The organism is Streptomyces sp. NPDC006235, from assembly GCF_040613735.1.
Lineage (GTDB): Bacteria > Actinomycetota > Actinomycetes > Streptomycetales > Streptomycetaceae > Streptomyces.
In genome coordinates, this window is the sequence record NZ_JBEXSR010000028.1 from 56,424 (window position 1) to 113,513 (window position 57,090).

Sequence of the window (57,090 nt, forward strand, 5' to 3'; positions counted from 1 at the left end):
CCACAAGGGGTTCCCCACGGGCCTACGATCGTCACACGAAAGCACTGCCGGGGTGCCTCACAGCAGCGTAACTTAGCTGCCAAGACACCCGCCGACAGCCGCCACCTCCCACTGGCAACCGCCACCACCTGCCCGTGCACCGACCGCCGAGGGGTCCCGTTCCGTGAGTCTGCATCCCACCCTCCAGCCCTACGCCGACGCCTGGACCCACTCCATCGAAGCGATATCCGAGCTGCTCCAGCCGCTCGCGGAGGCCGAGTGGAACCGGCGGACGCCGTGCCCCGGGTGGTCGGTGCGGGACGTGGTCTCCCATGTCATCGGCCTGGACTGCGAGATGCTGGGCGACCCGCGCCCCATCCACACGCTGCCGCGCGACCTGTTCCACGTGACGAACGACCACCAGCGCTACATGGAGATGCAGGTCGACGTCCGCCGTCACCACACGGCGCCGGAGATGACCTCCGAGCTGGAGTACGTGATCATCCGCCGCAACCGCCAGCTGCGCAACGACTCGCGCGACCCGGGCACGAAGGTGCGCGGCCCGCTCGGCACGGAGCTGACCCTCGAGGAGTCCATGCGCCGGCACGCCTTCGACGTGTGGGTGCACGAGCAGGACTTGCGCACGGCCCTCGGCCGGCCCGGCAACCTCGATTCCCCCGGCGCGCAGGTCGCCCGTGACGTGCTGCTCGGCGAACTCCCGCGCGTGGTCGCCGAGGACGCGCAGGCACCGCGCAGCTCGGCCGTCGTCTTCGACGTCCACGGCCCCATCGAGTTCCTGCGCACGATCCGCGTCGACATCCAGGGCCGCGGCACCCTCGAAACGGCCCCCGCCCTCGGTCCCGCCGCCACGCTCACCCTCGACTGGGAGACGTACGTACGCCTGGCCTGCGGCCGCGTGACACCGGAGTCGGTGACGGACAGGGTGAAAACAGAGGGCGACCCGGACCTGACGGCAGCAATCCTGCGCAACTTCACAGTGACGAAGTAGGCAGGGCCCTAGCTGCGGGCAGTCGTGCCGCTAGGGGCGGCACGGGTGGGCGCAGCGGCACCCCGCTCCGCCGGGCTGCGCACCCACCCGGCCTCAGCACCGACGGGCAGGGGCCGCAAAACTCCATGCCGCCAACGCCCCACCCCACGTACCGTCCCTGGACATGACAACCCCGCCCCGCCACACCCGCCTCACCTTCCACGGCCCCCTGTCCGAAGCACGGGCCGACCAGCTCGTGACCCGCCTGGCCGGCAACACCCCCACCACCGTCCTGGACATCGGCTGCGGCTGGGGCGAGCTCATGCTCCGTATCCTCGCCGCCACCCCGAAGGCCACCGGCACCGGCATCGACATCAACGCCGAGGACCTGGCCCGCGCCCGCCGGACCGCCGAGGAACGGGGACTCTCCGACCAAGTCCGTTTCCTCGAAGAGTCCGCCACCGGCACCCCCCACGGCCCCGCCGACCTCGTCCTGTGCGTAGGCGCGAGCCAAGCCCTCGGCAGCCAACTCCCCCAAGCTATCGGCGAACTCCGTCGGCTCGTCACCGACCACGGCCGCGTCCTCCTCGGCGAAGGCTTCTGGCAGCGCACCCCGACCGAGGAAGAACTGTCCCGCATGTGGCCCGACGCGAAGGCCACCGACCACCCCGACCTCGCCACCCTCGTCGCCCTGGCCGTCGACGCGGGATTCCGACCGGAGTGGACGGAGACCGCGAGCCTCGACGAATGGGAGGAGTTCGAGTCGGCGTACCTCGCGGACACCGAGGTGTGGCTCGCCCGGCACGCCGGGCACCCCCAGGCCTCCGAGACCCGGGAGCGCGCCGACCGCCACCGAGCCGCCTGGCTCACCTACCGCGGCGTCCTCGGCCTGGCGTACCTCACCCTCGTACCGGTAGCGGCCCGTTGACCTACGCCGGCACGTGCACCGTCTCGACCCGGCTCGCCACCAGCCGCTCCCGCTCCCGCCGGGCCGCCTGCTTGCGCAGCCGCAGGATCTGCGTGACCCCGAGCGCCTGGAGGACGAACACCACCGAGAAGGCCACGGTGTAGTCGTCGCCGGTGGCGTCCAGCAGCACCCCGACCGCGAACAGCGTGGTCATGGAGGCCACGAAGCCGCCCATGTTGGTGATGCCGGAGGCCGTGCCCTGCCGCTCGGGCGGGTTCGCCGGGCGGGCGAAGTCGAAGCCGAGCATCGAGGCGGGCCCGCAGGCCCCGAGCACCGCGCACAACACGATCAGCAGCCACATCGGGGCGTGCGGACCGGGGTAGGCCAGCGTCGCCGCCCACAGGGTCGCCGTCGTCCCGACCGTGCCGAGCGCGAGCGGCAGCCGCGCCCCGTGGTGCCGGGCGACGATCTGCCCGTAGACCAGGCCGACGACCATGTTCGAGAGCACGACGAGGGTGAGGAGTTCGCCGGCCGTGGCCCGGGACAGTCCCTGTGCTTCGACGAGGAACGGCAGGCCCCACAGCAGCAGGAACACCATCGCCGGGAACTGGGTCGTGAAGTGCACCCACAGTCCGAGCCGTGTCCCCGGCTCCCGCCAGGCGGCGGCGATCTGCCGCCGTACGTAGGCCGCGCCCTGGTGCGGGAGCGGCTCCGGCTCGTGGCCCTCCGGGTGGTCCTTCAGGAACAGCAGCACCAGGACGAACACCACGGCCCCGGCGACCGCGCTGCCCGCGAAGGCCGGCGTCCAGCCGACGCCGTGCAGCAGCCGGGCCAGGACGAGCGTGGAGACGAGGTTGCCCGCCATGCCCGCGAGCCCCGCGAACTGGGCGACGAGCGGCCCGCGCCGGGCCGGGAACCACCGCGTGCCGAGCCGCAGCACGCTGATGAACGTCAGCGCGTCACCGCAGCCGAGCAGCGCCCGGGAGGCGAGCGCCATGCCGTACGAGGGGGAGAACGCGAAACCCAGCTGCCCGGCCGTGAACAGCACCGCCCCGAGGGCGAGCACCTTCTTGGTGCCGAGCCGGTCGACGAGCAGGCCGACGGGTATCTGCATGCCCGCGTAGACCAGCAGCTGGAGGATGGAGAACGTGGAGAGCGCGGAGGCGTTGACGTGGAAGCGGTCGGCCGCGTCGAGGCCGGCGACGCCCAGGGACGTGCGGAAGATGACCGCGACGAAGTAGACCGAGACGCCGATGCCCCAGACGGCCAGCGCGCGCCGGCCGCCCGGCGGATCCCCCGGCAGCGTCGTGCTGCTCATCGGACCTCCCCCCGGGCCAGGTGCGAGAACCAGCCGATGTGCCGGTGGACCAGTCCGACGGCCGCCTCGGCGTCCCCCGTGCGCAGCGCGTCGAGGATCTCCTCGTGCTCGGCGAGGGTCTTGGCGATCCGGTCGGGGTGGGAGTGCATGACGGCGACGCCCATCCGCAGCTGGCGGTCGCGCAGCTGGTCGTAGAGCCGGGACAGGATCTCGTTGCCGCCGCTGCGGACGATCTCGGCGTGGAAGCAGCGGTCGGTGACGGCGGCCCCGGCGAGGTCTCCTTCGGCGGCCTGCCGCTTCTGCCGGGCCAGCAGCTCCTCCAGGCGCTCGATGAGCCCGGGGGGCGCGGGCACGGCCTTGCGCGCCGCGTGCTCCTCGACGAGCAGCCGTGTCTCGACGACGTCGGCGATCTCCTGGGCGGAGACGGGCAGGACGAGGGCGCCCTTCTTCGGATAGAGCCGGATCAGCCCCTCGGCCTCCAGCCGGAGCAGCGCCTCGCGCACCGGCGTGCGCGAGACCCCGACGGCCTCGGCGAGCTCGCCCTCGGTGAGCAGGGTCCCGCCCTCGTAACGGCGCTCCAGGACGCCCTGTTTGACGTGGGCGTAGACGCGGTCGGCGGCGGGAGGTTGCTTCACGGCCAGGGGCATGCCGACAGCATAGATACAACAGGGACGCATGGATGCATTCGTCCAGTATGCGGACTCGAATGTCACACATCTGTGGCAAAGAGGGGGCCCGGCTCGGCAATGACACAACCACGTGTGCTAGTTACGAGTCAGACACGTGCGGCCCCCTTTCCCCTCGTCCTCAACTCGGCCGCACCGTTGGGGCATTCGACGCAATCGGGGTACTTCACTTGATAACCGCCATTCAGGGCACACGTCTCCGCAGAGCCGCGGCCGCCGCTTTGACCACTGGCGCCATGCTGGCGACCGGAGCCCTCACCGCTGCGCCCGCGCAGGCCGCCACGGCGCCCTCCATCGCCGCCAAGGGCGGCTATGTGATGAACAACGCGACCGGCAAGTCGCTCTACACCAAGGCGGCCGACACCCGCCGTTCCACCGGCTCGACCACCAAGATCATGACCGCCTTGGTGGTGCTGAAGCAGCCGAAGCTCAACCTGGACAGCAAGGTCACGATCCAGAAGGCGTACAGCGACTACATCGTCGACAACAACTGGGCGTCGAACGCCAAGCTGATCGTCGGCGACAAGGTCACCGTCCGCCAGCTGCTGTACGGCCTGATGCTGCCGTCCGGCTGCGACGCGGCGTACGCGCTCGCCGACAAGTTCGGCTCGGGCTCGACGCGGGCGGCGCGCGTGAAGTCGTTCATCGGCAAGATGAACACCACCGCCAAGGACCTGGGTCTGAAGAACACCCACTTCGACTCGTTCGACGGCATCGGTCACGGCGCCAACTACTCGACACCGCGCGACCTGACGAAGCTCGCCAGCAGCGCGATGAAGAACTCCATGTTCCGCACGGTCGTCAAGACGAAGAAGTACACGGCGAAGACGACCACGAAGTCCGGCGGCACGCGGACGATGGCCCCGTGGGAGAACACCAACCCGCTGCTGAGCAGCTACAGCGGCGCGATCGGTGTGAAGACCGGCTCCGGCCCGGAGGCCGGGTTCTGCCTGGTCTTCGCCGCCACCCGCAACGGCAAGACGGTCATCGGCACGGTCCTCGCGTCGACCGACAAGAACACGCGCAAGACGGACGCCACGAAGCTGATGAACTACGGCTTCGCGAAGTAGGACCGTCACGAGAAAAGGCACGAAAGGGGGGCTCACCGCCTCGGCGGTGAGCCCCCCTTTCGTTCGTCACACAGCGGTGCGCTGACGGCGCTCCAGCGCCCGGGCCGCCTTGCGCCGGCCGCCGGCCAGCACGTTCACCGGCGCGCCCGCACCGGCTCCCGGCTCCAGCTGCCAGCCCCGGATCCGCCCCGCGACCTCGGCCAGCCGCTTGTCACCGGGCCGTACGTCGATGGAGAACAGCGACTCGTCGGGCGTGGGGTCGTCGCCGCCCCACCGGACGACACCGTCGAGCTCGGCGAGGATGTCGCGGATCACGACCTCCTGCTGCGGGAAGAAGCCGCCCCGGGCACCGCGCGGGTAGAAGCCGGGCCGGATCCGCACGGCCGTGCCGGACGCCAGATTGGACTCCGGGCGGCCCTTGCCGACGCCGGACGGGTCGTGCCAGCCCACGGCGTCGCCCCGGCGCAGCCGGTCGACCTCGTAGTGGAACCGGCGCACCAGATGGACCAGGACGGTCTCCACGTCGCCCATGCGGACCGCGATGCCCGCGAGCGGGGTGCCGGGCACGGGGCGGGTGTAGACGGTGCCGCCGTCGTCCGCGACGTTCTCCATCTCCCAGCCGTTGTGGGAGCGCGAACCGGCCAGCACGCGCCGGGTCCGGTCCTGCGCGCTGCGCAGGGCGTCCCGCACGCGGCCCGGGATGGGGTTGTGCGCGTCGGCGTACGCCTGGGACAGGAAGTGCGAGACGGGCAGGGCGGCGACGCCCACGGCACCGCCGACGGCGGCGACACGGCCGAGCAGGGCGCGGCGGGACAGACCGCGGCGGTGCGCGGCGCCCGGTCCTGACCGTCTGCGGGTGAGACGGGGGATGTGGGGGAGGTTGAGGTTCAACGGACTCTCAATTCAGCGATTCACGCGGTACTGGCGTTGCTTCACGCGTTGCGGGCGATGCTGTTGTACTTCTCGAAGATCTGGTAGACGGCCAGGCTCTGGTGCGTCTGTGCCTCCACGTCGGGGTCCCAGGCCCGGTAGCGGCGCAGCAGCTCGGTGATCTCGAACTCGGCGAGGTCCAGGCGCATGGACCGCGGGGTGGTGACGCGGTCGCCGGGGGGCAGTTGGCCGCCGGGCCTGCCCCGGGTTCCCCACAGGTGGACCAGGGCCGCGGTGCGCACGCTGAACGCGTTGTCCTTGCTCAGCTGCTGCCACACGGACCAGAGGTCGGCGTCCTTGGCCGGGTCGCGGCGGTCGCCGGTGGTGAAGCCCCAGCCGATGCAGTGGTTCCAGGCCTGGATGGCGTCGGAGGCGCTGATCTGCCCGATGCCGGTGTGCGAGTCCCTGACCTGGCCGGAGCCGGCTTGGTGGTGGTCGGCGACCTGCTGGTCGGTGGCCTGGTCGGCGAGGCTGTAGTCGCGCATGGCCCAGTACACGGCCGTCTGGATCAGCGCCTTGCGCATCGTGTACGTGTGCGACAGCTCGGTGATCAGACCGTCCTGGTCCTGGATCGCCTCGACTGCCTGGGCGCTGGTGTAGAGCTCGGCGTCACCGCCGACGCCGCCCAGGTCCGGGCGTCCGATCGACCGCATGTAGCGCGCGAGGTCGGCCCGCAGCCCGGGCACCTGGCTTTCCTCGAGGGCGACGTCCGGCACTGCGGGCCGCGGCCGGTCGAACGAGCCCTGCCCGGTGTCACGGCCCGAGGCGATGTCGACGTCGACCTCCAGCTGCCCGTCGCCCGAGCCGAGGGTGCGGATGACGAACTGGTCGTAGGCCCAGTCCTTCGGCAGCGGGCGCCCGGCGTTGCCGTCGAAGCCCGGGGACATGTCGGCCACGAAGCTCGCCGTCGACCAGCCGGCCGCGCCGACCTGCGCGCAGACGTTGCGGGAGCCGTAGACCCCGATCTCGTACGGGTGGCCGGAGTCCGCCATCGCCTCCTTGATGCCCTTGAAGTGGGGCAGGACGTTCGCGGTGATCTCGGCGTCGATCGCGTCGAAGTCGACGGCGAAGAAGATCCGGGTCCCCCTCTTGAAGCCGTGGTCGAGGGCGGCGTTGACCGCCGCGTACCCGGCCGTGCGCCCGGCGACGTAGTCGAAGTCCGAGGCGTCGTTGTTGACGGTCTGGTAGATCGGGAAGCAGCGCAGGCCGTTCTGGGCGAAGACCTGCAACTCGCCCGGCTGGATGGCCTTCTCCGGCAGGGACGTCGCACTCGGGTTGGTGAGGTAGCGGCCGACGTACGTGATCCCGGCGGCCTTGAGGGCCGCCGCGCGGGCCGGGGTGACCTTGGCGACGGTGTCGCAGGCCTTGCCCTGGCGCGACTGGTCGCCGTAGGACGCCAGGAGCGAGGCGAAGGTGGCGAAGTCGCCCTCGCCCGTGGCCGGGAGGGCGGCGAAGCTCTGGAAGGACCGCACGGCCGCGGCGAGGTAGGAGTCGAAGGTGTCGGTGAGGGCGACGGGCCGCCGGTTCACGACCATCCCGGCCGAGAACAGCTGGACGTAGACGCCCCGGTCGCCCTGCCGCACGGGGTGCGCCTTCAGGGCCGACTGGGTGCCGGGGCCGAAGTTGCCGTTGGCGGTGCCGTCGGCCATGCCGAGCTCGTACTGCGTGCCGAGGACCAGCGCCCGGGCCAGGTCCCGGGACACGCGTCCGTCGCAGGCGACGGCGAAGAAGTCCTGCCGGTTCAGACAGCGCCCGTTAAGCCACTGCTGCACGTCGCGGACCTGCCGGGTGCCGGAAGGGCCGAGGACGTACGAGTCCATCGTCAACAGCGCCTTGAACACCTTGGGCGTCAGATCGGCACCGGGGAAGGCCTGCTCGACGCCCATGTCGGTCTTGAGCTTCGTGACGGCGGCCCGGACCCGCTCGCCGTACGTGCCGTCCAGGTCGCCGCCGTCGTAGCCCTTGCAGTACAGGCCGGACTGGATGATGCGGCAGAAGTCGGGGGAGGGGACGGTGTCCGCGTTCAGCTCGGGGAACTTGGCGGTCAGCGTCGAAAGGGTGGTGGGGCCGAAGTTGTCGGACAGGGCCGTGATGCCCAGCTCGTACTGGAGGGCGCGGGTCAGGGCGTAGAGGGTCGCCCAGTCGGTCTCGCCGGTTTCCTCCACGGTCGTGCCGATACGGCTGCCGTAGACGGAGTTCACGAATCTCTGGGCCCTGAGCACCATGGGGTCGCGCATGAAGAGTGATCGTATGTCCGGCTAAACCGCTTACTGTGGGGTACTTGGGCGGGTCCGAGGCGCTTCTTGTGCTCGTCGGCGTACCGCCGGTTCACCTCCGGGCATACGCCGGCGGCCCCCCGCCCGAGGGCAGGGGGCCGCCGCGACCGGCTCACGCCCAGGTGATCAGGCGCTTGGGCTGCTCCAGGATCGCCGCCACGTCCGCCAGGACCTTCGAGCCCAGCTCGCCGTCGACCAGGCGGTGGTCGAACGACAGGGCCAGCGTGGTGACCTGACGGGGCTTCACCTTGCCCTTGTGGACCCACGGCTGGAGCTTGATCGCACCGACCGCGAGGATCGCGGACTCGCCGGGGTTGAGGAGCGGCGTGCCCGTGTCGACGCCGAAGACGCCGACGTTGGTGATCGTCACCGTGCCGCCCTGCATGGCCGCCGGGGACGTCTTGCCGTCCCTGGCGGTCGACACCAGCTCGCCCAGCGACTCGGCCAGCTGCGGCATCGTCTTGGCGTGGGCGTCCTTGATGTTCGGCACGATCAGGCCGCGCGGGGTCGCGGCCGCGATGCCCAGGTTCACGTAGTGCTTGACCACGATCTCCTGGGCCGCCTCGTCCCAGGACGCGTTGATGTCCGGGTTCCGCTTGATCGCGACGAGCAGCGCCTTGGCGATCAGCAGGAGGGGGTTCACGCGCAGCCCCGCGAACTCCTTGTCCTGCTTCAGCTCCTCGACCAGCTTCATCGTGCGCGTCACGTCGACGGTCACGAACTCCGTGACATGCGGCGCGGTGAACGCCGAGCCGACCATCGCCGCCGCCGTCGCCTTGCGGACGCCCTTGACCGGGATACGGGTCTCGCGGGCGCTGTCGTACGACACCGCTGCCGGTGCGGGCGCCGGGGCGGCGGCCACGGGCGCCTCCTGCCGCGGTGCCTGCGCTTGAGCCACCGCCGCGTGCACGTCCTCGCGGGTGATGATGCCGTCCGGGCCGGTCGGGACCACCGTCGTCAGATCGACGCCCAGATCCTTGGCCAGCTTGCGGACCGGCGGCTTCGCGAGGGGGCGTTCCAGGCCGGCGGGGGCGGCCGGGGTCGCGGCCCCGTGGCCGTTCAGCTCCGTCTGGATCGCCGTCGAGGCCTGCTGCACCGGGACCTCGGGGCCCTTGCGAGGACGGCGGCGGGTGGACGACGTCGCCACCCCGTAGCCGACCAGGACCGGCTGGCGGCCGGAGCCCTCCGCCTTCGGCTCGTCCGTCGGCCTGGGCGCCGGGGGCTGCTCGGCGGCGGGCGCGGGCTGCTCGGCCGCGGGGGCGGGCTGCTCGGCCGCGGGGGCGGCACCTCCGCTCACGTCCACCGCGATGATCGCCGTGCCGACGTCGACCGTGGTGCCCTCCGGGAAGTGCAGCTCACGGACCACGCCGTCGTACGGGATGGGCAGCTCGACGGCCGCCTTCGCCGTCTCGACCTCGCACACCACCTGGCCGTCCGTGACCGTGTCACCGGGCTGGACGTACCACTTGAGGATCTCCGCCTCCGTGAGCCCCTCGCCCACGTCGGGCATCTTGAACTCGCGCACGGACGCTTCCGTCATCGTCGTCACGACCCTCTCCTCAGTACGCCAGCGAGCGGTCGACGGCATCCAGCACCCGGTCCAGGTTCGGCAGGTACTCCTCCTCCAGGCGGGCCGGCGGGTACGGCGCGTGGTAGCCGCCGACCCGGAGCACCGGGGCCTCCAGGTGGTAGAAGCAGCGCTCCGTGATCCGCGCGGCGATCTCCGCGCCCGAGCCGAAGAACACCGGTGCCTCGTGGACGACGACCAGGCGGCGCGTCTTCTCCACCGACGCCTGGATCGAGTCGAAGTCGATCGGGGAGACCGAGCGCAGGTCGAGGACCTCCAGGTTCCTGCCCTCCTCGGCGGCCGCGTCGGCGGCCTCCTGGCAGAGCTTCACCATCGGGCCGTAGGCGGCGAGGGTGAGGTCGGTGCCCTCGCGGACCACCTGGGCCTTGTGCAGCGGGCCCGGGATGGCCTCCGGGTTGACCTCGCCCTTGTCCCAGTAGCGGCGCTTGGGCTCGAAGAAGATCACCGGGTCGTCGCTCTGGATGGCCTGCTGCATCATCCAGTAGGCGTCCGACGCGTTCGAGGGGCTGACCACCTTCAGGCCCGCCACGTGCGCGAAGAGCGACTCGGGGGACTCCGAGTGGTGCTCCACCGCGCCGATGCCGCCGCCGTAGGGGATGCGCACGACGACCGGGAGCTTGACCTTGCCCAGGGAGCGGGCGTGCATCTTGGCGAGCTGCGTGACGATCTGGTCGTAGGCCGGGAAGACGAAGCCGTCGAACTGGATCTCCACGACCGGGCGGTAGCCGCGCAGGGCGAGGCCGATGGCCGTGCCGACGATGCCCGACTCGGCGAGCGGGGTGTCGATGACGCGGCTCTCGCCGAAGTCCTTCTGGAGGCCGTCCGTCACGCGGAAGACGCCGCCGAGCTTGCCGACGTCCTCACCCATGATCAGGACCTTGGGGTCGGAGTCCAGGGCGCGGCGCAGCGACTCGTTGATCGCCTTGGCCAGAGCCATCTTGTCGGCCATCTCAGTTACCCCCCTCGTCGGCGAAGGACGCCTGGTACGCGGCGAACTGGGCGCGCTCCTCGTCGACGAGCGCGTGTCCGTCCGCGTAGACGTTCTCGAAGATGGCGAAGTGGTCCGGGTCCGGCATGGCACGGACCGCCTCGCGCACTCGTTTGCCCAACGCCTCGGACTCGGCCTCCAGTTCCGCGAAGAATCCCTCGTCCGCGTGGTTTGAGGCCTCCAGGTAGCGGCGAAGGCGCAGGATCGGGTCCTTGGCCTCCCAGGCCTGGCGCTCCTCGTCGCCCCGGTACCGGGTCGGGTCGTCGGAGGTGGTGTGGGCGCCCATGCGGTAGGTGAACGCCTCGACGAGAGTCGGGCCCTCGCCGGCGCGAGCCCGCTCCAGCGCCCACCGGGTGACCGCGAGGCAGCCGAGCACGTCGTTGCCGTCGACGCGGACGCCCGGGAAGCCGAAGCCCTGCGCGCGCTGGTAGATCGGCACGCGGGACTGCTTCTCGGTCGGCTCGGAGATGGCCCATTGGTTGTTCTGGCAGAAGAACACGACGGGGGCGTTGTAGACCGCGGAGAAGGTGAACGATTCGGCCACGTCGCCCTGGCTGGAGGCGCCGTCGCCGAAGTAGGCGATCACCGCGCTGTCCGCGCCGTCCTTGGCGATGCCCATGGCGTAGCCGGTGGCGTGCAGCGTCTGGGAGCCGATGACGATCGTGTAGAGCTGGAAGTTGTTGCCGTTGGGGTCCCAGCCGCCGTTGTTCACGCCGCGGAACATGCCGAGCAGGTTGGTCGGGTCCACGCCGCGGCACCAGGCGACACCGTGCTCGCGGTAGGTGGGGAAGACGTAGTCGTCGTCGCGCAGGGCCCGGCCGGAGCCGATCTGGGCGGCCTCCTGGCCGAGCAGCGAGGCCCACAGGCCCAGCTCGCCCTGGCGCTGCAGGGAGGTCGCCTCGGCGTCGAAGCGGCGGGTGAGCACCATGTCGCGGTACAGACCGCGGAGCTCTTCCGGGGTGACACCGGCGACGTACTTGTCGTACTCGGCGTTCTTGACCCGCTTGCCCTCGGGCGTCAGCAGCTGCACGAGCTGGGGCTCGGCACCGGCGTCCTTCTTGGCGGTCGTGCGGGTGGTGCGCTTGGTGCCGGTGGTGCCGGCCTTGCTTCCGGCGCTGCGTCGCGGTGTGCGCGCGGCAGTGCTCTCCACGGTCACGTGTGCTCCTCCGTCGGTCCGGCCCCCGGGGTTGCCGGTAGGCCAGTGCGGCTCACCTGTTCTCGACCACCGGGGCACGGGGTGGGTGCCACTCGGCCGGGAACAGGCGTGACAGGTGCCCCGGCGAGCGCCCTGCAAAAGGCACGTTACCCAGTGCATCACATTTCTGCGAAACCCCATCTGACCTGGGATTTTGCTTGGATATCCAAGTAAATCGGGTAGGTGTGGAAGGGGCCCTGGTCACAGCCTTGCAGGAGGCCGGAGCAACCGCACGTTAACCCGGTGACCCACGTCACGGGAAGAGTCCACCTTCCGGCGCGGCGAAACAGCACGCGCGCGTGGGGCCCGTTTCCGGGTCCCACGCGCGCGTGGATCAGGAGTTTCCCTGCCTGTCAGTTGCCGCCCTCACCGCCGCCGCCACCGACGACACCGGTCGCGCCGCCCGCGTCGGTGCCGCCCGTGTCGTCCGGCGGCGTCACCGGGTCCGAGGGCTCAGGATCCGTCGGCTCGTCGGTCGGCTGCTGCGAGGTCGGCTGGCCCGTCGGCTGGCCGGTGGGCGTCTCGGGAGCGCTCTGCGACGGCGTGTAGGACGGGGTGTACGACGGCGTCCACTGGCCGCCGCCGGAGCTCGTGCCGGTGCCGTCGTCCGTGGACGTGTCGGTCGGCTCGTCGCTCGGCTCGTCGCTCGGCGTCGCGCTGGGCGTCTTCTTGTCGGTCGTCTGCGAGGTGGTCGGCGACTGCTTGGTGCCGGGCTCCTTCGTGTCACCGCCGGTGTTCTGCAGCGCCAGGGCGACACCCGCCGCGACGGCGATCACCGCGAGCACGGCGAGGATCCACAGCTTGCCGCGGCCGCCGCCCTTGTTGCCGTGACCCTCGAAGCCGCCGTCGTCCCCGCCGCCGTAGCCGGCGGGCAGGATCGGCGACGGGATCTGCGCGGTGCCGGAGGGGTCCCCGGGGTGGCCCATCACGGCCGTGCCGGCGAAGCCGCCCGACGGGGTGTGACGGCCGTCGTGCATGTCGACCGGGCCGGTGTTCCAGGTGCCGGTGTGGCCGCCCTGGTCGTAGAGCATCTGGAGCGCGTACTGGACCAGCCCGCGCATCTCCTCGGCCGTCTGGAAACGGTCGTCCGGCTCCTTGGCGAGGGAGCGCATGACCAGGCCGTCGAGCTCGGGCGGACAGGCGTCGGAGGCCTCGGAGGGAGGCGTCGGGATGTCCTGGACGTGCTGGTAGACCACCGACAGCGGGGTCTCGCCGGTGAACGGCGGGCGCAGCGAGAGCAGCTCGTAGAGCAGACAGCCCGTCGCGTACAGGTCGGAACGGTGGTCGACGGCCTTGCCGAGCGCCTGCTCGGGCGACAGGTACTGCGGGGTGCCCATGACCATGCCGGTCTGCGTCATCGTCGACTGCGCGCCGTGCAGGGCGCGGGCGATGCCGAAGTCCATCACCTTCACTGCGCCGTTGTGCGTGATGATGACGTTGGCCGGCTTGATGTCGCGGTGCACGATGCCGTGCTGGTGCGAATAGGCGAGCGCCTCCAGGACGCCCGAGACGATGATCAGGGCCTGCTCGGGGCCCGGCGCCTCGGCGTTCAGCAGCAGGTCGCGGATCGTGCGGCCCTCGACCAGCTCCATGACGATGTAGGGCACGGACTGGCCGCCGACGACGTCCTCGCCGGAGTCGTACACGGCGACGATCGCGTGGTGGTTGAGGCCGGCGACCGACTGGGCCTCGCGCGTGAAGCGCGCCTTGGACACCGGGTCCTCGGCGAGGTCGGAACGGAGCAGCTTGACAGCGACGGTGCGCCCGAGGCGGACGTCCTCGGCGGCGAACACCTCGGCCATGCCGCCCCGGCCGAGTCTGTGGGTCAGCCGGTACCGGCCGTCCCCGACGAGCCCGCCGTTACCCCAGGACTCCGGCGCGTCCGACATGCCGCCGCCACTCGCCTCGGGGTCGGACGGGCCCTGAGCGCGCTGCTGCTGTGCCATCAGTCCTCGCCGTCGTTTCTGCCCGCGGTGCGCGCGGTGTTGTTACGGTCTCCGTCGGCCACGCTACAGCCTCCGCGCAAGCCGCCGGTCCGAGACGGGGTGCCAGGACCGGCACGGGACGGACGGGTCATGAAACCTTTACTCCGTACTGTCGTGCAAATTCTGTGGACCGGCGGTACGTCCCCTGTAACGCTTCCGCGACGCTTCTTTCGCGTACGGTCACGGAACGGGCACCGAGCTTGACGTGTCAGTGCCCTGGGGCAGACTTGGCCGGGAATGGCGGTTTGGATCAACGCGGATCGCGCGGATCAGCGTCGGACCAGCGACAGTCGGCGGCGCCTCAAGGGCTACGGGGGAAACGGAACATGAGCCAGGACGGCGCACAGGGCCAGTACTCGGGGCAGGCGCTCGCCAGTGGCCGCTATCAGCTGCGTGATCTGCTCGGCCAGGGCGGCATGGCCTCGGTGCACCTCGCGTACGACAGCGTGCTCGACCGGCAGGTCGCGATCAAGACACTTCACACCGATCTCGGTCGGGAACAGGCCTTCCGCGAGCGGTTCCGCCGCGAGGCCCAGTCCGTGGCCAAGCTCACGCACACCAACATCGTCTCGGTCTTCGACACCGGCGAGGACACCCTCGACGGCATGACGACGCCGTACATCGTCATGGAGTACGTCGAGGGCCGCCCGCTCGGCTCGGTGCTCGACGAGGACGTGCGCCGGCAGGGCGCGATGCCCGCCGACAAGGCGCTGAAGATCACCGCGGACGTGCTCGCCGCGCTGGAGATCAGCCACGAGATGGGGCTGGTCCACCGGGACATCAAGCCGGGCAACGTGATGATGACCAAGCGCGGCGTGGTCAAGGTCATGGACTTCGGCATCGCCCGTGCCATGCAGTCCGGTGTGACGTCGATGACGCAGACCGGCATGGTCGTCGGCACCCCGCAGTACCTCTCGCCGGAACAGGCCCTCGGCCGCGGTGTGGACGCCCGCTCCGACCTGTACTCGGTCGGCATCATGCTGTTCCAACTGGTCACCGGACGGCTGCCGTTCGACGCGGACTCGCCGCTGGCCATAGCGTATGCGCACGTCCAGGAGGAGCCGCCGGTTCCGTCCTCGGTCAACCGTTCGCTGCCCCCGGCCGTGGACGCGCTGATCGCCCGCGCGCTGAAGAAGAACCCGAACGAGCGCTTCCCCAGCGCCGAGGCCATGCGCGACGAGTGCCTGCGCGTGGCGTCGTCCTTCCAGGCCGCCCCGCCGAGCATCGTGCCGGGGACGCAGGCCCCGAGCGGCGCGGGCGTCGGCTCGGCCGTGTTCCCGCCGGTCGACCAGGCGACCCCGGCGCCGTCGGGCCAGGTGCAGACGCCGTACCAGCCGACCCCGACCCCGACCCCGACCCCGTACGGCACGCCCGCCCCGGGGGCGCCGTCCCCGGCCTACGGCTACCCGCAGCAGGGCGGCTACCAGACGCCGTCTGCCGCCGCGTACTCGCCGCAGCCGGGTCCGTCGACCCCGCCGCCGTACAACCTCTCGCCGCAGACCGCGCAGGTCTCCGCGGGCGGCGGCAAGAGCAACAAGCCGGTGATCATCGGCTCGATCGTGGTGTCCGTCGTCGCGGTCGGCGGTCTGATGGCGGCCCTGCTGATGAACAACGGCGGCGAGGACGACCAGGGCGGCGGGGGCAACAGCGCGAGTGCGTCGGCGTCGGCCGCGAAGAAGCCGGGCTACCGCGGGCCGGACACCTCGAGGACGATCGACACCGAGGAGTGCACGGAGCCGCAGGAGTCGTACAACGACCCCGACAAGATCCGGATGCCCGACTTCAAGTTCAAGGACATCACCTCGGTCAAGGCCTGCCTCCAGGCGGCCGGCTGGGGCAAGAAGATCAACAACGTCGACGAGAACACCTACGGCGACGGCGCGGTCATGAACCAGTTCCCGCCCGCCGACACCGACGTGGACCCGAAGAACATGCCCGAGATCGTGCTCGGCGTCTCCACGGGCAACCCGCCGGCCTGATCCACCCGCGCGAAGGGCCCGGCAGCCGAGGCTGCCGGGCCCTTCGCATGGCGGGTGCGCGGACGCGCTACAGGTACGGTCCGCCCGTGCGGCCGGCCGAACGGCCGCCCGGAGGCTGCTCGTCGAGGCCGTCATGCCCGACGCCCGGCGGAAGGGCGCGGCGCATCTGCTCCAGCTGGGCGCGGGCCGCCATCTGCTGGGCGAACAGCGTCGTCTGGATCCCGTGGAAGAGACCCTCCAGCCAGCCGACCAGCTGGGCCTGCGCGATGCGCAGTTCCGCGTCGCTCGGGGTCGTCTCGTCCGTGAAGGGCAGCGAAAGCCGCTCCAGCTCCTCGACCAGCTCGGGCGCCAGACCGTCCTCCAGCTCCTTCACCGAGCTGGCGTGGATCTCCTTGAGCCGGACCCGGCTGGCCTCGTCCAGGGGAGCCGCGCGCACTTCCTCCAGAAGCTGCTTGATCATGCTGCCGATCCGCATGACCTTCGCGGGCTGCTCCACCTGTTCCGTGACCGGGGTCTCGCGGGAGTCCTCGTCACCGCCGCCGCCACTGAGCGCCATGCCGTCCTGGCCCACGACCAGGATCTGCGGGTTCTCCGGCGACCTTTCGTTCCTCGGCATCTCCATGCCGCCATTCTCTCGCACGCCTGCACCTCACCTCCGTGGTGCCCCCGCGGGAGGCTGATCCACCGTGTTGGAGGAGACGTGCGAGTGGCGCCCCGGGTTGCTCACCAACGGGTGAATCCGGCTCCCGGTCAGGTGCGGCGGCCGGGCGCGGTTCCGCCTGTCGGCCGAACCCGGAGTGCCGGACGTGGGGGGCGGTGTGAGGCTGATGGCCTCGATCTGACCGAACTTGCCGATCTTGCCCTACCGGGCACGGCGGGAGGGGGTCACCAACGTGACTCCATGGCAACGCGCACTGCGGGCGACGGGACTGGTGGTCGCCTTGGGGGCGGGTGCGGTCGTCTCACCGTACGGGGCATGCGTCTCGTACGGAGCTGTCCAGTCCGTCCGGTCGTACGACGACCCGGGTGGAGGCGCCCTCGCCGCTCCCTCCGCCCCGTCCGCCCCGGGTGAGCCCTCACGGGCCGGGAGCCGGGCCGGTGAGGGGCGGGAGCGGCCGGGGCGGGCGCAGGACGCCGAGGAGGAGCGCGGCGCCGGTGAGGCCACCGCCGTGCCCGAGGAGTCCCGGGAAGCCGTTCCCGAGCCCTCCGCCCCGACGGAGCAGCCCGTACGGGAGGCCGCCGCCGCGCGCGCCGACCGCCCCGTCGGACCGGTCCTGCGCATCCTGCCGCTGGGCAGCGGCCTGGTGCTGATCGGCCTCGGCCTCGGACTCGCCTTCCTCGCCCTGCGGCTGCGGCGGGTCTAGGACCTGCCGCCTCAAGCGCCCTGCGGGGTGATCAGCAGCACCTTGCCGATGTGGCCGCTCTCCTCCACGACCCGGTGGGCGGCGGCCGCCTCCGGCATCGGGAGCTCGCGGTCGACGACCGGGCGCAGGTGGCCGCCGGCGAACAGGGGCCAGACGTGTTCCCGCACGGCCGCGACGATGGCCGCCTTCTCCTCCAGCGGCCGGGCGCGCAGGGACGTCGCGCTGATGGCGGCACGCTTGGCGAGCAGGGCGCCGATGTTCAGCTCGCCCTTGATGCCGCCCTGCATGCCGATGATCGCGAGACGGCCGTTGACGGCGAGGGTCTTGACGTTGCGCTCCAGGTACTTGGCGCCCATGTTGTCGAGGATGACGTCGGCACCGGCGCCGTCCGTGGCCTTGCGGACCTCCTCGACGAAGTCCTGCTCGCGGTAGTTGACCAGGATGTCGGCGCCCAGTTCGGCGCACCGGTCCAGTTTCTCCTTCGTACCGGCCGTGACCGCCACCCTCGCGCCGACCGCCTTGGCCAGCTGGATCGCCATCGTGCCGATGCCGCTGGAGCCGCCGTGCACCAGCAGCGTCTCGCCCGGGCGCAGATGGGCGATCATGAAGACGTTCGACCAGACCGTGCAGGTCACCTCGGGCAGGGCCGCGGCCTGCGTCAGTGCGATGCCCTCGGGCACCGGCAGCAGCTGTCCGGCGGGCACAACCACCTTCTCGGCGTAGCCGCCGCCGGAGAGCAGCGCGCACACCTCGTCGCCCACGTTCCAGCCGGAGACCCCGGGGCCGATCTCGGCGATCCGCCCGGAGCACTCCAGGCCGGGGTAGGGCGACGCGCCGGGCGGCGGGTCGTAGAAGCCCTGCCGTTGCAGGATGTCGGCCCGGTTGACGGCACCGGCCGCCACCTCGACCAGGACCTCGCCCTCGCCGGGCACGGGATCCGGGACCTCGTCCCAGACCAGCGCCTCGGGCCCACCAGGTTCGGGAATCGTGATCGCATGCATGAAGGGGACGGTACTCCTCGGTCGCCGGACCGACTTCCCTCCGCCCCCGGACCGACCCCGCATCCGTCATGGGTCCGGTCCTTTCCGGCATCCGTATGCGGGACCGATGAGTTTGCGCGACGGTGAAGGTCTCCCCATGCGTAGCCCACGTACTCGGAAGGACCCGACACATGAGCACGCAGACGTCCGGCCTGGCGATCGAGACCGCGGGCCTGGTGAAAACCTTCGGCGAGACGAGGGCGGTCGACGGAGTGGACCTGTCCGTGCCCGCGGGCACGGTCTACGGCGTCCTCGGCCCGAACGGCGCGGGCAAGACCACCACTGTGAAGATGCTCGCCACGCTGCTCCGGCCGGACGGCGGCGAGGCCCATGTCTTCGGCCACGACATCGTCCGCGAGGCCGACGAGGTGCGCGGCCGGGTGAGCCTCACCGGCCAGTACGCGTCGGTGGACGAGGATCTCACCGGCACCGAGAACCTGGTCCTGCTGGGCCGGCTGCTCGGCCACCACAAGAAGGCCGCCAGGGACCGCGCCGCCCAGCTCCTGGAGGCCTTCGGGCTCACCGAGGCGGCCGGGAAGCAGGTCAAGCAGTACTCGGGCGGCATGCGGCGCCGCATCGACATCGCGGCGTCCATCCTCAACACCCCCGACCTGCTGTTCCTCGACGAGCCGACGACCGGCCTCGACCCGCGCAGCCGCAACCAGGTGTGGGACATCGTGCGGGCCGTCGTCGCCCAGGGCACCACCGTGCTGCTGACCACGCAGTACCTGGACGAGGCCGACCAGCTGGCGTCCCGGATCGCCGTCATCGACCGCGGCCGGGTGATCGCCGAGGGCACCAAGGGCGAGCTGAAGTCGTCCGTCGGCGCCGGGTCCGTCCATCTGAGGCTGAGGGATCCGGACCGGCGGGACCTGGCGGCGGACCTGCTGCGCCGGACCCTCGACGCGCAGGTGCAGCTGGAACACGACCCGGTGGCCCTGACCGCCCGCCTCGGTGCGGCGGCGAACGCCGACAACGCCGCCCAGCAGGCGTCCCGCGCGCTGAGCGAGCTGGCCCACGCCGGGATCACCGTCGACAACTTCTCACTGGGCCAGCCCAGCCTGGACGAGGTGTTCCTCGCCCTCACCGGGCATGACACGCACGACTCCTCCGACCACTCCGACGACCCGAAGGACGAGGTGGCGGCATGAGCACCGCGACGACCACCGAGAGCAAGGAACTCGCCCCGGTCAGCGCCGAATCCCTCGCCGCGCTGCTCGTCTCCAAGGAGCGTCCGCCCCGGCCCAGCGCCTGGTCGACCTCGATGACCTTCGGCTGGCGGGCGATCCTCAAGATCAAGCACGTGCCGGAGCAGCTCTTCGACGTCACGGCGTTCCCGATCATGATGGTGCTGATGTACACGTACCTGTTCGGCGGGGCGCTGGCGGGCTCGCCGAAGGAGTACATCCAGTTCCTGCTGCCGGGCATCCTCGTGATGTCGGTCGTGATGATCACGATGTACACGGGCGTCTCGGTCAACACCGACATCGAGAAGGGCGTCTTCGACCGGTTCCGCAGCCTGCCGATCTGGCGGCCCTCGACGATGGTCGGCTATCTGCTCGGCGACGCCCTGCGGTACACGATCGCGTCCGTCGTGATGCTCACCGTCGGCATCATCCTCGGCTACCGGCCGGACGGCGGGATCGGCGGTGTGCTCGCCGGGATCGCCCTGCTGGTGCTCTTCTCGTTCGCCTTCTCGTGGATCTGGACCATGTTCGGGCTGATGCTGCGGTCCGAGAAGTCGGTGATGGGCGTCAGCATGATGGTGATCTTCCCCCTCACCTTCCTGTCCAACGTCTTCGTCGACCCGAAGACCATGCCGGGTTGGCTCCAGGCCTTCGTCAACAACAGCCCCATCACGCATCTGGCGTCGGCGGTGCGCGGACTGATGGGCGGCGACTGGCCGACCGCCGAGGTCGCCTGGTCACTGGGCTGGGCCGGACTGTTCGTGCTGGTCTTCGGACCGATCACGATGCGGCTGTACAACCGGAAGTAGGCCCGAGAAGGGATGTGGCCGGCCGTCGCGCACGAAGTGAGTGCGCGGCGGCCGGCCTCTCGTCCTGCCGGTCAGCTGCGGGGCATCGGCGGCAACGGGCGGACGTCGGGCGCGATCTGTGAGCCGGGCGTCGCCCGCACGATCGTGATGAGCCGGTCCGTCAGCTCCAGCGTCCCGACGGCCGGATCGTCGTAGCCGAGCACCCGGTGACCGCGTATGACGCTCACCACGAGGTCGGTGATCTCCCGCGGGGTCTTGCCCACCTCGGCCTTGACCACCGGCCGTTCGACGATGTCGAGCCCGCTGCCCTGCTGGATGAGGTCCTCCATCACCATGCCCGCGGAAGGGCTGAGCACCGACAGGCCGAGCAGACGGCCGGCGGCGCTGGCACTGGTGATGACCGCGTCGGCACCCGACTGCTTCAGCAACGGCGCGTTCTCCTCCTCCCGCACGGCGGCCACGATGTTCGCCCCGCGGTTGAGCTGCCGGGCCGTCAGCGCCACCAGGACCGCCGTGTCGTCGCGCTGGGTGGCGATGATGATCTGACGCGCCTTGTGCACCTCGGCCCGCTTGAGCACCTCACTGCGCGTCGCGTCCCCGATGATGCCCACGTAGCCCTCGGCGGTCGCGGCGTCGATCGCCTTGGAGCTGGGGTCGACCACGACGACCTGTTCCTTCTTCAGGCCCGTCGCACAGACGGTCCGGATCGCCGACCTGCCCTTCGTGCCAAAGCCGATGACGACGGTGTGATCGCGCAACGTGGACCTCCAGCGGTTCAGTCGCCACTCCTCCCGGGTGCGTTCGGTGAGGGCTTCGAGGGTGGTGCCGACCAGGATGATCAGGAACAGCACGCGCAGGGGCGTGATGACGAGGATGTTCGTGAGCCGGGCTGTGTCACTGGCCGGGGTGATGTCGCCGTAGCCGGTGGTGGAGAGGGTGACGGTCGCGTAGTAGAACGCGTCGAGGAGGGTGAGGCCGCCACCCCCGTTGTCGTTGTAACCGTCGCGGTCGAGGAAGACGATCAGCGCGGTCGCGACGAGGACCACCAGTGCCATGGAGAGCCGCTTGGCGACCTGGCGGATCGGGTGCTCCACCACTTTCCGCGGGAGCTTCACCCGATGGGTCACCAGATGCTCGTCCGCCTGGCGGGCGATCGCGTCCTGGCCCGGAAGTTTCACGTGAAACACACCCCGATTCCTCCGGACGCCCAGGGCAGGTCGAGCAGTTCCGCCTCCTGCCCCGCGCAGGCACCGCCCGGGGGCACGACGGCCAGGGCGTCGGCCGCCGCGATGCCGCGCAGCATGGCCGGTCCGTTGTAGTGCAGCGGCACGGCCTGGTCACCCCGCAGGACGACGGGGACGAGCCGGGTGTCGTACGGGTGCCCGTGCACGGCGTCCCTGAGCGGCAGCGTGTACGGCTCGGGGGCCGGGCGGGCGGCGAGGGTCCGCAGCAACGGCTCGGCGAGCGTCAGCAGCCCGGAGACGGCGGCGAGCGGGTTGCCCGGCAGGCCGACGAGGTGCTGGGTCTCCGTGATGCGGGCCAGCAGCATGGGGTGGCCGGGGCGCACCTTGACGCCGTCCACGAGGAGTTCGGCATCCATGCGGCGCAGCGTGGGGTGGACGTGGTCGACGGGGCCCGCGGCGGTGCCGCCGGTGGTGACGACGACATCGGCGTCGGACGTGGTGATCGCCCGGTGCAGGGCGTCGGCGTCGTCGCCGATCCGTCGTACGGCGGCTACCTCGGCGCCGAGCGCCCGCAGCCAGGGCGGCAGCATCGGGCCGAGCACGTCCCGGATCAGACCGTCGTGCGGCCGCCCCTCGGTGAGCAACTCGTCGCCGAGGACGAGGACTTCCGCACGAGGCCGTGGGACGGCGCTGACGGTGTCGTACCCGGCCGCCGCGGCGAGCCCGAGTACGGCCGGGGTCACCAGGGCGCCGACGGGGAGCAACTGGTCGCCGCTGCGGCACTCCTGGCCGCGTGGGCGGATGTCCTGGCCGGGGACGACGTCCCGAGTGGCGTACAGGCGGCCCTTGTCGTCGGTGCGGCCGTGCTCGCTGCGCAGAACGGCGGTGGTGTCCGGGGGGATTCGGGCGCCGGTGGCGATCCGGACGGCCTCGCCGTCGGTCAGGGGCCCGGGCGCGGCGTGCCCGGCCAGAACGCCGTCGTCCCGGACGTCCCAGGGGGCGGGCCCGGCGACCGCCCAGCCGTCCATCGCCGAGGTGTCGAAGGAGGGGAGATCGGTGAGGGCGTCGAGGGGGGCGGCCAGGGTGAGGCCGAGGGCGGCTTCGAGCGGCACGGAGACAGGCGGGCGGCGGGTGGGCCGGGCGATGCCCCGGGCGGCGCGTTCGGCGGTGGCCCGGGCCTCCGGCCAGGGGGTGGCGCGGTGGCGGGTGTCCGGCCGGGGAGAGGTCTCCGACCGGGGAGAGGTCTCCGGCGGGCCGGAGGCGCGGCGGCTGTCCGCCTCGCCTCGCCCGGCGGGGCCGGGCAGGTCATTGCTGTTGTTCACGAGGGCGAGTACCTCCTCGACGTCGAGGTCCTCGGCGTCCTCACCGGCGCGTGTGCCGTGCGGGGTCATCCGGCGTCCGGGCGGGTGTCGGGCGTCGCGTCCGGGGCGACGTCGGGCTGGGAGCCGGACGGCTGGGCCTCCGTGGTGCTCTCCTCCTTCCAGCGGACGGCGAGGGCCGCGGCCTTGCGGGCGGCCTCGGCGACCGCCTCGGGGCCGCCACCCGCCCGTGCGGCCGCGTAGCCGACGAGGAAGGTGGTCAGCGGCGCCGCCGGCCGGTCCACACCGTGGGCGGCGTCGCGGGCGAGGTCGAGCAGGCCGCGGGTGTCGACGTCGAGGTCGATCCCGAGTTCGTCCTTGACTGCGGAAATCCATTCATCCAACACGTGCCCATGCTCCCTGATACGTGCCCTGGCGGTGGCGATGTCGTCCCAGGTGTCGCAGTCGAAGGACGCGACGGGGTCGGAGACGCGAGTGACGTCCAGCTCGGCGATCAGCCGCCGCAGCGGGAGGCCGGTGAGACCGTCGTGCCGGTCGGAGAGGAGCGCGAGCCCCTCGCGCAGCCGAGAGGCGTCGTAGGCGGCCACGAGTGGCTGGTCACGGCCCTCGGGGTCGGTCAGCAGCACGCCGGCGGCGGCGCTCGTCCGGAGCGTGCTCACAAGCCGGTCGACCGTGTGCCCCCGCAGGAAGGGCAGATCGGCGGAGAGCACCACGACGTGCTCCGCCGCGGTGTGCCGGAGCCCGGCGTCGAGCGCGGCGAGCGGGCCGCCGCCGGGCGGGTCCTCCTGGGCCCAGGTCACGGGCCGGGCCGTCGGACGGGGCGCGGCGACGACGACGGTGGCGCGGGCGCCCGCGCACGCGGCGAGCACCCGGTCGAGCAGGGCCCGGCCGCCCACGCGCACACCGGGTTTGTCCGCGCCGCCGAGGCGCCGGGCGGCACCGCCGGCGAGCACGACGGCGTCGTACGCGGCGGGGTCCGGCCCGCGCGCGGGGCCGGTGCCGGCGCCGGATTCACCGGCGGGCTGGTAGACGGTCACCCTCTGAGTATGCGTGCCCCCGCGATCACAAGGAACGCGGGGGAACCGACGCGATCAGGGGCACCAGCGCGCGGGCGGAACAGGAATCACAACGTCCGTCCTTCCGGGCCGGACCGGACCGGAGATCACAGGGTCCGCAGCAGCACCGCCGGCTGTTCCACGCAGTCCGCCACGTAGCGCAGGAAGCCGCCCGCCGTGCCGCCGTCGCACACCCGGTGGTCGAAGGTGAGCGAGAGCTGGACGACCTGCCGCACCGCCAGCTCGCCCTCGTGCACCCACGGCTTGGGGACGATGCGGCCGACACCGAGCATGGCCGCCTCGGGGTGGTTGATGATCGGTGTGGAGCCGTCGACGCCGAAGACGCCGTAGTTGTTCAACGTGAAGGTCCCGCCGGTGAGTTCCGCGGGCGTCAGTGTCCCGGTCCGGCCCGCCTCGGTCAGCCGGGCGAACTCCGCGGTCAGCGACTCGGCGTCGCGCGCGTGCGCGTCCCGGACGACCGGGACGACGAGGCCCCGTTCGGTCTGCGCGGCGAAGCCCAGGTGCACGTGCTCAAACCGGACGACCTCCCTGGCCTCCGCGTCCACCGTGGAGTTGAGCTCGGGGAAGCGGGCGAGGGCCGCCGTGCAGATCCGGGCCAGCAGGGCGAGGAGGGAGATCTTGGGACCGCCGGCCGCGTTCATGGCCGTGCGCGCCCGCATGAGCTCCGTGGCGTCGGCGTCCACCCAGCAGGTGGCGTCCGGGATCTCGCGGCGGCTGCGCGCCAGCTTGTCGGCAACGGCGCCCCGGATGCCCTTGAGCGGCGTGCGGATCTCGCCGTGGGCCGCTGCCGCGGTGGGCTGCGGTGCGGGGGCCGTGCCCGTTGTCTGCGGCACGGCGGCTTGCGGCTCCGCCGTCTGCGCCGCCGCGCCCGCTCGGGCAGCGGCGCGCAGGGCGTACTCGACATCCGCCCGCAGGATCAGCCCGTCGGGGCCGGACCCGGTCAGCTCCCGCAGGTCGAGGCCGTTCTGCCGGGCCAGTCGGCGGACCAGGGGGGAGATCACGGGGACGGGGCCGTCCTCGGTCCCGGGGACACCTGCCTGCCCGTTCGCCGCCGCCGGGCCGGTGCCCTGCCCGGTCGTCCGCGCCCGGGATCCCGCCGCGGACGCACCGGAGACCGGCCTCTGCTGCCGCACCCTGCGGCGCCGCGCGGGCGCCTCGGACGTGCCGTACCCGACCAGGACGTTCCCGGAGCCCTCGGCGTCGGCGGACTTTGCGTCCCCGGCGTCCCCGGCGTCCCCAGCACCGGACGCCGGCCGCTCCCCCACCGCCACCGTGATCAGCGGCGCCCCGACGGGCAGTTCCGTGCCCTCCTCGCCGAAGCGGGCCGTGACCACACCGCCGTAGGGGCAGGGCACCTCGACCATCGCCTTGGCCGTCTCGACCTCGACGACCGGCTGGTCGATCGCGACGACGTCGCCGACCTCGACCAGCCAGCGCACGATCTCCGCCTCGGTGAGCCCCTCACCCAGGTCGGGCAGCTTGAACTCCAGCACCTGTGCCATCAGCTCTCGGCCTCCCATTGCAGACGCCCCACGGCATCCAGGATCCGGTCCACACCGGGCAGGTGGTGACGCTCCAGCATCGGCGGCGGATACGGGACGTCGAACCCGGCCACACGCAGCACCGGCGCCTCCAGGTGGTGGAAGCAGCGCTCCGTGACCCGCGCCGCGATCTCCCCGCCCGGGCCGCCGAAGGAGCCCGACTCGTGGACGACGACCGCGCGTCCCGTCCGCCGCACCGAGGCGCACACCGTCTCGTCGTCGAACGGCACCAGGGAGCGCAGGTCGACGACTTCGAGGTCCCAGCCCTCGGCCCGGGCCGCCTCGGCCGCCTCCATGCAGACGGGGACGGACGGCCCGTACGTGATGAGCGTGGCGCTCCGGCCCGAGCGCCGCACCACCGCGCGGCCGATCGGTTCAACGGGCGCCGGCTCCTCGGGGTTCCAGGAGTCCTTCGACCAGTACAGCCGCTTGGGCTCCAGGAAGACGACCGGGTCGTCCGAGGCGATGGCCGCGCGCAGCAGACCGTAGGCGTCGGCGACGGTGGCCGGCGTGACGACATGGAGCCCCGGAGTCGCCATGTAGTACGCCTCGGAGGAGTCGCTGTGGTGCTCGACTCCGCCGATGCCGCCGCCGTAGGGGACGCGGATGGTGATCGGGAGGGGCATCTTGCCGCGGGTGCGGTTGCGCATGCGGGACACGTGCGAGATGAGCTGTTCGAACGCCGGGTAGGCGAACGCGTCGAACTGCATCTCCACGACCGGGCGCAGGCCGTACATCGCCATGCCGACGGCCGTGCCGAGGATGCCCGCCTCGGCCAGCGGGGTGTCCGTGCAGCGGTCCTCGCCGAACTCCTTGGCGAGTCCGTCGGTGACGCGGAAGACGCCGCCGAGGGTGCCGACGTCCTCGCCCATCACATGCACGGCGGGGTCGGCGGCCATGGCGTCGCGCAGCGCGCGCGTGAGGGCCTGCGCCATGGTGGCCGGCTTGACGGCGACGGTGGTCATCGGTGCGTCTCCTCCGACTCGCTCCCGGCCTCCAGCTCGGCCCGCAACTGGTCCTGCTGCTCGCACAGTTGGGGGGTGGGCTCGGCGTAGACATGGGCGAACAGGTCCATGGGGTCGAGCGCCGGGTCCTGGTTCATGTGCGCGCGCAAGGAGGCGGCCATCGCCTCGGCGGCGTCCCGTGCGGCCTGCATTCCGGCCTCGTCGAGCAGGCCGCGGGCGGTCAGCTCCCGCTCCAGCAGCTGGATCGGGTCGTGCTCGCGCCAGGTCTCGACCTCGGCGTCGCCGCGGTAGCGGGTCGCGTCGTCGGCGTTGGTGTGGGCGTCGACCCGGTAGGTGATCGCCTCGACGAGGGTGGGGCCGCCGCCCGCGCGCGCGTGGCGTACGGCGTCGGAGAGCACCTCGTGGACGGCCGCGGCGTCGTTGCCGTCGACCAGGCGGCCGGGCATGCCGTAGCCGACGGCCTTGTGGGCCAGCGACGGGGCCGCGGTCTGCTTGGCGAGCGGGACGGAGATCGCGAAGCCGTTGTTCTGCACCAGGAAGACGACCGGGGCCTGCCAGACGGCGGCGAAGTTCAGCGCCTCGTGGAAGTCGCCCTCGCTGGTGCCGCCGTCACCGACCATGGCCAGCGCGACGACGTCGTCGCCCTTGAGACGGGCGGCGTGCGCGAGGCCCACGGCGTGCGGCAGCTGGGTGGCGAGCGGGGTGGACAGGGGGGCGACCCGGTGCTCGTAGGGGTCGTAGCCGGTGTGCCAGTCGCCGCGCAGCAGCGTGAGCGCCTCGACGGGGTCCACGCCGCGGGCCACGACGGCGAGCGTGTCGCGGTAGCTGGGGAAGAGCCAGTCCCGCTCCTCCAGCACGAGCGCGGCGGCGATCTCGCAGGCCTCCTGGCCGGTGGTGGAGGGGTAGACGGCGAGGCGGCCCTGCTTGGTGAGCGCGGTGGCCTGGGCGTTGTAGCGGCGACCGCGGACCAGCTGCGCGTACAGCGTGCGCAGCAGCTCGGGGTCGGCCTTCGCGGCCGCGTCGGTGCCGAGGACGCGGTACGGCTCGGCGTCGGGCAGCAGCGGCGCGGGGTCCGTGCGGGGCTGCCAGGCGGGCGGCGGGGTCGGCCGGTACGCGCCCCGCTGCTCCATGACCGTCATGACGGCACCTCCTCGTGGGAGCGGCTTCGTGCAGGCGCGTCGGCTGTGATGCGCCTCACCTACCGATTGTTCGGTCGTCGGCACAATTTGGCTACGGGTGGCCTCAGGCTGTGGACAAACGGTTCTCCACAGCCTGAGATGGACGCAGGACGTCCATGCTAGGGAGGCGGGCGCAGGTGGCATCTGAACAAATGGCCGAAAGCCAGGACGACAGCAGCCTGCCGCCACCGCCGCGCCCGCTCGACGCCATCGACCAGGACATCCTGCGCATGCTCCAGGCGGACGGCCGCGCCTCGATACGGTCGGTCGCCGAGCGGGTCCACGTCTCGCGCGCCAACGCCTACGCGCGCATCAACCGGCTCGTCGAGGACGGCGTCATCCGCGGCTTCGGCGCCCGGGTCAACCATGAACGGGCGGGTCAGGGGACCTCCGCCTACATCACCCTGAAGATCGTGCAGAACTCCTGGCGCACGGTGCGCGAGGAGCTCAGACAACTGCCCGGCGCCTCGCACATCGCCCTGGTGGGCGGTGATTTCGACGTGCTGCTGCTGGTGCACGTGTCCGACAACCGGGCGCTGCGCGAGCTGGTGCTGACAAGGCTCCAGGCGATCCCGCAGGTGCTCAGCACGCGCACGCTGCTGGTGTTCGAGGAGGAGGACCTGGAGCCGCAGGGCTGAGTTCAGGCGCTCTTGCGGAGCCCGCCGAACGCCAGATGCACCACCGCGTCGGCCACCTCGCGCTCGTTCATGCCCCGCCCGCCCGGCTTGTACCACTCGACGATCGAGTTGATCATGCCGAAGACCAGCCGGGTCACCAGACGGACCTCTATGTCATCGCGTACGTCCCCGTCCGCGGCTGCGGCCTTGAGCAGGTCGGCCACCCGGTGGTCGAAGTCGCGGCGGCGGTCCAGGGCCCACCGCTCGGTGTCCGTGTTGCCGCGCACGCGCAGCAGGAGGGTCACATAGGGCAGTTCGGCTATGAGCACCTCGACCATGCGCCGCACCACGTACTCCAGGCGCTCGGCGGCGCGCCCCACGCGCGCGTGCTCCTCGTCGAGGATCCCGAAGAGGCCGTCCAGGGCGCGGCTCACGGCGCGGCGCAGCAGCTCCTCCTTGCCGGCGACGTGGTGGTAGATCGACGACTTGGAGATGCCGGCCGCCTTGGAGAGGTGCTCCATGGAGGTGCCGTCGTAGCCGCGCTCGTTGAACACCCGGACGGCGACGGACAGCAGGGTGTCCGGCGTGTAGGTGTCGCGTTTGGCGGTGGTCATGAGGCGGTGCCCTCCCGCTTGTCGGAGGCGTGGGCGTGGCGGTACAGCGCGAGGGACGGCGCGTAGCGCCCCGAGGGGTCGCGCAGGTGCAGGTCGTCCAGGAGGGCGTAGGCCCAGGAGCGGCCGAGCCGGCGGCTCCACTCGAAGGGGCCCAGGGGGTAGTTGACGCCGAGGCGCATCGCCGTGTCGACGTCCTCCTCGGTGGCCACGCCCTTGGCGACGGCGTCGTGCGCCAGGTCGATGATCCGCGCGACCGTGCGGGCGACGATCATGCCGGGGACGTCACCGATGACGGTGACCTTCTTGCCGAGCGCCTGGAACAGGCCGACGGCCTCGGCGAGGGTCTGCGGCGCGGTGTCCTGGGAGGCGGACAGGGCGATCCGGGTGGCCTTGCGGTAGTCCAGGGCGAGGTCGAAGTAGACGACGTCCCGGAACTCCACGGAGGTCTGCCCGTCGGCGAGGGCGAGCTGGCCGCCGCTCGGCAGCACCAGGCGGGTGCCGTTGTCGTCCTCCTCGTCGCGGACCGGGATGCCCGCCTCACGGATCAGCGCGAGCAGGTCACCGGCCGGGCCCAGGTCGCCCTCGGCGACGACGTACGCGGGCGGCTGCCGCTGCTCCGCCGTGTCGGGCTCCGGGCGCTCGGCGCCGTCCCGGTGGTCGTACCAGCCGTGGCCGGTCTTGCGGCCCAGCCGGCCGGACTCGACCAGGCGCCGCTGGGCGAGGGACGGCGTGAAGCGCACGTCCTGGAAGAAGGACTCCCAGACCGACCGCGTGACGGCCTCGTTGACGTCCTGGCCGATCAGGTCGGTGAGCTCGAACGCGCCCATCTTGAAGCCGCCCGACTCGCGCAGCACGGCGTCGATGGTGGCCGGGTCGGCGCCCTGCGCCTCGTACACGGCGAAGGCCTCGGCGTAGAAGGGCCGGGCGATGCGGTTGACGATGAAGCCGGGGGTGTCCGCGCAGGCGACCGGCGTCTTGCCCCAGGCGCGGGCGGTCTCGTACGCGCGCGTGGCGTACGTGACGTCGGTGGCGAACCCGGAGACGACCTCGACCAGCGGCAGCAGCGGCGCCGGGTTGAAGAAGTGCAGGCCGACGCAGCGGCCGGGGACACGCAGGGCGCCGGCGACGGCGGTGACGGACAGGGACGAGGTGTTGGTGGCGAGCAGGCAGTCGTCGTCGACGATGTCCTCCAGCTCGCGGAACAGCTCCTGTTTGACGTCGAGGCGCTCCAGGACCGCCTCGACGACGAGGGCGCAGTCCGCCAGCTCGGAGAGGCTCTCGGCGGGCAGCAGCCGGGCGCGGGCGGCGTCCCGGTCGGCGCCGGTGAGCCGGTCCTTCTCCACGAGCCGGTCGAGGCGGGCCCCGATCGCGTCGGCCGCCTCGCCCGCCCGCCCGGGAAGGGCGTCGTACAGCCGTACGGGATGGCCCGCGACCAGCGCGACCTGGGCGATTCCCTGGCCCATGGTGCCGGTGCCGACGACGGCCACGGGGCTGCTGAGGTCGAGTGCTGTCATGTGCGCGATCCTCCCGCACGGGGTTTTCCACAGATGCGGCGGACCCCCTTGAACCGACCGATCGTTCGGTTACTCTAGCTCTGTCCGAGTGTTCCTGCCCAGGTTTCTGCCCAGGTCATGAACTCGACGAGGAGTTCTTGAGACGAGGAGTTGGTCACCCATGACCGCCGCACTCTCGGCGCACGAGCTGATCGCCCGGCACCGGTCCACCCTCGACCAGGCGCTGGAAGCGATCCGCACGCGCGCGTACTGGTCCCCCCACCCCGAGCACCCCAAGGCCTACGGGGAGAACGGCAGCCTGGACGCGGCCGCGGGCAAGGCCGCCTTCGACGCCCTGCTCGGCACCCGCCTCGACCTCGGCCAGCCGGGCACGGACGACTGGGTGGGCGGTGAGACCTCCCCGTACGGCATCGACCTGGGCGTGACGTACCCGCACGCGGACCTCGACGTGCTGCTGCCCGCCATGAAGGCCGGGCAGCGGGCCTGGCGGGACGCGGGCGCGGAGCAGCGCGCGGTGGTCTGCCTAGAGATCCTCAAGCGGATCAACGACCGGACGCACGAGTTCGCGCACGCGGTCATGCACACCTCGGGCCAGGCGTTCATGATGGCGTTCCAGGCGGGCGGGCCGCACGCGCAGGACCGCGGCCTGGAGGCGGTGGCGTACGCGTACGTGGAACAGGTGCGCACGCCCGACAACGCCGAGTGGACCAAGCCGCAGGGCAAGCGCGACCCGCTGGCCATGACCAAGCAGTTCACGCCGGTCCCGCGCGGCATCGGCCTGGTGATCGGCTGCAACACCTTCCCGACGTGGAACGGCTACCCGGGCCTGTTCGCCTCCCTCGCCACCGGCAACGCGGTCCTGGTCAAGCCCCACCCGCGCGCGGTGCTGCCGCTCGCGCTCACGGTGCAGGTCGCGCGCGAGGTGCTCGCCGAGGCCGGTTTCGACCCGAACCTGGTCGCGCTGGCCGCCGAGCGCCCCGGCGAGGGCATCGCCAAGACGCTCGCGCTGCGCCCCGAGATCCGGATCATCGACTACACGGGCTCGACGACGTTCGGCGACTGGCTGGAAGCCAACGCCCGCCAGGCCCAGGTCTACACGGAGAAGGCCGGCGTCAACACGGTCGTCGTCCACTCCACGTCCGACTACAAGGGCATGCTCTCCAACCTGGCGTTCTCGCTGTCCCTCTACAGCGGCCAGATGTGCACGACCCCGCAGAACCTGCTCGTCCCACGCGAGGGCATCTCCACGGACCAGGGGCCCAAGTCGTACGACGAGGTGGTCGCGGATCTCGCCAGGGCGGTCGACGGACTGCTGGGCGACGACGCCCGGGCGAACGCGCTGCTGGGCGCGATCGTCAACCCGGACGTGAAGGCCCGGCTGGAGGCCGCGGCGGGGCTGGGCGAAGTCGCGCTGGCCTCCCGGGAAATCGCCAACCCGGACTTCCCCGGCGCGGTCGTCCGTACGCCGGTGATCGTGAAGCTGGACGGGGCCAAGCCGGACGCGGAGGCCGCGTACATGAGCGAGTGCTTCGGGCCGGTCTCCTTCGCCGTGGCGGTCGACTCGGCGGCGGACGCGGCGGAGCTGCTGCGGCGGACCGTCCGGGAGAAGGGCGCGATGACCGTCGGGGCGTACACGACCGACCCGGAGGTCGAGGAGGCCGTGCGGGAGGTGTGCCTGGAGGAGGCGGCGCAGTTGTCGCTGAATCTCACGGGTGGGGTGTATGTGAATCAGACGGCCGCGTTCTCCGACTTCCACGGGTCGGGCGGGAACCCGGCGGCGAGTGCGGCGCTGTGTGACGGGGCGTTCGTGGCCAACCGGTTCCGGGTGGTCGAGGTGCGGCGGGAAGCAGCCTAGGAGCTCGGGGGTGCGGTGATCGCGCGGCTGCCGGCGCGTCGTGGTTTGTCGCGCAGTTCCCCGCGCCCCTAAGGCACGTTGCAGCTCCAGTGGTACAGGGTCATGGCCACGCTCGTCGCCAGGTTGTAGCTGCTGACCTGGGGGCGCATCGGCAGGGACAGCAACTGGTCGGCACGCGCGCGTAGTTCCGGTGACAGGCCCGTGCGTTCGGAGCCGAAGGCGAGGACGGCGTCGTCCGGGAGCTTCACGCCCCGGATGTCGTCGCCCTCGGGGTCGAGTGCGAACAGCGGGCCGGGCGGCAGGGTGGACACCTCCAGCCGCTCCACCGCCGTCGCGAAGTGCAGCCCGGCCCCGCCGCGTACGACCGTGGGGTGCCAGGGGTCGACCGTCCCCGTCGTCACCACGCCCGTCGCCCCGAAGCCGGCGGCCAGGCGGATCACCGCGCCCGCGTTGCCCAGGTTGCGCGGGTTGTCGAGGACGACGACGGGGGCCGTGCGGGGCGTGTACGCCAGCTTCCGGAGGTTGGACTCGCGGGAGGGCCGTACGGCCAGGGCGGCCACGGCGGTGGGGTGCGGGCGCGGGACGAACGACGCGTACGTCTCGTGCGGCACCTCCGTCAGCAGCCCGGCCAGCGCGTCCCGTACGTCAGGGGCCAGCTCGTCGGCGAGGGCGAGCGTGGCCGCCCGGTCGGCGGCGACCGCGACCGGCACCTCGGCACCGAACCGCACGGCGTGCTTGAGGGCGTGGAAGCCGTCGAGCAGGACGGTGCTGCCGGCGAGCCGGCGCCAGACGGTGACGGGGTCGGTCATGTCCCGAAGCCTACGTGCGCGGCCTCCGGGCGGTCGTGCGTGTGCTGCTCGGGGAACCGGGCGGGCCCGCCGCGCCGCAGCAGCCGGTCACGCGCGCGTGCCGCCCGGCCGCCCAGGCGGCGCAGGAAGCCCGTCGGCAGGAACACCGCGTCCGCCGCGATCATCGCCAGCGAGAAGAACGGCAGTCCGAGGACGACGGCGATCACGGCGTGCTCGGTGATCATGAGCGCCAGCAGGACGTTCTTCACCCGCCGGTTGAACAGCGTGAACGGGAAGGCGACCTGCACGAGGACCGTCCCGTAGGTCACGAGCATCACCATCGTGCCGCTGGCGGTCAGCAGGTCGGCGAGCCCGGGCCAGGGCGAGAAGTACTCCAGGTGGAGCGGGTAGTAGACGGCGGTGCCGTCCTGCCAGCGGGAGCCCTGGATCTTGTACCAGCCGGCCGTCGCGTAGATCAGGCACGCCTCGGCCATGATCACGAACAGGGCGCCGTTGTGCACGACGTTCGCGACGACGTCGAGCATGATCCGCGGCTCACCGGCCTTCGCGCGGCGCCCGGTCAGCCACCACAGGGCCTGCGCCGCCCACACGGTCCACAGCAGCGCCGGTATCAGCAGCTCGCCCTCCATCCGGCCGGACAGGGTCGCCCCGATCAGCAGGAACCCGAGCACTCCCCACAGGGCAGGGCCGGTCCGGTCCGTGACCCGCTCGCCCCGCGCGTGTGCCGCCCGGGCCCGCGCGGCCCGCCGGGCGTCCAGCGACCACACCTGGGCGCAGCGCGTGAACACCAGATAGACCGACATCAGGTGCAGCACGTTGTCGCCGCCGTCGCCCATGAAGACGCTGCGGTTCTGGAGCGACAGCACGCCGACCATGAACAGCACCGACATCGTGCGGGTGCGCCAGCCCAGCATCAGCAGGGCACTGGCGAGGACCGCGAGCAGGTAGACGGTCTCGAACCAGATCCCGCCGTCCGACCACATGAGAGCGGTGAAGGCCTTGTTGGTCCCGATCAGCTGCTCGGCGAGACCCCAGCTCCAGGGCCCGTCGGGGCCGTAGAGCTCGTGGCGGTGGGGGAACTCGCGCAGCAGGAAGAGCAGCCAGGTCGCGCTGAAGCCGATGCGTATCACGGCGGTCTGGTACGGGCCGAGGGCGGCCTCGGTGACCCGGGCGATACCGCGCGAGACGGCCAGGGAGAAGCGGTTCACCGCACGCCACCCCCGGCCTCGTCCGCCGGCACCGGCCACCACGGCAGCTCCCGGTAGGCCGGCGTCGTGGACACCTTCTCCCGGCTCCACTCCGGCGGGGGCACGTTGCTGGTGCGGGAGCGGACCTGGACGCGCTCGATGACGCCACCGCCCCCGGTGGCGGCCCGCACGGCGTCGTCACGGTCGAGGCGCAGCACCACGATCCGGCGCAGATACGACTCGGAGAGCGAGCCGCGCAGGCCCACCGGGCGGTTCTCGCCGTCGTGTGTCGCGAGGAAGAAGTCCCAGGCCCGGCGCAGCTCGTTCTGCTGGGTGTGGCTGGGCAGCAGGTTGCCGTCGATGGCCCGGCCGTCCTCCGCGGACAGGTCGTACCAGCCGGTGGTCAGCGTCCCGCCCTCCCCGTCCCGGATCTCGGCGCGGACCTGGATCGAGATGTTCTGCTGGAGCGGGTTCGGCGCGAAGAGCTTCCAGTTCTGCTCGAACTCCGGGTAGATCCAGTCGTCCACGGCCTTGCCGTGCTCCCGGGTGACGGTGTTCGGCGGTGCGACGTGCAGGAACGTCATCCCGAGGTGCGCACAGGCCACGACCGCGACGACCGCGAGCGCCAAGGCGACGCCGATCTGGTAGCGGAGGGAGAGCGCGGCGATACCCGCACGGGGTCGGGCGGCCGGGTCCGGCTCGGCGGGCGGGTGCGGCTCGGTGGCCGGATCCGGCTCGGCGGGCGGGTGCAACTCCTCGGCAGGCCCGACGAACGGGGTGGGCGCACCCGCATCGGCCGGCGTGCCCGAAGCCGCCGGCGCGCCCGACTCGGCGGGAACACCCGGCGCGCTCGGCCCGGCCGGCCCCTCCGGCCCGTCCGGCCCGTGCCGGGCGTTCGAGCCTCCGTCGTACGCGTCCATTCAGCCCCGTCCACGATCCCGGTCCGTCGTTGTCGCCCGCTCGGTCACGAGGGCGTCGCACCGCCCGCGCACCGCTGCGCGACGTCGGCACGGGCACCGTACTCAGGCCACTCACCCGGGCACAGCCTCTTGCGCCGGTTCCGGCCGTGGCCGTCACCACACCACGGAACGCGACCCCAAGTCGGCCGGGGGCCGACCGGAAGCCGACCGTACGGCGCCCGCGTCGGCCGACGAGCGGTGATCCCTCTGGTCCACAGGGGTCCCCCGCAGGTTATCCACAGGGCGGCCGGCCAGGTCGCCCGCAGGAGTGACACCCTACGGCTCCCTCCCGCACACCCATTCCCTTCTTCTAGAACCTGTTCTACCTTGCTGCTCCGTCAGCTCCAGTCAGCTCATCCGTCAGCTCGAGGGACCGGCCGGAAGGACAGGCACCGTGGACTTCACCTTCACCGAGGAGCAGCAGGCGGCGGCCGAGGCGGCGAAGGGCGTGTTCGCCGGGGTCGCGCCGGACACCGTGCCCAGCCCCGCCCTCACCACGGGCGCAGTCGCCGACACCTTCGACCGCGCCCTGTGGGCCAGGCTCGCCGATGCCGATCTGCTGAGCCTGCTGCTGGACGCGCGCCACGGCGGGGCCGGCCTGGACGCGATCGCCCTGTGCCTGGTGCTGCGGGAGTCGGCGCGCGTCCTGGCCAGGGTGCCACTGCTGGAGAACAGCGCGGCGGCCGCCGCGGTCCAGGCCTACGGCAGCGAGGAGGCCAAGGCCGCCCTGCCGGCCCGGGCGGGCCGGGGCGAGCTCGTGCTGACCGTCGCCGCGCACGGCCGCACCGGCCACGACCCGGCCGAGCCGGCCGTCACCGCACGGCGGGACGGCGGGGTATGGGTGCTGGACGGAGTGCAGACGGCGGTGCCGTGGGCGTACGACGCGGACGTCACGGTCGTCCCCGCGCACACGGAAACGGGCCGGACCGTGCTCGCCCTGGTGCCCCGTGACCAGGAGGGGGCCGTCCTCGCCGAGCAGTTCTCGACGAGCGGTGAGCGGCTCGGTGAGCTGCGGCTGGAGTCGGCGCGGCTCGCCGCCCGGGACGTGATCGACGCGGACGGGGCTTGGGAGTGGCTGCGGGATCTGCTGACCACCGGGACGTGTGCGCTGGCGCTCGGGCTCGGGGAGCGTGTGCTGCGGATGACAGCGCAGTACACGAGCGAGCGGGAGCAGTTCGGCTTCCCGATCGCGACGTTCCAGGCGGTCGCCGTGCAGGCCGCCGACCGCTACATCGACCTGCGCGCGATGGAGGCCACGTTGTGGCAGGCGGCGTGGCGGATCTCCTCGGGGGCCCCGGGGGCGCTGCCCGTCGCCGGTGACGTCGCCGTCGCCAAGATCTGGGCGGCGGAGGGCGTCCGCCGGGTCGTGCAGACCGCGCAGCATCTGCACGGCGGATTCGGCGCCGACGTCGACTACCCCCTGCACCGGTACCACGCCTGGGCCAAGCACCTGGAGCTGTCGCTCGGCCCGGCGGCGGCGCACGAGGAGGCACTCGGCGACCTGCTGGCGGCCCACCCTCTGGCCTGAACCCACCAGCGACCGGGCACCGGAGGACGAGGCGGGCGCTACAGGACGAACCCGGGCTGCCCGTCGTCCGTCACCACCGGACGGCCCGCCGCCTCCCACACCTGCATGCCGCCGTCGACGTTCACGGCGTCGACGCCCTGCTGGGCCAGGTACATCGTGACCTGGGCGGAACGCCCGCCGGAGCGGCAGATGACATGGACCCGGCCGTCCTGCGGGGCGGCCTCGGTCAGCTCGCCGTAGCGGGCGACGAACTCGCTGATGGGGATGTGCAGCGCCCCTTCGGCGTGACCGGCCTTCCACTCGTCGTCCTCCCGGACGTCCAGCAGGAAGTCGCCGTCCTTGAGGTCCGCGACCTCGACCGTGGGCACACCAGCTCCAAAACTCATGCCTCCGACGCTACCCGAACCGGCGCCCGGCCCGACCGCAGTGCGGCCCGACGGGGGGGCGGCCCGACCGGAGTCCGGCTCAGCCCTCGGCGAGCAACGCGGCCAGCTCCCGCTCCCGCTCGGTGACCTGGGTGAGCAGCTGCTGCCCGATCTCGTCCAGGAGGCCGTCCGGGTCGTCCGGGGCCAGCTGGAGCATGTGGCCTATGGCGCTCTCCTCCAGCTCCTTGGCGAGCAGGGCGAGCAGCTCCTTGCGCTGGGCGAGCCATTCGAGGCGAGCGTAGAGCTCCTCTGCGCGGCTCGGGCCCCGTTTCAGCTCGGGCCCCTTGGCCCACTCCGCGGCGAGCTCGCGCAGCTCCGCCTCGTCGCCCCGGGCGTAGGCGGCGTTCACCCGGGTGATGAACTCCTCGCGCCGCTCGCGTTCCTTCTCCTCCTGCGCCAGGTCCGGGTGGGCCTTGCGGGCCAGCTCGCGGTAGAGCTTGCGGGCCTCCTCGCTGGGGCGGACCCGCTGCGGGGGCCGGACCGCCTGGTCCGTGAGCATTGCCACGGCCTCCGGGAAGAGGCCGCTGTCGTCCATCCAGCCGTTCAGCAGCTCCTCGACGCCGGGGATGGGCGCGAGCCGGGCCCGGGCCTCCTCCGCCCGGCGCCGGTCCTCCGCGTCGCCGCTGCGGGCGGCTCTGGCCTCGAGGATCCGGGCGTCCAGTTCCTCCAGCCGGGCGTACAGCGGACCGAGCTTCTGTTCGTGCAGCCGGGAGAAGTTCTCGATCTCGACGCGGAAGGTCTCCACCGCGATCTCGTACTCGATCAGCGCCTGCTCGGCGGCCCGCACGGCCCGCTCCAGCCGCGCCTCGGGCCGCGCCGCCTCGCCTTCGCTCTGCGCCGCGCCGTCCTCGGGGCGAGGCTCGCCGCCCTGGGCACGCGCCGCGTCACCTTCGGGCGTCACCCGTTGCTCACCGGCGCCGCCACCACCCTGCTCAGCTTCCGGGGTCGTCACCCGACCAGCGTAGGCCACGGCCCGACCGCTCCTGCGCTGCGGACCGTCACCCGCTCGAGGCTCCTCAGAGGTCACACCCCCATCTCAGCGGCAACCTTCCCCGCCCGCACCGCCGCCACCAGGCCGGCGTGGTCCGCCTCCGTACGGTCCGCATAGGCGACGGCGAACGCGGCGATCGCCTCGTCCAGCTCCTCGCTCTTGCCGCAGTAGCCGGCGATGAGGCGCGGGTCGGCGCTGTGGGCGTGGGCGCGGGCCAGGAGGGCGCCGGTCATCCGGCCGTAGTCGTCTATCTGGTCGGCGGCCAGGGCGGCCGGATCGACGCTGCCCTTGCGGTTGCGGAACTGGCGGACCTGGAAGGGGCGCCCGTCGACCGTCGTCCAGCCCAGCAGGATGTCGCTGACGACCTGCATCCGCTTCTGCCCCAGCACGACCCGCCGGCCCTCGTGGCCTGCCGCCGGCGCGTCGAAACCGGCCGTCACCAGATGCGGCACCAGCGCCGATGCCCGCGCCTCCTTCACCTGGAGCACCAGCGGCTCGCCCCGGTGGTCCAGGAGCAGCACCACGTAGGACCGGGCGCCGACACTGCCGGTGCCGACGACGCGGAACGCCACGTCGTGCACCGCGTGCCGGGCGAGGAGCGGCAGGCGGTCCTCCGGCAGTGTGCCGACGTACTCCTCCAGGGACGCCGCCACCGCCGCGGCCTCCTCGTCCGGGACGCGCCGCAGCACCGGCGGGGCGTCGACGAAGCGGCGCCCGCCGTCCTGCGTGGCCTCCGTCGACTTGGCCGCGAAGCGGCCGCTGGTGTTGTGGCGGGCCTTCTCGGAGACCCGCTCCAGCGTGCCGATCAGGTCATGGGCGTCCGTGTGGGAGACGAGTTCCTCGTCCGCGATGGCGTTCCACGCGTCCAGTACCGGGAGCCTGGCCAGCAGGCGCATGGTGCGGCGGTAGGCGCCCACCGCGTCACAGGCCGCCTTGCGGCACCTGTCCTCGTCCGCTCCGGCCTCCCGGCCCGCGAGCACCAGGGACGCCGCGAGGCGCTTCACGTCCCACTCCCAGGGGCCGGGCACCGTCTCGTCGAAGTCGTTCAGATCGATGACCAGGCCGCCGCGCGCGTCGCCGTACAGGCCGAAGTTGGCCGCGTGGGCGTCGCCGCAGATCTGGGCCCGGATCCGGGTCGTGGGGGTGCGCGCCAGGTCGTGGGCCATGAGGCCCGCTGCGCCGCGCAGGAACGCGAACGGGGTGGCGGCCATGCGGCCGACCCGGATCGGCGTCAGCTCGGGGAGCCGGCCTCGGTTCGACTCCTCGACCGCGCTCACCGCGTCGGGCCGGGAGGGGTCCGGATCGAGCGTGGCGTGCGCGCTGCGCGGGATGCCCCGGCGCAAGGCCTTGCCCTCGTCCTTGGGCGAGCCCTCGACGGGCCACTCGGCGAAACCGCGCACCCGCGGCAGCCGACGGGTCGCCCCCTGCGCCGCTCCGCCTTCGGCTCCGGCACCGTCCCTGGTCACACCGACCGCCTCCCCCGTACACGCACGAACATCAACTCGTGCGACCGTACAGCCGGCGGCCGAAATGCGTCAGACCCTGTGGACAACTCCACAGCTGTGGACAACCCGTGCAGAGCACACCGCTATGCCCCCGTGGAGACCTGCGTCGGTACAGCCTGCTCCTGAACCTGCACCTGTACCCGCCCCTGCACGGGCACCTCCACCTGCCCCTGCGCCAGCACCCGCTCGGCCCGCTCCGTCGAGATGTCGAGCCGGGCCAGCACCGCGGGGACGGCGATACTCGGCAGGAAGTGTTCGAACATCACGACGATGCGGCGCTCCAGATCCTGCCGCTGGCAGCGCAGCTGCGACAGCAGCTGCACCCCCGAGAAGCTGCCGACCAGCAGCTCCGCCGTCTCCGCCACGTCGACATGCGGCAGCAGTTCGCCCTGCGCCTTCGCCTCGGCCAGCATCTGCACGTTCTGGTCGATCCACATCCGGAAGGCCGGAGTGCGGTCGAGGTCCATCGCCCCCTGGTCGAGGGCGAGCCCCACGCTGGCGCGAACCAGCGGTTCGGACCGCAGCCGGCGGGCGAGCACCAGACCGGAGTCGACGAGTTCCTGGAGCTTGCTGGACTGCGGCGGGAGCGCGATCGCGAGCTGCTCCTCGAACACCCCCAGCGCCAGCTCCTCCTTGGAACCGAAGTGGAAGTACAGCGCGCCCTTGGTGACGCCCGCCCGGTCCAGGATCTCCCCGATGGTGGCCGAGGTGTAGCCGCGTTCGTCGAAGACGGCCGCGGCCGCTTCGAGGATGGTCCGCCGGGTGCGGATCGCGCGCTCCTGTCGCGCCATCGGGTGCCTCCAGATCTCCGTCGATTCCTGTGAAATCGCTGTGCAGCGGGGGCGCGAGAGCCAGTCCCGGCGGTTTGGCCCACCCTTTGAAAAAAACCGGCTCGTCCGTATCTTAGTCAGTCGCCGATCTCAGCCAGGCAGCCGATCCTGGGGGTTCTCATGCCGCAGTCAGAACCTTTAAGCGCACCCGTGGACGATCAGACCGGACAGGAGGGCCGTCCGGCAAACAGAACCACCGCGGCCGTCGAGAACGCGCCACACGCCGCGGCCACCGACCGCACAGAACCCCCCGACGCTCCCGGAGTCCCCGAGACCGTCCCGGTCACCAAGGAACTCGCCCACCGCACCACCGACGCAGACGTCTTCCCCACCCGGTGGCGCCGAATCTCCGAAACCCGCTTCCGTTTCACCGCTCACTGGCCGGCCGACCACGCCTTCTTCGGCCCCGTGGACGACCGCCACCAGGACCCGATGGTCGTGGGCGAAACGTTGCGGCAGGCCTCGATGGTGCTCGCGCACGCCGAGTTCGGCGCCCCCGCCGACACCCACTTCGTCATGTGGGACCTGACGGTCCACACCGACCCGTCCGCGCTCCTGCTGGCGGACGCGGCCGAACCGGTCGACGTCGACGTCGTCTGCTCCGAGATACGCCGTCGCGGTCGCGGTCTGAGCAGCATGCGGACGACGATGGAGTTCCGCCGCGCGGGACGCTTCGTCGCCCGGGGCACCGGCAGCACCGGCTGCACCTCGCCGCTCGCCTACCGCCGTCTGCGGGCGAAGCAGTTGGCCGAACTGGGCACCCCGGTGCCGCTGCTGCCGGGCGTATCACCGGCGCTCGTCGGCCGCTCCCGCGCCGAGGACGTCGTCCTCGCCCCCGCCGACCGGCCCGGCGTCTGGCGACTGCGCGTGGACACCGGCCACCCGGTGCTCTTCCCGCGGCCCAACGACCACGTGCCCGGCATGGTCCTGTTCGAGGCAGCCCGCCAGGCGGCGACCGCCGCGTCCGGCCGGCAGCCCTTCCTGCCCCGCTCGATGACGGCGGCCTTCTCCCGGTACGCCGAACTGCGCACCCCGTGCTGGATCGAGACGGAGGTGCTCGACGAGAACCCGCGGGACCCGGGGGAGGCGACCGTACGGGTCTCGGGGCGGCAGGACGGCGAGTCCGTCTTCAGCGCCACGCTGACCTGCGCGCAGCCGGTCCGGGTACGGTCCCTGTCGTGACGGTCGACTTTCTGATCACGGGCGCGAGCGGCTTCGTCGGCAGCAGGGTCGCCGCCGTCGCGCGCCGGCAGCCCGGCACCCGCGTACGGCACTTGTCACGCCGTACGCCACCGGGAGCCGGCCCCGGCGAGTTCGTCCGGGGCGACCTCGGCGACCCGCTCTCGCTGCGCGGCGTCTGCGCGGGCGCCGACGTCCTGGTGCACTGCGCCGCGCGGATCGGCGGCGACCCCGCGACCGTCGAGGCCGTCAACGACCTGGGCACGCGGGCCCTGGTCGAGGAGGCCGTGCGCGCCGGGGTGCGCCGGATCGTGTACGTGAGCACGGCCGCCGTGTACGGCCGGGGCCCCTTCCGCGGTGTCCGCCCCGGGGAGGTGCCGATCGCGCCCGCGTCGGCCACCAGCCGCACCCGGGCCGCCGCCGAACGGCACGTGCTCGACGCGGGCGGCCTGGTGCTGCGCCCGCACCTCGTGTACGGCGAGGGCGACCAGTGGGTCGTCCCCGGAGTGGCGTGGCTGCTGGGCGAGTTGTCGGCGACGACCCTCACCGGCTGCGAGGCACTCCTGTCGATGATCGACGTCGACACCCTGGGGCGTGCGGCGGTGGCCGCGGCCCTGTCCCCGGCGCACGACGGCGGTGTGCACCACGTCAACCATCCCGAGCCGGTGAGCGTCCCGGAGCTGGTCGGGGCCGTGCGGACCGTGCTGGACGAGCCCGGCGGCGGTGCGGCGGTGGACGTCTCCACCGCCTTGGACCGGGCCGCCGGGAAGCCGCTCGCCCTCCATCACCTCGGCATGCTCACGGTCGACCACTGGTTCGTGGACGACGCCTTCTGGAAGGGGCTCGACTGCTCGCCCGGCGAGGGGTTCACGGCCGGATTCAGTCGCGCGGCACCCTGGTACCGCTCGTTCCTTCAAGGCCGGAAAGCTTCCTGATCGCCTCCGCCTCCTCGGGACGCGGGCCCGGGTCGGGTGCGGCGCTCCCGGGCCGGCCGTGCAGCAGCACGGGCAGTTCCTGGTGCCCCGTGGAGATGATGGACCGCAGCCGCCGCGGAGGCCGGGCCGGATCGGCCAGGGCCAGCCGCGGGAACCGGTCGAACAGGGACGTCAGGGCCACCGTCGCCTCGGCCATGGCCAGGGGCCGGCCCAGGCAGTGGTGCACGCCGTGGCCGAAGGAGACGTGGTCGCGGCTGGTGGACCGGGTGACGTCGAACCGATCGGCGTCCGGGCCGTGCCGCTCGGGGTCGCGTCCGGCACCGGCGAACGAGACCACGACCGGATCGCCCTTCGGAATCGTCAGACCCGGCTCGATCTCGATGTCCTCGACGGCGTAGCGCAGCCCCGACATGGCGCCGGGCGCCTCGAAGCGCAGCGACTCCTCGATGGCGTCCTCCCAGGTCACCTGCCCGGAGCGGACGAGTGCGAGCTGATCGGGGTGGGCGAGCAGGCTGTGCACGGTGTTGTCGATGAGGTTGACGGTCGTCTCGAAGCCCGCGGTGAGCAGCAGGATCAGGTTGTCCATCAACTCCTGTTCGCTGAGGCTGCCGTCGTCGTGCGCGGCCATGAGGGCCGTCGTCAGGTCGTCGGCCGGGTGCTCGCGCTTGTACCGGAGGAACGCGGTCAGCGTGCCGTACAGCTCGACTCCGTTGGCCTGGGCGTCCTCCAGGGTGATCGCCGTGTCGAAGAAGCGGTTGATGATGCGGTAGAGGGACGCCCGCGGACCGTCCTCACCCGGCGGTACGCCGAAGAGCTCGCACACCACCTCGTGCGGTATCGGCGCCGCGAACGCCGCCCGCAGGTCGACGACTTCGCCCTCGGGGATCCGCTCCAGGCCGTCCAGCGCCCGGTCGACGATCTTCTGGACGCGCGGCAGCAGCGCGTCGACGCGGCGCTTGGTGAAGGCGGCGGCCATCGGTTTGCGCAGCCGGCTGTGGTCGCTGCCGTAGGCCGTGACCATGTTGCGCACCGACACCCAGATCGCGAGCGGCCAGGTGCGGGAGATGTCCCCGTTGATCCAGGCCGGCCAGTGCTGGAAGGCGTCCTTGCTCGTCTCGGGGCCGGCCAGGAGCCGCTTGTTCAGCTCCAGGCCGTTGATCCACCACGCCCGTACGCCGCCGGGGAGTTCCACCTCCACGGCCGGTCCCCGGGCCCGGATGCGGGATATCTCGCCGTACAGGTCCTGGCCGGACGGGTCGATCGCCAGGAAGGGGCAGGCCTGCTGTGCCATGACTCATCGCTCCTCGGTCCAGAGGCTGGGGAACCATCGTGCGATCCACGTGACGAAAAAACTTGGCATCCGGTTTGTTTTGGCCACCACTTCACCCACTGTCGGCCAGAGGCAGCCCCGGCCGGGCGCCGATCAGACACGGGCGGCGACCAGGCAGGGGGCCCGGCGACGCCCCGCTACCGCAGCGCGAGCCCCGCCCGGCCCGGCTCCTCCCACGCCCCGCCGGTCTCGTCCGCTGCCCGGCCGGAATCCGGCTCGGTCCCGGCCGGGTCCAGCACACCGGCCAGGTGCGGTGCGGCCACGCACGGCAGGAGCAGGTGCCACAGGTCCGTCAGCGAGGGGCGGGCGAGCCAGCCGGAGTCCTCCCGGGCCAGCACCTCGATGCCGGTCGTGGCGGCGAGGACGACGGCGCAGGAGCGGTGCGACGGCATCCCGGCGGCGAGTTCGCCCCTGCGCTCGGCCTCGGCCAGCAGCGCGTGCACGCACTCCCGCCACTCCCGTCGCAGGTCACGCACCCGCCCGGCGACCGCCTCGGCGTTGAGCCGCAGCCCCGCACGCACCACGACGTCGGCGCACAACAGCCGTGCGACGTGGTGCGTGACGTCCACGAGACGCTGCAGGGCGCACCCGTCACCGTCGCGGGCCCGGGCCGCGATCCGGCGCAGCCCGCGGGCGGCGGCGTCCTCGACGGCTTCGGCCACGGCGGCCTTGTTCGCGAAGTGGAAGTGCAGCGCCCCGGAGCTGACGCCGGCTCCCGCGCTGATCTCCGCGAGGCTGGCCCGGACGTATCCCCGTGCCTCGAACTGCTCGGCCGCCGACCGGATCAGCGCGAGACGGGTCCGGACGGCCCGGTCCTGTTTGGTCACCCCTGGCTCCCCTGGAGGGCTCTGATGGCGACGCAATGAAACCAACTCGCTGGTTTTTCCACAACGCGCCGACGAGCCGGGGGTCTTGGTCGGCCGGGCCGCTCCGCCGGGCGGTGGGCCCACGCGGCGGTGACATCGCCGCCGAGCACCTCGCGGCCCGGAGCCGTGCCTACGACCGCAAATACGCCAGCACGGCCAGCACCCGGCGATGGGTCTCGTCCGCCGGTGGCAGGTCCAGCTTGGTGAGGATGCCGGAGATGTGCTTGCCGACGGCCGCCTCGGAGACGACCAGTTCGCGGGCGATCGCGCTGTTGGACCTGCCCTGCGCGATCAGCGCCAGCACCTCCCGCTCACGCGGGGTGAGCCGCTCCAGCGGGTCGCGGCGGCGGCGCAGCAGCTGCCGTACGACCTCGGGGTCGACGACCGTGCCGCCGTCGGCCACCTCGCCGAGCGCCTCGACGAACTCCTCGACCTGGCCGACGCGGTCCTTCAGCAGATAGCCCACGCCCGTGCCGTCACCGGAGTCCAGCAACTCGGCGGCGTACCGGCGCTGCACGTACTGGCTGAGGACCAGCACGGGCAGCGTGGGCCGCTCTTGGCGCAGCCGTACGGCCGCGTGCAGGCCCTCGTCCTGGAAGCCGGGCGGCATCCGCACGTCCGTCACCACCACGTCGGGGGCGTGCTCCCCGACGGCCGCGATCAGTGCCTCGGCGTCGCCCACGGCCGCGAGCACCTCGTGTCCGCAGCGTTCGAGCAGCCCGACGAGCCCGTCCCGCAGCAGCACGCTGTCCTCGGCCAGGACCACCCGCAGCGGTCGCTCAACTCGCAGGGCCACAGGGGATCTCCACACGCACCAGGGTCGGTCCGCCGGGCGGACTGGACAGGGAAAGTCTGCCATCGAGCACCGACACCCGGTCGGCGAGTCCGGTCAGCCCGCTGCCCTCCCCGGCCCGCGCCCCACCGCGGCCGTCGTCACGGACCTGCAGGACCAGCCGGCCGTCGCGGTGCCCCCCGCTCACCTCCGCCCGGCTCGCCCCGCTGTGCCTGCCCACGTTGGCGAGCGCCTCGCACACCACGAAGTACGCGGCGGCCTCCACGGCCTGGGAGAGCCGCCCGGGCAGCTCCAGGTCGACGTCCACGGGCACGGCCGAGCGGTCGGCGGCGTCGGCGACGGCGGCTTCGAGGCCGTAGTCGGCGAGGACCTTGGGATGGATGCCGTGGATGAGTTCGCGCAGTTCCGCGAGGGCCGTGCCCGCCTGCTCATGGGCCTTGGCGAGCTGGTCGGCCAGCGGTCCGGGCGGGGCGTCCAGCCGGGCCAGGCCGAGCGTCATCGTCAGGGCGACGAGCCGCTGCTGCGCCCCGTCGTGCAGATCCCGCTCGATCCGTCGCCGTTCCGCCTCGAAGGCGTCCACCAACCGCACCCGGGACCGGGCCAGTTCGACCACCCGGGCCCCCAGGTCGGCCTCGCGCGGGGCGATCAGCAGCCGTGCCAGCCCGGCCCGCGCACCGGCGGCGACGCCCAGCAGGTAGGCGCCCGGGGCGAGCAGGACCAGTCCGACAACGGCGAACCCGAACGCGGCCGGCCAACTGGTCACGGTCCACACCTTGAGGACCTTCGCCTCCTGCCCGTCGCCCACGGTGGCCATCAGCAGCGGCGTGAGCGCCACGACCACCGGGCAGAGCAGGGCGACGCACAGCGCGAGGGCGTCGACCGGCCACAACAGCCCCGCGAACAGCACGGCATGACCGAGCTCACGCCAGGTGGCCCGCTCCCGCAACCGGGTCGTCAGCCACGCCCGCAGGCCCGGCTCGCCGGGCGTCCCGTGCTGCCCGGGCGCCGGGCCCGGGTCGACCAGCCGCAGCCTGTGCCGTTCCACCGCGGCGACCGGGATGCCCGCCAGGGCCGTGCACAGGAGCAGCGGCAGCCCCACCAGCACGAGCGCGAACACACCCCCGACCACCGCCGAGGCCACGATCCCCACGAGCACGACGACGCCGGTCACCGCACCGGTGAGCAGGTACGCGGCCGAGCGCCACGGCCACGCGGACATCAGGTAGCCGGGGCGGCCCATGGCCTGCCACACGTTCCGAGGCTGCATGGGGATCACCGTAGAAGCCCGCCACGGCCCCGGCCATGGGCCCAGACGGAGGCCCGGGGGTATGCCTGGCCCTACCCCAGGTCTAGGCCCCGCCGCACTGCGCCGAGACCCCTCCGCGCGGTTCTGTTGAGGCCACCGGTCAACCGACACCGAGCAGGGGAACCCATGACACACGACGCCATCCGGCTGGACTCCGTCACCAGGGCATACGGACCCCTGACCGCACTCGCCGGCGTCTCCCTGGCATTCCCCGCCGGGACCTTCACCGCCGTCATGGGCCCCTCCGGCTCCGGCAAGTCGACCCTGCTCCAGTGCGCCGCCGGCCTGGACCGGCCCACCTCCGGCTCGGTCACCCTCGCCGGCACCGAGCTGACCGGGCTGAGCGAGCGCCGGCTGACGCTGCTGCGCCGCGAGCGCGTCGGGTTCGTCTTCCAGGCGTTCAACCTGCTGCCCTCACTGACCGCCGAGCAGAACGTCGCCCTGCCCCTGCGGCTGGCCGGCCGACGCGTCCCCAAGGCCCGGGTGCGCCAGGCGCTCCAGCAGGTCGGCCTCGCCGAACGAGCCCGGCACAGACCGTCCCGGCTCTCCGGCGGCCAACAGCAACGCGTCGCCCTGGCCCGGGCGTTGATCACCCGCCCCGACGTGCTGTTCGCCGACGAACCGACGGGCGCCCTGGACACGCGGACCGGCCACGAGGTGCTCGGGCTGCTGCGCGGCATGGTCGACCGCGAGGGCCAGACGGTCGTCATGGTCACGCACGACCCGGTGGCCGCCGCGTACGCCGACCGCGTGGTCTTCCTCGTCGACGGGCGCGTCCACGGGGAGTTGACCGCTCCGAGCGCCGACACCGTCGCCGCGCGCATGACCCGTCTGGAGGCCGTGCCGTGCTGAGCGTCGCCCTGCGCACCCTGCGCACCCGCTGGGCCACCTTCACCGGCAGCTTCGTCGCGCTGTCGCTGGGCGTGGCGCTGCTGACCGTGACGGGCCTGGCCCTGGCCTCGTCGGCCACCGCCCCGCAGCGCGCCCCCGAGCGCTTCGCGGCGGCGCCGGTGGTCGTCAAGAGCCAGGACGTCCTGCGCGTACCGGCCCCGACGGGCGACCGCGAGTCCCGGCTCGCCCATCCGCGCCCGGTACCCGCCGCGACCGTCGCGGCGTTGCGGAGACTGGGCCGGGTCGTGGCGGACAGGTCCTTCGCCGTCCACGCTCCGGCCGCTCCCTCGGACCTGGTCGGCCACCCCTGGTCCACCGCCGCGTTCGCCCCCTACGACCTCGCCTCCGGGCGGTCCCCCCGCACCGCCGGCGAGGTCGCCGTCACCGGCGACTGGGCACGCCCCGGCATGCGCCTGCACACCGACCGGGGCCCGGTACGCGTCGTCGGCACACTCACCTCGCGCGACTTCGAGAACGCCGTGTTCTTCACCGACGCTCGTGCGGCCCAACTCGCGCCCTCGCTCACACAGTTGGTTGTCGAGGCCGATCCGGCGGCCGTGCGGCAGGCGGTGGGCGACCGCGCCCAGGTCCTCACCGGGACCGCGCGCCGCCTCGCCGACGCCGACCCCGGCCGGGACGGCGAGGCGCTCACGGCGATGAACTCCCTGTTCGGCACCGCCGGCGGCGTCACCGCCTTCGTGTCGGTCTTCGTCGTGGCGTCGACCTTCGCCTTCGCGGTCGCCCAGCGGCGCCGGGAGTTCGCCCTGCTGCGCACCGCCGGGGCCACCCCGGGCCAGATCCGCCGGACCGTCCTCACCGAGGCCCTCGCCGTCGGCACCCTCGCCTCGGCAGCCGGGTGCGCGCTCGGCTCCCACGCAGCGCCCCGCCTCGCGGCCTGGACCGTCGGCAACGACCTCGCCCCGGCCTGGTTCACCATCGGCGACCACACCTGGCCGTACCACGCGGCCTTCTGGACCGGCCTGCTCGTCGCGCTGTGCGGAGCGACCGCGGCGTCCTGGCGGGCCGGCCGCACCGGCCCCACCGAGGCGCTGCGCGAGGCCGCCGCGGAGACCAGGACCATCACCCGGGGCCGCCTGCTGTCCGGCACGGCCCTGCTGTTGACGGCCGCGGTGACACTGGGCCTGTCCCTGGCCGACGACCCGTCCGACCTGCTGCACCGCAAGACCTACATCAGCCGCCCCATGCTGCTGATCACCGCGACCGCCCTGTTCTCCCCGCTCCTGCTGCGCCCCCTGACCCGGCTGCTGACGTGGCTGCCGGGCCCCTGCGCCCTGCTGGTCCGTGAGAACACCGCCGCCGGTATGCGCCGCACCGCCGCCCTCGCGGCCCCCGTCCTGGTCACCGTCGCCCTCGCCGGTTCACTCCTCGGCGCCACCGCCACCCTGAACCGGGCACAGGCCACCGAGACGAGCGAGCGCACCACCGCCGCCTTCGTCCTGACCCCGCCGGCCGGCACCGGCTTCGACGACGCCGCCTTGCGCAGACTGCGCGCCGTCCCGGGCACGCAGATGTCACCGACATCCTCCACGTCCGTCCACGTCCTGGAGGACGGCGTGGCCCTCATCCGCTCCGAAGCCCGCGCCGCCGCCCCCGGCGCCCTCGCGGCCACCACCCGCCTGCCCCTGACCGCCGGCGCGGTGAGCGACCTCGACGACGACTCGATCATCGTCAACGAGGAGTGGCAACGGCACCGCGTGGGCGACCGCGTCCGGGTATGGCTCGGCGACGGAACGCCGCGCACCCTGCGGATCGCCGCGGTGATGCCCACCGGCACCGGCGACCACGGCGTCTACGTCACACCGCGCAACGCCCCGGGCGCCACGGTCGACCGGATCGACGTGGCCCTGACCGCCGACGCCGATCCGAAAACCGTCGCCACCGCCCTGCACCAGGCACTCGGCACCGGGAAGGGGCAGGTCCTCACCCGCGACGCCTGGATCCGGGCCACCCACCCCGAGACGAACCGCACCACCCGCCTCGGCCTGCTGCTGGTCCTCGGCATCGCCCTCCTCTACACGGGCATCTCCGTGGCCAACACCATGGTCATGGCGACGTCGGACCGGATGCGCGACCTGGCCGTGCTGCGGCTGGCCGGCGCCACCCGGTGGCAGGTCCTGCGGCTGACCGGCGCCGAGGCCCTGACGGTCGTGGCGGCCGGCGCCCTCCTCGGCCTCCTGGTCGCCGCCGTCAACCTGGCCGGCATGGCGAGCGCCCTCGCCCTGCTGTCGGCCCCGGCCGCGATCGAGCTCCCCTGGCAGGCCCTCGGCACGACGACGGCCCTCTGCGCCCTCGTCGCCGTGACCTCCGCACTCGCCCCGGCCGCCCTCGCCCTGCGCCGCCGCCCGGCGGAACTGGCGGGCGTACGGGAGTGAGGGGCACAGGGACGCCGAGGCCGGTCCATCTCATGATGAAACCGATAACCTGGCAGCCGTGAAACGGACCTCGTTCGACACCTGGCCCTGCTCCATCGCCCGCACCGCCGGCATCCTGGGCGACGCCTGGAGCCTGCTGGTGCTGCGTGAGGTCTTCTACGGTGAATCCCGCTTCGACGGCTTCATCGGCTCGCTCGGCATCGCCCGCAACACGCTCACCGACCGGCTGCGGCGCCTGGAGGCCGAGGGCCTGCTGCGACGGCAGGCCTACCAGAGCGACCCGGTCCGCCACGCGTACCTGCTGACGGACAAGGGCCGTGACTTCTTCGGCGTCCTCGCCGCGATCAACGCCTGGGGCGACCGCTGGCTGGCCGGCGACGAGGGCGCCCCGGTCGTCCTGCACCACACGCCCTGCGGCCACGACACCGAGGCCCGGGTCGTCTGCTCCTCCTGCGGCGAGCCACTGCACCACCAGGACACGACGCCCCGCCCCGGCCCCGGCTACCCGACCCGCCTCCTCGACGCCCCCGCCACACGCGAACGCTTCACCCCCGGCCGTTCGCTGGGGGACCCCCGGACCAACCAGACCTGAGAGCTTCCTCACGCGCACGCAACCCACGAGTGCCACAAGACAACTCTCACATCCGCGGATGCGAAAAAGGGCGGCATCAGAACGATGCCGCCCTTTTCGACGGCGTCCGTAAGACACCGACGAAATGCAGTGATCAGGCTCCACGAGTGCGAAACGTTGAGTGTTTCCCGCACTGTTGGCACAGACTTCCCCACGACAGAGGCCAGGGCGCGTCAAGGCCCCGAGCGTCCCGCACTCGCAAGACGTCGGCACTCAGCAGCAGGAGAGCGCCTTTCGGCAGCCCGCGTCACTGTGCCGAACTCACTTGCTCTCTCCCCTCCTCTTTTCCATCCAGGACTGGCAGAGCCATCGGGCGAGTGTTCCTGTCAGGACGGCGACAATGATCGCCCCCCAGTCGATGACGTGCGGAAGCCCAGGAAAGAAAGCGAAGAAGGCAAGGGTCACGACGAGACCTGCCACGAACGCGGCGATCCCAGCCGACCGCCGTCGCGCCTCCCATCGCTGGTCTCGCCCCTGCTGTTGATCAATCATGAACCGCTCACTTCGTGATGTGGTGGCACTGACTCACTCGGCGCACCCCGTTGACGTACAGATGCGCACACGCCTTCCCATAACGAGGCAGCGTCTGGGGAGAGTTGCTCCGCATCGGATCGATCTTGCACTCGGGGTGCGTTCGCCCCCGGGACGTCCTGTATGTCTTGTTGTTGGTATTCGCGTACGTGAAGTCGATCCGCCAGTTGCAGAAGCCGGTCCCGAGCGCGGCGACGAATGCACAGTCGACTCCGGCGTTCTGATAAGTGATCTTCTTCCCGCCGCCTCGGATGACGTGTGTGAACATGCAACCGGTCGGAACCTTCATCGTCATGCCACCAACGCTGTACTGGAAGGTTCGGACAGGAGTCGATCCGACAGCGCCGGCCTGCGCCCCCGAGGAACTCGTCATGACGAGAGCGCACGCGGCGGCAAGGGCCATAAAAAACCTGGATCGATAAAGCGCCTTCACGAATAATCCCCTTCCGACGGAAAATCTCTCCGACCGAAAAGAACTCCGGCGCCGCGATCATGTTTCTGTCCGCTGGAATGGTTCACCGACTTGAGTGATCAAGGGATAGTGCGCTGACCAGCTGCGGACGGCGCGATCCACACCGAGCCAGCGGATGATGTGCCCCGCCGACACCGCCAAGCCCAGTGCCGTTCGCCAGGACGCCACCGACCACACCGTGGCCATGCACCGCCTCCAGCCGATCCTCGCGAACCGCCACAAGATCGAGAACGGCGAGCACCCCCGCCGCCGCACCCATCACCGCCGCCCGAAGAAACGAAGACAGGCCCCACCCGTGAGATAGCTCACCCGTCGGGACCTGTTGTGGTCTGCCCTGACCGTCTGTGTGATGCCCCACAGGGACGCCGGAATGAGAAATGGGCCCCTGCGGTGACTTCCGTCACCTGCAGAGACCCGTCTCGTCGGTACCTCATGGTGGGGAACCGACGGAATGCGCTGGTCAGGGGGTATGCACACCTGCGAGAAGATCGTTTCCCGCGCTGTGCCGTCGGTTTTCCCGCGGCCCAGGCCAGAGGCTGGTTCAAGGATTGAGCCTGACCGCCAGGCCGCGGACGATGCGTACATGCTGGGTTGCGCAGGTGGAAGGCGATGTCGTGGCGACACTCCTCGATGGTGGTGGCGGCACGGCACGGTCGGGGATGCGCACGGCGGTCAAGGCCCGGACGGCCTCGCGCAGTGAAACCCTGCTTCTCGCCGGAGGCGAAGCGGTAGATGGTCAGGGCGACGATGATGATGGCGCCGTTGAGGAACTGGTTCCACAGGGGCGTTACGCCGGTCAGCAGCCAGGCCGGCGCGCTGCAGCCCACCGCGAACAGGTTCCCGCAGCCCCAGATCGCCGCCGGGACCCTGGAAGCCTGAGCCGCTGGTTGTTGCCGCCGCGAGCCCACCGATCGTTTGCTTTCGGCGACCAGAGCTCCGTACGGGGTCCGTCGTGACGACGTCCGATGGGGCCATGGTTCTGTTTCTCCTGGTTGTCAGGTAGCCGCTGGTACGAACGACTTCTCCGGCGGACATCACAGTCGGAAAGTGTTCTCGCCCGACGGAGACGAAAAGTACCTTGTGCTGCTGATCAGCTTTTCTTCTTGTATGTGAAAGAGGCTTCGCGATGGGGCGTCCTGAACGACCGGTCGACCCGGCGGCCGGTCCCGTGCAGCGACTCGCCCACGATCTTCGGGAGCTGCGCCGTTCGGCGGGTGGCGTGTCGTACCGGACCATGGCGAAGAAGGCCGGCTTCTCGGTGACGACTCTGGCGAAAGCCGCGAGCGGCGAGCGACTGCCGTCGTTGGCCGTGCTCCAGGCGTACGTCCATGCATGCGGGGAAGACCCCGCTCCGTGGGCGGCACGGTGGGCCGAGGCCGAGGCGCTGGCCGGGGAGAAGAGGCAGGAGGATGCCGACGCCGCACCGCCCTACCGTGGCCTCGCGCGCTTCGAGCCGGATGACCGTGAGCTGTTCTTCGGCCGGAACCGACTGATCGACGAGCTGAGCGAGCTGGGGCGCGGGTCCGCGTTCGCCGTGGTGTTCGGGGCCTCCGGCAGCGGCAAGTCCTCCCTGCTGCGGGCCGGTCTGATTCCCCTGCTGCGGGAGAAGATCGCGCAGCAGGGGCGTAAGGCGGTGCTTCGGATCCTCACTCCGGGAGCCCGGCCCGCCACCACCTACGGACACCTGCTGGCGCCGAAGGCCGACGATCCAGAGTGCTGGGTGGTGGTCGATCAGTTCGAGGAGGTCTTCACCCTCTGCCGCGAACGCGCCGAGCGTGACCGCTTCCTCGACCTTCTGCTCGCCGCGCGCGACCCGGGAAGCCGACTGCGCGTGCTCATCGCCGTACGGTCCGACTTCTACGCACGGTGCGCCGAGCACCCTCGACTGGCGGAGGCGCTGCACGGGAGCGGGCTGCTGGTCAGGCCCATGACCGCCGACGAGCTGCGCGAGGCGGTGATCGGTCCCGCGCAGGCGGCCGGGCTCATCGTGGAGCGGACTCTGACCGCACGGATCGTCGAGGACGTGCTCGACGAGCCCGGCGGACTGCCGATGCTGTCCCACGCCCTGCTGGAGACCTGGCGGCGGCGCAAGGGACGGATGCTGACCCTGGCCGCGTACGAAGCGGCCGGCGGGGTACGCGGCGCGATCGCGGCCAGCGCCGAGGAGGCGTACGGGGAACTCTCACCGGCGCAGGCGCACGCCGCCCGGCACCTGCTCCTGCGGATGGTCGAGCCCGGCCAGGGCAACGCCGACACGCGCCGCCCGCTCAGCTGGGAGGAAATGGCCGGGTGGGAGGACCCCGAAGTACGAGCCGTCGCCGGGCGGCTGACCCGGGCCCGGCTGCTGACCAGCGACGACGACGGAGTGCACCTCGCCCACGAGGCGCTCATCACCTGCTGGCCACGGCTGCGCGAGTGGATCGACGCGGACCGGGAGCGGCTGCGCCACCACCGGCAGCTGACCGACGCCGCCCGCACCTGGCTGGAGCACGACCGCGACCCGGGCACGCTCTACCGGGGCACCCGCCTGGCGCGGGCCGAGGAACTGTTCGCGGGCGACGACCGCGGCTACGACGGTCTCACGTCCGAGGAGACGGCCTTCCTGGTCACCGCGGCCGAGCAGCGGGCGACGGAGGAGCGGGCCGCCACCCGGGCCCGGCGCCGCAGCCGCACGCTCACGGCCTCGCTCTGCGCCGTGCTGGCGGTGGCCCTGATCGTCGGCCTGACCGCCCTGCGACTGCGTCAGGAGAGCGAGAAACAGACCACCGACGCGGCGGCCCGCCGGGTGGCCGCGGTCGCCGACGCGCTGCGTACCACCGACCCGCGCACCGCGATGCTGCTCGGCGTCGCCGCATGGCGCATCTCTGAGCTGCCGGAGTCCCGCCGAGCCCTGCTGGGCGCGCTGGCCCAGCCCGAACTGGGCAACTTCACCGACCCGGCGCCCGGTGACGAACCGAACCGGTACCTCGACAGCTCCGGGCGCACGCTGCTCAGCATCGGCGACAACACCTGGCGGACGTGGGATGTGGGAACCCACCGCCGTATCGCCTCGGGGCCGGTACCTCACGGGGCGATACTCGGCGCGGGTCCGGGCGGCCGGGTGCTCGTCATCCAGACCGACCAGGACACCCAGCGGCTGTGGGACACCCGAACGAGGCGCTGGATCGGGGGTCCCCTGCCGTTCAGGGACTTCGTGAGCTTCGCGGCGAGTGGCCGCAACTACCTGGTGAGGAGCCCGGACGACGACCGGGCTGGGCTCTACTCGGTCACCGACGGCCATCTGATCTTCCGTACCCCGTCGACCGGCAGCGGGGAGCTCGCCCACGCGGCGGCCGACGACCGGCTGCTGGCCGTCTGCCCGCGAGGCCGGGCCCCGCAGGTCTGGGACACCTCCGCGCGCAGCGTCCGCGCCGGTGCCTGGACCAGGGCTCGCGGCGTCTGTGGTGAGGACGCCTTCCTGGGCCTCACCGGCGGCCGGCTCCTCGCTCTCACCGAGGGCCGGGTGCGTGTATGGGACACCACGTCGGGACGAGAGCTCACCGACGTCGCCCACCCGGGGGCCGATGGCGCCGTCGTGAGCGCGGACGGCTCGTTTCTGGCGACCGGCGGCGGCCAGGAGATCAGAGTGTGGCGTCTGCCCAACGGCGGCGCCCCCGTTTTCCGCCACTCCTTGGACAACGAGTCGCTCTCCGGTCTCGCCTGGGACTCCTCGCGGCCCCAGCTGCGGTACCTCGAAGGGGGCACGGTCCACACCCTCGACCTCACCACGACACTCACCCGGGCCTGGCGCAAGAGTCCGCTCGCCGGGGTCCGGCTCAGCCCCGACGGCAGGACGCTCGCCACCGCCGAACGTATCGGTGACCGCTACGTCTTCCAGCTGCGGAACACGCGCGACGGCCGTCTGCTGCGAACCCTGCCGGACCCGTCACGTCCCGTCTTCCGCACCGGCACACCGACGGTCCCCGCGGACGCCACCGAGCCCTTGCTGTCCTTCAGCCCCGACGGCGGCACGTTCGCGTACGGAGTCTCCGCCGCCGGCTGGGACACGGTGCCTCAGCGTCTGACGGTGTGGGACGTGGCCGTCGGACGGGCGAAGACCACTGTGGACCTGGCGACGGCGTCCGCGATGCCGCCGGACGCGATCGCCCTGGGACCGGGCGGCCGTACGCTCCTCACCGCACGTCTGACCGACGACGGCTACGTCAACGAGACATGGGACACCACGCGGCGGCGGAGGACGGCGCTCCTCCCCGGCCCGGCCGGCCGTCATCTGGCCGTCAGCCCAGACGGCGGGCTCCTCGTGACCGACAACCGCGTCGTCCGAGCGGGCCGGTCCCACGCCCATGACCTCGTCCAGCACGACGGCATCGGAGCCATCGCCTTCGCTCCCGACGGCTCCGGCCTCGCGGCGGGCGACTGGACAGGGCGGGTGGCCGTCTGGGACGGCGACCTCCGGCACCGAGCGGGCATCCTGAGGAACGTCTTTCTGGCGCCCGTCGATCCGTCCTCCGACTCAGCCGAGGCGATCAGGGCTCTCGCGTTCAGTCCGGACGGCAGCACGCTCGCCGTCGGCGGCGACTCGGGCACCGTCCAACTCTGGGACATCGCAACCCAGCAACCTCTCGGTCCTTCTCTGCCCACTCCCGGTGGAAGCGTCGACACGCTCGCCTTCAGCCCGGACAGCACCACGCTGTACGCGGGCGGCAAGCACGTCCCGCTCCAGCGGTACGTGGTGGATCCGGACCGAGCGGTGTCCCTTGTCTGCGCCCGTGCCGGGAAGGCCGAGCTGACTCGTGCGCAGTGGCACACCTACGTTCCGGACCAGCCGTACAGGCGGGTCTGCCCCTGACCGTCTCGGTGGATCATGAAAGTGGCCGGGGCAGCGGTGCGATCCAGCCACGGGACTCGCGCCAGTACGGCTCGAACCAGTACCCGCCCGCCCGCCTGCCTTCCTTGCTGCTTCCGCTGACGTGGTGGTGGCGCCGGCGGTCCTGCCCGCCGGACTTCTCGACCCGTTGATCAGGGCGGGCTGCTGCCCAGGCCGAGGGGGAAGTCCGGACCGGGGCAGCGACGGGTCGATCGTCAAGGGCCCAGGAGTTGTCCCTCCCACCATCCCACCGTCAAACAGTCCCCCTCGCCCGCGAGCCACCGCCGACGGCCGGCGTGATCCCGCCTCGCCGAAGTCCTCAGCGCCGGGTCCGGAAGCAATCTCCAGGGGCGTCCCGGTAGAGGCAGAAGCCTCTGACGCCGGCCAGTCCGCAACCGCCCACCGAATTGTCTGACCTGGCAAAGGGACGTGCCAAACAACGTTCCGGTTGCGAGCGTCGGTGCAGCAAGGCCGGATCCCGGCACCCTGAGTCACCCGGAGAAGAGCACA

The 57,090-nt window shown here is 72.1% G+C and carries 49 protein-coding genes (1 of these 49 cut by a window edge); 18 read left to right on the plus strand and 31 right to left on the minus strand.

Features of this window, described 5'->3' with window-relative positions; translation table 11 throughout:
- The first annotated feature begins 163 nt into the window (after positions 1-163).
- Both ABZ192_RS27970 and ABZ192_RS27975 read left to right on the plus strand, forming a co-directional pair.
- Positions 164-988 carry a maleylpyruvate isomerase family mycothiol-dependent enzyme gene (locus ABZ192_RS27970; RefSeq protein ID WP_356927235.1) on the plus strand — a complete coding sequence of 275 codons (825 nt, stop codon included), beginning with the start codon at positions 164-166 and terminating at the stop codon, positions 986-988.
- Between the two features lie 163 nt (positions 989-1,151).
- A complete protein-coding gene (locus ABZ192_RS27975) occupies positions 1,152-1,895 on the plus strand; it encodes a class I SAM-dependent methyltransferase (RefSeq protein ID WP_356927236.1) in 744 nt (247 codons plus the stop codon).
- Position 1,896: 1 nt separating this feature from the next.
- Here ABZ192_RS27975 and ABZ192_RS27980 read toward each other — a convergent pair whose 3' ends face one another.
- Together ABZ192_RS27980 and ABZ192_RS27985 are read right to left on the minus strand one after the other, a co-directional pair.
- The gene (locus ABZ192_RS27980; RefSeq protein ID WP_356927237.1) at positions 1,897-3,192 is read right to left on the minus strand and encodes an MFS transporter; all 1,296 of its coding nucleotides are present in this window, start codon (positions 3,190-3,192) and stop codon (positions 1,897-1,899) included.
- Positions 3,189-3,839: a GntR family transcriptional regulator gene (locus ABZ192_RS27985; RefSeq protein WP_356927238.1), complete on the minus strand. Its 651-nt coding sequence runs from the start codon at positions 3,837-3,839 to the stop codon at positions 3,189-3,191. The genes ABZ192_RS27980 and ABZ192_RS27985 overlap by 4 nt, the downstream gene beginning before the upstream one ends.
- A gap of 209 nt (positions 3,840-4,048) precedes the next feature.
- On the opposite strand from ABZ192_RS27985, the gene ABZ192_RS27990 reads away from it, so the two are divergent.
- A complete protein-coding gene (locus tag ABZ192_RS27990) occupies positions 4,049-4,948 on the plus strand; it encodes a serine hydrolase (RefSeq protein WP_356927239.1) in 900 nt (299 codons plus the stop codon).
- A 66-nt stretch (positions 4,949-5,014) separates the two neighbouring features.
- Here the strand turns inward: ABZ192_RS27990 and ABZ192_RS27995 are convergent, their stop codons facing one another.
- From ABZ192_RS27995 to ABZ192_RS28020, 6 genes are all read right to left on the minus strand, one after another.
- Positions 5,015-5,839 (minus strand): twin-arginine translocation signal domain-containing protein, encoded by an 825-nt coding sequence (locus ABZ192_RS27995; RefSeq protein WP_356927240.1) that lies wholly within the window; start codon positions 5,837-5,839, stop codon positions 5,015-5,017.
- A 41-nt stretch (positions 5,840-5,880) separates the two neighbouring features.
- The gene (locus ABZ192_RS28000; protein WP_356927241.1) at positions 5,881-8,115 is read right to left on the minus strand and encodes a glycoside hydrolase domain-containing protein; all 2,235 of its coding nucleotides are present in this window, start codon (positions 8,113-8,115) and stop codon (positions 5,881-5,883) included.
- 151 nt (positions 8,116-8,266) lie between these two features.
- Entirely contained in the window at positions 8,267-9,703 is a 1,437-nt protein-coding gene (locus tag ABZ192_RS28005) for a dihydrolipoamide acetyltransferase family protein (protein WP_356927242.1), read from the minus strand.
- Between the two features lie 10 nt (positions 9,704-9,713).
- On the minus strand, positions 9,714-10,691 hold the full coding sequence (locus tag ABZ192_RS28010; RefSeq protein ID WP_356927243.1) for an alpha-ketoacid dehydrogenase subunit beta: 978 nt from the start codon (positions 10,689-10,691) through the stop codon (positions 9,714-9,716).
- Between the two features lies 1 nt (position 10,692).
- Entirely contained in the window at positions 10,693-11,886 is a 1,194-nt protein-coding gene (gene pdhA, locus ABZ192_RS28015) for a pyruvate dehydrogenase (acetyl-transferring) E1 component subunit alpha (protein ID WP_356927244.1), read from the minus strand.
- A gap of 392 nt (positions 11,887-12,278) precedes the next feature.
- Positions 12,279-13,871, minus strand: a complete 1,593-nt coding sequence (locus tag ABZ192_RS28020; protein ID WP_356927245.1) for a protein kinase — start codon at positions 13,869-13,871, stop codon at positions 12,279-12,281.
- Between the two features lie 365 nt (positions 13,872-14,236).
- Between ABZ192_RS28020 and ABZ192_RS28025 the strand changes: the two genes are divergently transcribed.
- Entirely contained in the window at positions 14,237-15,889 is a 1,653-nt protein-coding gene (locus ABZ192_RS28025; RefSeq protein ID WP_356927246.1) for a protein kinase, read from the plus strand.
- Positions 15,890-15,956: 67 nt separating this feature from the next.
- Here ABZ192_RS28025 and ABZ192_RS28030 read toward each other — a convergent pair whose 3' ends face one another.
- Entirely contained in the window at positions 15,957-16,511 is a 555-nt protein-coding gene (locus ABZ192_RS28030) for a bacterial proteasome activator family protein (protein ID WP_356927287.1), read from the minus strand.
- A 271-nt stretch (positions 16,512-16,782) separates the two neighbouring features.
- Between ABZ192_RS28030 and ABZ192_RS28035 the strand changes: the two genes are divergently transcribed.
- Complete coding sequence (locus ABZ192_RS28035; protein ID WP_356927247.1) at positions 16,783-17,253, plus strand: hypothetical protein; 471 nt, start codon at positions 16,783-16,785, stop codon at positions 17,251-17,253.
- Between the two features lie 11 nt (positions 17,254-17,264).
- On the opposite strand, the gene ABZ192_RS28040 is transcribed toward ABZ192_RS28035, so the two are convergent.
- The gene (locus ABZ192_RS28040; RefSeq protein ID WP_356927248.1) at positions 17,265-18,254 is read right to left on the minus strand and encodes an NAD(P)H-quinone oxidoreductase; all 990 of its coding nucleotides are present in this window, start codon (positions 18,252-18,254) and stop codon (positions 17,265-17,267) included.
- A 170-nt stretch (positions 18,255-18,424) separates the two neighbouring features.
- Here ABZ192_RS28040 and ABZ192_RS28045 point away from each other — a divergent pair, with 170 nt between their 5' ends.
- Both ABZ192_RS28045 and ABZ192_RS28050 read left to right on the plus strand, forming a co-directional pair.
- Positions 18,425-19,444: an ATP-binding cassette domain-containing protein gene (locus ABZ192_RS28045; protein WP_356927249.1), complete on the plus strand. Its 1,020-nt coding sequence runs from the start codon at positions 18,425-18,427 to the stop codon at positions 19,442-19,444.
- Complete coding sequence (locus tag ABZ192_RS28050) at positions 19,441-20,289, plus strand: ABC transporter permease (protein ID WP_356927250.1); 849 nt, start codon at positions 19,441-19,443, stop codon at positions 20,287-20,289. Before ABZ192_RS28045 ends, ABZ192_RS28050 begins: the two co-directional genes overlap by 4 nt.
- A gap of 71 nt (positions 20,290-20,360) precedes the next feature.
- Here ABZ192_RS28050 and ABZ192_RS28055 read toward each other — a convergent pair whose 3' ends face one another.
- From ABZ192_RS28055 to pdhA (ABZ192_RS28080), 6 genes are all read right to left on the minus strand, one after another.
- Positions 20,361-21,467, minus strand: coding sequence for a potassium channel family protein (locus ABZ192_RS28055; protein ID WP_356927251.1), 1,107 nt, complete (start codon positions 21,465-21,467; stop codon positions 20,361-20,363).
- Positions 21,464-22,864, minus strand: coding sequence for a molybdopterin molybdotransferase MoeA (locus tag ABZ192_RS28060; RefSeq protein ID WP_356927252.1), 1,401 nt, complete (start codon positions 22,862-22,864; stop codon positions 21,464-21,466). The genes ABZ192_RS28055 and ABZ192_RS28060 overlap by 4 nt, the downstream gene beginning before the upstream one ends.
- The gene (locus ABZ192_RS28065) at positions 22,861-23,829 is read right to left on the minus strand and encodes an NTP transferase domain-containing protein (RefSeq protein WP_356927253.1); all 969 of its coding nucleotides are present in this window, start codon (positions 23,827-23,829) and stop codon (positions 22,861-22,863) included. Before ABZ192_RS28065 ends, ABZ192_RS28060 begins: the two co-directional genes overlap by 4 nt.
- Positions 23,830-23,954: 125 nt before the next feature.
- Positions 23,955-25,370: a dihydrolipoamide acetyltransferase family protein gene (locus ABZ192_RS28070; RefSeq protein ID WP_356927254.1), complete on the minus strand. Its 1,416-nt coding sequence runs from the start codon at positions 25,368-25,370 to the stop codon at positions 23,955-23,957.
- Positions 25,370-26,374, minus strand: coding sequence for an alpha-ketoacid dehydrogenase subunit beta (locus ABZ192_RS28075; RefSeq protein WP_356927255.1), 1,005 nt, complete (start codon positions 26,372-26,374; stop codon positions 25,370-25,372). Before ABZ192_RS28075 ends, ABZ192_RS28070 begins: the two co-directional genes overlap by 1 nt.
- Complete coding sequence (gene pdhA / locus ABZ192_RS28080; protein WP_356927256.1) at positions 26,371-27,513, minus strand: pyruvate dehydrogenase (acetyl-transferring) E1 component subunit alpha; 1,143 nt, start codon at positions 27,511-27,513, stop codon at positions 26,371-26,373. Before pdhA (ABZ192_RS28080) ends, ABZ192_RS28075 begins: the two co-directional genes overlap by 4 nt.
- 191 nt (positions 27,514-27,704) lie before the next feature.
- Here pdhA (ABZ192_RS28080) and ABZ192_RS28085 point away from each other — a divergent pair, with 191 nt between their 5' ends.
- Positions 27,705-28,190, plus strand: coding sequence for an Lrp/AsnC family transcriptional regulator (locus ABZ192_RS28085; protein WP_356927288.1), 486 nt, complete (start codon positions 27,705-27,707; stop codon positions 28,188-28,190).
- A gap of 2 nt (positions 28,191-28,192) precedes the next feature.
- Here ABZ192_RS28085 and ABZ192_RS28090 read toward each other — a convergent pair whose 3' ends face one another.
- Together ABZ192_RS28090 and ABZ192_RS28095 are read right to left on the minus strand one after the other, a co-directional pair.
- Positions 28,193-28,783: a TetR/AcrR family transcriptional regulator gene (locus tag ABZ192_RS28090; RefSeq protein ID WP_356927257.1), complete on the minus strand. Its 591-nt coding sequence runs from the start codon at positions 28,781-28,783 to the stop codon at positions 28,193-28,195.
- A complete protein-coding gene (locus tag ABZ192_RS28095) occupies positions 28,780-30,297 on the minus strand; it encodes a 3-hydroxyacyl-CoA dehydrogenase (RefSeq protein ID WP_356927258.1) in 1,518 nt (505 codons plus the stop codon). The genes ABZ192_RS28090 and ABZ192_RS28095 overlap by 4 nt, the downstream gene beginning before the upstream one ends.
- A gap of 160 nt (positions 30,298-30,457) precedes the next feature.
- Here ABZ192_RS28095 and paaN point away from each other — a divergent pair, with 160 nt between their 5' ends.
- Positions 30,458-32,152 (plus strand): phenylacetic acid degradation protein PaaN, encoded by a 1,695-nt coding sequence (paaN, locus tag ABZ192_RS28100; RefSeq protein WP_356927259.1) that lies wholly within the window; start codon positions 30,458-30,460, stop codon positions 32,150-32,152.
- Positions 32,153-32,220: 68 nt separating this feature from the next.
- Here paaN and ABZ192_RS28105 read toward each other — a convergent pair whose 3' ends face one another.
- Genes ABZ192_RS28105 through ABZ192_RS28115 form a run of 3 tightly spaced genes read right to left on the minus strand, consistent with a single transcriptional unit; the run spans position 32,221 to position 35,068 of the window.
- Entirely contained in the window at positions 32,221-32,961 is a 741-nt protein-coding gene (locus ABZ192_RS28105; protein WP_356927260.1) for a TrmH family RNA methyltransferase, read from the minus strand.
- Entirely contained in the window at positions 32,958-34,169 is a 1,212-nt protein-coding gene (locus ABZ192_RS28110) for an HTTM domain-containing protein (RefSeq protein ID WP_356927261.1), read from the minus strand. The genes ABZ192_RS28105 and ABZ192_RS28110 overlap by 4 nt, the downstream gene beginning before the upstream one ends.
- On the minus strand, positions 34,166-35,068 hold the full coding sequence (locus ABZ192_RS28115; RefSeq protein WP_356927262.1) for a DUF5819 family protein: 903 nt from the start codon (positions 35,066-35,068) through the stop codon (positions 34,166-34,168). The genes ABZ192_RS28110 and ABZ192_RS28115 overlap by 4 nt, the downstream gene beginning before the upstream one ends.
- A gap of 433 nt (positions 35,069-35,501) precedes the next feature.
- Between ABZ192_RS28115 and ABZ192_RS28120 the strand changes: the two genes are divergently transcribed.
- Positions 35,502-36,635 (plus strand): acyl-CoA dehydrogenase family protein, encoded by a 1,134-nt coding sequence (locus ABZ192_RS28120; protein ID WP_356927263.1) that lies wholly within the window; start codon positions 35,502-35,504, stop codon positions 36,633-36,635.
- A 38-nt stretch (positions 36,636-36,673) separates the two neighbouring features.
- Here the strand turns inward: ABZ192_RS28120 and ABZ192_RS28125 are convergent, their stop codons facing one another.
- From ABZ192_RS28125 to ABZ192_RS28140, 4 genes are all read right to left on the minus strand, one after another.
- Positions 36,674-37,003 carry a rhodanese-like domain-containing protein gene (locus ABZ192_RS28125; RefSeq protein ID WP_356927289.1) on the minus strand — a complete coding sequence of 110 codons (330 nt, stop codon included), beginning with the start codon at positions 37,001-37,003 and terminating at the stop codon, positions 36,674-36,676.
- 97 nt (positions 37,004-37,100) lie between these two features.
- Complete coding sequence (locus tag ABZ192_RS28130; protein WP_356927264.1) at positions 37,101-38,012, minus strand: hypothetical protein; 912 nt, start codon at positions 38,010-38,012, stop codon at positions 37,101-37,103.
- Between the two features lie 71 nt (positions 38,013-38,083).
- A complete protein-coding gene (locus ABZ192_RS28135) occupies positions 38,084-39,517 on the minus strand; it encodes a DUF2252 domain-containing protein (RefSeq protein WP_356927265.1) in 1,434 nt (477 codons plus the stop codon).
- A gap of 122 nt (positions 39,518-39,639) precedes the next feature.
- Positions 39,640-40,347: a ScbR family autoregulator-binding transcription factor gene (locus ABZ192_RS28140; RefSeq protein ID WP_356927266.1), complete on the minus strand. Its 708-nt coding sequence runs from the start codon at positions 40,345-40,347 to the stop codon at positions 39,640-39,642.
- Between the two features lie 189 nt (positions 40,348-40,536).
- Here ABZ192_RS28140 and ABZ192_RS28145 point away from each other — a divergent pair, with 189 nt between their 5' ends.
- Both ABZ192_RS28145 and ABZ192_RS28150 read left to right on the plus strand, forming a co-directional pair.
- Positions 40,537-41,568 (plus strand): ScbA/BarX family gamma-butyrolactone biosynthesis protein, encoded by a 1,032-nt coding sequence (locus tag ABZ192_RS28145; RefSeq protein ID WP_356927267.1) that lies wholly within the window; start codon positions 40,537-40,539, stop codon positions 41,566-41,568.
- Positions 41,565-42,500: an NAD-dependent epimerase/dehydratase family protein gene (locus ABZ192_RS28150; RefSeq protein WP_356927268.1), complete on the plus strand. Its 936-nt coding sequence runs from the start codon at positions 41,565-41,567 to the stop codon at positions 42,498-42,500. The genes ABZ192_RS28145 and ABZ192_RS28150 overlap by 4 nt, the downstream gene beginning before the upstream one ends.
- On the opposite strand, the gene ABZ192_RS28155 is transcribed toward ABZ192_RS28150, so the two are convergent.
- The 4 genes from ABZ192_RS28155 to ABZ192_RS28170 all read right to left on the minus strand — a co-directional run bounded on the left by ABZ192_RS28155 (position 42,445) and on the right by ABZ192_RS28170 (position 46,729).
- Positions 42,445-43,791, minus strand: a complete 1,347-nt coding sequence (locus tag ABZ192_RS28155; RefSeq protein WP_356927269.1) for a cytochrome P450 — start codon at positions 43,789-43,791, stop codon at positions 42,445-42,447. The genes ABZ192_RS28150 and ABZ192_RS28155 overlap by 56 nt on opposite strands.
- 176 nt (positions 43,792-43,967) lie before the next feature.
- Positions 43,968-44,657, minus strand: a complete 690-nt coding sequence (locus ABZ192_RS28160; RefSeq protein ID WP_356927270.1) for a ScbR family autoregulator-binding transcription factor — start codon at positions 44,655-44,657, stop codon at positions 43,968-43,970.
- Between the two features lie 169 nt (positions 44,658-44,826).
- Positions 44,827-45,486 carry a response regulator transcription factor gene (locus ABZ192_RS28165; protein ID WP_356927290.1) on the minus strand — a complete coding sequence of 220 codons (660 nt, stop codon included), beginning with the start codon at positions 45,484-45,486 and terminating at the stop codon, positions 44,827-44,829.
- Entirely contained in the window at positions 45,476-46,729 is a 1,254-nt protein-coding gene (locus ABZ192_RS28170) for a sensor domain-containing protein (protein WP_356927291.1), read from the minus strand. The genes ABZ192_RS28165 and ABZ192_RS28170 overlap by 11 nt, the downstream gene beginning before the upstream one ends.
- A gap of 192 nt (positions 46,730-46,921) precedes the next feature.
- On the opposite strand from ABZ192_RS28170, the gene ABZ192_RS28175 reads away from it, so the two are divergent.
- From ABZ192_RS28175 to ABZ192_RS28185, 3 genes are read left to right on the plus strand one after another with little or no spacing between them, the layout of a single operon-like run.
- Positions 46,922-47,647 carry an ABC transporter ATP-binding protein gene (locus ABZ192_RS28175; RefSeq protein ID WP_356927271.1) on the plus strand — a complete coding sequence of 242 codons (726 nt, stop codon included), beginning with the start codon at positions 46,922-46,924 and terminating at the stop codon, positions 47,645-47,647.
- Positions 47,641-50,079, plus strand: coding sequence for an FtsX-like permease family protein (locus ABZ192_RS28180; RefSeq protein ID WP_356927272.1), 2,439 nt, complete (start codon positions 47,641-47,643; stop codon positions 50,077-50,079). The genes ABZ192_RS28175 and ABZ192_RS28180 overlap by 7 nt, the downstream gene beginning before the upstream one ends.
- A gap of 58 nt (positions 50,080-50,137) precedes the next feature.
- Positions 50,138-50,671: a helix-turn-helix domain-containing protein gene (locus ABZ192_RS28185; protein WP_356927273.1), complete on the plus strand. Its 534-nt coding sequence runs from the start codon at positions 50,138-50,140 to the stop codon at positions 50,669-50,671.
- A gap of 300 nt (positions 50,672-50,971) precedes the next feature.
- Here the strand turns inward: ABZ192_RS28185 and ABZ192_RS28190 are convergent, their stop codons facing one another.
- Positions 50,972-51,202 carry a hypothetical protein gene (locus tag ABZ192_RS28190; RefSeq protein WP_356927274.1) on the minus strand — a complete coding sequence of 77 codons (231 nt, stop codon included), beginning with the start codon at positions 51,200-51,202 and terminating at the stop codon, positions 50,972-50,974.
- A gap of 7 nt (positions 51,203-51,209) precedes the next feature.
- On the minus strand, positions 51,210-51,674 hold the full coding sequence (locus ABZ192_RS28195) for a hypothetical protein (protein ID WP_356927275.1): 465 nt from the start codon (positions 51,672-51,674) through the stop codon (positions 51,210-51,212).
- A gap of 154 nt (positions 51,675-51,828) precedes the next feature.
- On the opposite strand from ABZ192_RS28195, the gene ABZ192_RS28200 reads away from it, so the two are divergent.
- The 3 genes from ABZ192_RS28200 to ABZ192_RS28210 form a co-directional block, all read left to right on the plus strand.
- Complete coding sequence (locus ABZ192_RS28200) at positions 51,829-52,017, plus strand: hypothetical protein (protein WP_356927276.1); 189 nt, start codon at positions 51,829-51,831, stop codon at positions 52,015-52,017.
- 822 nt (positions 52,018-52,839) lie between these two features.
- The gene (locus ABZ192_RS28205) at positions 52,840-56,562 is read left to right on the plus strand and encodes a helix-turn-helix domain-containing protein (RefSeq protein WP_356927277.1); all 3,723 of its coding nucleotides are present in this window, start codon (positions 52,840-52,842) and stop codon (positions 56,560-56,562) included.
- A 527-nt stretch (positions 56,563-57,089) separates the two neighbouring features.
- Position 57,090, plus strand: partial view of a hypothetical protein gene (locus ABZ192_RS28210; RefSeq protein ID WP_356927278.1) — a 1-nt sliver only. It continues 161 nt past the right edge of the window; only 1 of the gene's 162 nt is visible here; only part of the start codon is in view: it crosses the right edge, with 1 base visible at position 57,090; the stop codon falls past the right edge of the window.

What these genes read in the sequence shown, in the direction of transcription:
- ABZ192_RS28090 (WP_356927257.1), bottom strand. Translation starts at nt 28,783, where the DNA reads ATGACCACCGCCAAACGCGACACCTACACGCCGGACACCCTGCTGTCC.
- ABZ192_RS28155 (WP_356927269.1), bottom strand. Translation starts at nt 43,791, where the DNA reads ATGGCACAGCAGGCCTGCCCCTTCCTGGCGATCGACCCGTCCGGCCAG.
- ABZ192_RS28175 (WP_356927271.1), top strand. Translation starts at nt 46,922, where the DNA reads ATGACACACGACGCCATCCGGCTGGACTCCGTCACCAGGGCATACGGA.
- ABZ192_RS28045 (WP_356927249.1), top strand. Translation starts at nt 18,425, where the DNA reads ATGAGCACGCAGACGTCCGGCCTGGCGATCGAGACCGCGGGCCTGGTG.
- ABZ192_RS28075 (WP_356927255.1), bottom strand. Translation starts at nt 26,374, where the DNA reads ATGACCACCGTCGCCGTCAAGCCGGCCACCATGGCGCAGGCCCTCACG.
- ABZ192_RS28085 (WP_356927288.1), top strand. Translation starts at nt 27,705, where the DNA reads ATGGCCGAAAGCCAGGACGACAGCAGCCTGCCGCCACCGCCGCGCCCG.
- ABZ192_RS28000 (WP_356927241.1), bottom strand. Translation starts at nt 8,115, where the DNA reads ATGCGCGACCCCATGGTGCTCAGGGCCCAGAGATTCGTGAACTCCGTC.
- ABZ192_RS28105 (WP_356927260.1), bottom strand. Translation starts at nt 32,961, where the DNA reads ATGACCGACCCCGTCACCGTCTGGCGCCGGCTCGCCGGCAGCACCGTC.
- ABZ192_RS27980 (WP_356927237.1), bottom strand. Translation starts at nt 3,192, where the DNA reads ATGAGCAGCACGACGCTGCCGGGGGATCCGCCGGGCGGCCGGCGCGCG.
- ABZ192_RS28010 (WP_356927243.1), bottom strand. Translation starts at nt 10,691, where the DNA reads ATGGCCGACAAGATGGCTCTGGCCAAGGCGATCAACGAGTCGCTGCGC.
- ABZ192_RS28200 (WP_356927276.1), top strand. Translation starts at nt 51,829, where the DNA reads ATGATGTGCCCCGCCGACACCGCCAAGCCCAGTGCCGTTCGCCAGGAC.
- ABZ192_RS28095 (WP_356927258.1), bottom strand. Translation starts at nt 30,297, where the DNA reads ATGACAGCACTCGACCTCAGCAGCCCCGTGGCCGTCGTCGGCACCGGC.
- ABZ192_RS27985 (WP_356927238.1), bottom strand. Translation starts at nt 3,839, where the DNA reads ATGCCCCTGGCCGTGAAGCAACCTCCCGCCGCCGACCGCGTCTACGCC.
- ABZ192_RS28030 (WP_356927287.1), bottom strand. Translation starts at nt 16,511, where the DNA reads ATGGAGATGCCGAGGAACGAAAGGTCGCCGGAGAACCCGCAGATCCTG.
- paaN (WP_356927259.1), top strand. Translation starts at nt 30,458, where the DNA reads ATGACCGCCGCACTCTCGGCGCACGAGCTGATCGCCCGGCACCGGTCC.
- ABZ192_RS27975 (WP_356927236.1), top strand. Translation starts at nt 1,152, where the DNA reads ATGACAACCCCGCCCCGCCACACCCGCCTCACCTTCCACGGCCCCCTG.
- ABZ192_RS28070 (WP_356927254.1), bottom strand. Translation starts at nt 25,370, where the DNA reads ATGGCACAGGTGCTGGAGTTCAAGCTGCCCGACCTGGGTGAGGGGCTC.
- ABZ192_RS28040 (WP_356927248.1), bottom strand. Translation starts at nt 18,254, where the DNA reads ATGCATGCGATCACGATTCCCGAACCTGGTGGGCCCGAGGCGCTGGTC.
- ABZ192_RS28115 (WP_356927262.1), bottom strand. Translation starts at nt 35,068, where the DNA reads ATGGACGCGTACGACGGAGGCTCGAACGCCCGGCACGGGCCGGACGGG.
- ABZ192_RS28020 (WP_356927245.1), bottom strand. Translation starts at nt 13,871, where the DNA reads ATGGCACAGCAGCAGCGCGCTCAGGGCCCGTCCGACCCCGAGGCGAGT.
- ABZ192_RS28060 (WP_356927252.1), bottom strand. Translation starts at nt 22,864, where the DNA reads ATGACCCCGCACGGCACACGCGCCGGTGAGGACGCCGAGGACCTCGAC.
- pdhA (WP_356927256.1), bottom strand. Translation starts at nt 27,513, where the DNA reads ATGACGGTCATGGAGCAGCGGGGCGCGTACCGGCCGACCCCGCCGCCC.
- ABZ192_RS28205 (WP_356927277.1), top strand. Translation starts at nt 52,840, where the DNA reads ATGGGGCGTCCTGAACGACCGGTCGACCCGGCGGCCGGTCCCGTGCAG.
- ABZ192_RS28025 (WP_356927246.1), top strand. Translation starts at nt 14,237, where the DNA reads ATGAGCCAGGACGGCGCACAGGGCCAGTACTCGGGGCAGGCGCTCGCC.
- ABZ192_RS28170 (WP_356927291.1), bottom strand. Translation starts at nt 46,729, where the DNA reads ATGGGCCGCCCCGGCTACCTGATGTCCGCGTGGCCGTGGCGCTCGGCC.
- ABZ192_RS28140 (WP_356927266.1), bottom strand. Translation starts at nt 40,347, where the DNA reads ATGGCGCGACAGGAGCGCGCGATCCGCACCCGGCGGACCATCCTCGAA.
- ABZ192_RS28190 (WP_356927274.1), bottom strand. Translation starts at nt 51,202, where the DNA reads ATGATTGATCAACAGCAGGGGCGAGACCAGCGATGGGAGGCGCGACGG.
- ABZ192_RS28050 (WP_356927250.1), top strand. Translation starts at nt 19,441, where the DNA reads ATGAGCACCGCGACGACCACCGAGAGCAAGGAACTCGCCCCGGTCAGC.